48 protein-coding genes and 1 pseudogene (1 of these 49 running past the window's edge) are annotated in these 57,671 nt (G+C 53.8%); 17 read left to right on the top strand and 32 right to left on the bottom strand.

Annotated features, from left to right (window positions below; translation table 11 throughout):
• The 13 genes from ACF8D4_RS09670 to ACF8D4_RS09610 form a co-directional block, all read right to left on the bottom strand.
• A protein-coding gene (locus ACF8D4_RS09670) for an efflux RND transporter permease subunit (protein ID WP_392468645.1) crosses the window boundary here: on the bottom strand, positions 1-320 show its start. Its footprint begins 2,926 nt before the window's first position; 320 of the gene's 3,246 nt are visible here — the first part of the coding sequence; it begins with the start codon at positions 318-320; its stop codon lies beyond the left edge, outside the window.
• A 9-nt stretch (positions 321-329) separates the two neighbouring features.
• Positions 330-1,355 carry an efflux RND transporter periplasmic adaptor subunit gene (locus ACF8D4_RS09665; protein WP_146508763.1) on the bottom strand — a complete coding sequence of 342 codons (1,026 nt, stop codon included), beginning with the start codon at positions 1,353-1,355 and terminating at the stop codon, positions 330-332.
• Positions 1,356-1,580: 225 nt separating this feature from the next.
• Positions 1,581-2,297: an SIMPL domain-containing protein gene (locus ACF8D4_RS09660; RefSeq protein ID WP_025887174.1), complete on the bottom strand. Its 717-nt coding sequence runs from the start codon at positions 2,295-2,297 to the stop codon at positions 1,581-1,583.
• Positions 2,298-2,517: 220 nt separating this feature from the next.
• Positions 2,518-3,861 carry an OmpP1/FadL family transporter gene (locus tag ACF8D4_RS09655; protein ID WP_107005401.1) on the bottom strand — a complete coding sequence of 448 codons (1,344 nt, stop codon included), beginning with the start codon at positions 3,859-3,861 and terminating at the stop codon, positions 2,518-2,520.
• Between the two features lie 362 nt (positions 3,862-4,223).
• Entirely contained in the window at positions 4,224-5,675 is a 1,452-nt protein-coding gene (putP, locus tag ACF8D4_RS09650) for a sodium/proline symporter PutP (RefSeq protein ID WP_044734719.1), read from the bottom strand.
• Between the two features lie 148 nt (positions 5,676-5,823).
• Complete coding sequence (locus tag ACF8D4_RS09645) at positions 5,824-6,528, bottom strand: DUF3379 domain-containing protein (RefSeq protein ID WP_025011134.1); 705 nt, start codon at positions 6,526-6,528, stop codon at positions 5,824-5,826.
• Complete coding sequence (locus ACF8D4_RS09640; protein ID WP_025011133.1) at positions 6,521-7,084, bottom strand: sigma-70 family RNA polymerase sigma factor; 564 nt, start codon at positions 7,082-7,084, stop codon at positions 6,521-6,523. Before ACF8D4_RS09640 ends, ACF8D4_RS09645 begins: the two co-directional genes overlap by 8 nt.
• Before the next feature lie 297 nt (positions 7,085-7,381).
• Positions 7,382-9,001: a BatD family protein gene (locus tag ACF8D4_RS09635; RefSeq protein WP_392468641.1), complete on the bottom strand. Its 1,620-nt coding sequence runs from the start codon at positions 8,999-9,001 to the stop codon at positions 7,382-7,384.
• Positions 8,995-11,061: a VWA domain-containing protein gene (locus ACF8D4_RS09630; RefSeq protein ID WP_392468638.1), complete on the bottom strand. Its 2,067-nt coding sequence runs from the start codon at positions 11,059-11,061 to the stop codon at positions 8,995-8,997. The genes ACF8D4_RS09635 and ACF8D4_RS09630 overlap by 7 nt, the downstream gene beginning before the upstream one ends.
• The gene (locus ACF8D4_RS09625) at positions 11,058-12,047 is read right to left on the bottom strand and encodes a vWA domain-containing protein (RefSeq protein ID WP_392468636.1); all 990 of its coding nucleotides are present in this window, start codon (positions 12,045-12,047) and stop codon (positions 11,058-11,060) included. Before ACF8D4_RS09625 ends, ACF8D4_RS09630 begins: the two co-directional genes overlap by 4 nt.
• A complete protein-coding gene (locus ACF8D4_RS09620) occupies positions 12,041-12,544 on the bottom strand; it encodes a DUF4381 domain-containing protein (protein ID WP_392468634.1) in 504 nt (167 codons plus the stop codon). Before ACF8D4_RS09620 ends, ACF8D4_RS09625 begins: the two co-directional genes overlap by 7 nt.
• The gene (locus tag ACF8D4_RS09615) at positions 12,541-13,485 is read right to left on the bottom strand and encodes a DUF58 domain-containing protein (protein WP_100145615.1); all 945 of its coding nucleotides are present in this window, start codon (positions 13,483-13,485) and stop codon (positions 12,541-12,543) included. Before ACF8D4_RS09615 ends, ACF8D4_RS09620 begins: the two co-directional genes overlap by 4 nt.
• Complete coding sequence (locus ACF8D4_RS09610) at positions 13,485-14,441, bottom strand: MoxR family ATPase (RefSeq protein ID WP_028780795.1); 957 nt, start codon at positions 14,439-14,441, stop codon at positions 13,485-13,487. Before ACF8D4_RS09610 ends, ACF8D4_RS09615 begins: the two co-directional genes overlap by 1 nt.
• 243 nt (positions 14,442-14,684) lie before the next feature.
• On the opposite strand from ACF8D4_RS09610, the gene fadI reads away from it, so the two are divergent.
• Both fadI and fadJ read left to right on the top strand, forming a co-directional pair.
• The gene (gene fadI, locus ACF8D4_RS09605; protein ID WP_044734713.1) at positions 14,685-15,995 is read left to right on the top strand and encodes an acetyl-CoA C-acyltransferase FadI; all 1,311 of its coding nucleotides are present in this window, start codon (positions 14,685-14,687) and stop codon (positions 15,993-15,995) included.
• Between the two features lie 6 nt (positions 15,996-16,001).
• A complete protein-coding gene (gene fadJ / locus ACF8D4_RS09600; RefSeq protein WP_129978922.1) occupies positions 16,002-18,140 on the top strand; it encodes a fatty acid oxidation complex subunit alpha FadJ in 2,139 nt (712 codons plus the stop codon).
• 503 nt (positions 18,141-18,643) lie between these two features.
• Here the strand turns inward: fadJ and ACF8D4_RS09595 are convergent.
• The 3 genes from ACF8D4_RS09595 to ggt form a co-directional block, all read right to left on the bottom strand.
• Positions 18,644-20,272 carry a methyl-accepting chemotaxis protein gene (locus ACF8D4_RS09595; protein ID WP_028780798.1) on the bottom strand — a complete coding sequence of 543 codons (1,629 nt, stop codon included), beginning with the start codon at positions 20,270-20,272 and terminating at the stop codon, positions 18,644-18,646.
• A 344-nt stretch (positions 20,273-20,616) separates the two neighbouring features.
• Complete coding sequence (locus ACF8D4_RS09590) at positions 20,617-22,710, bottom strand: putative Ig domain-containing protein (RefSeq protein ID WP_392468630.1); 2,094 nt, start codon at positions 22,708-22,710, stop codon at positions 20,617-20,619.
• 586 nt (positions 22,711-23,296) lie between these two features.
• Positions 23,297-25,039: a gamma-glutamyltransferase gene (gene ggt / locus ACF8D4_RS09585; RefSeq protein ID WP_186299510.1), complete on the bottom strand. Its 1,743-nt coding sequence runs from the start codon at positions 25,037-25,039 to the stop codon at positions 23,297-23,299.
• Between the two features lie 92 nt (positions 25,040-25,131).
• Here ggt and ACF8D4_RS09580 point away from each other — a divergent pair, with 92 nt between their 5' ends.
• Entirely contained in the window at positions 25,132-26,313 is a 1,182-nt protein-coding gene (locus ACF8D4_RS09580) for a GNAT family N-acetyltransferase (RefSeq protein ID WP_392468628.1), read from the top strand.
• Here ACF8D4_RS09580 and ACF8D4_RS09575 read toward each other — a convergent pair.
• The 3 genes from ACF8D4_RS09575 to ACF8D4_RS09565 all read right to left on the bottom strand — a co-directional run bounded on the left by ACF8D4_RS09575 (position 26,310) and on the right by ACF8D4_RS09565 (position 29,346).
• Entirely contained in the window at positions 26,310-26,924 is a 615-nt protein-coding gene (locus ACF8D4_RS09575) for a LysE family translocator (protein WP_044734709.1), read from the bottom strand. The two genes, ACF8D4_RS09580 and ACF8D4_RS09575, sit on opposite strands and share 4 nt — an antisense overlap.
• Positions 26,925-27,073: 149 nt before the next feature.
• Positions 27,074-28,114, bottom strand: coding sequence for a 4-hydroxyphenylpyruvate dioxygenase (gene hppD, locus ACF8D4_RS09570; RefSeq protein ID WP_028780802.1), 1,041 nt, complete (start codon positions 28,112-28,114; stop codon positions 27,074-27,076).
• Between the two features lie 71 nt (positions 28,115-28,185).
• Positions 28,186-29,346 (bottom strand): homogentisate 1,2-dioxygenase, encoded by a 1,161-nt coding sequence (locus ACF8D4_RS09565; RefSeq protein ID WP_208135883.1) that lies wholly within the window; start codon positions 29,344-29,346, stop codon positions 28,186-28,188.
• A gap of 244 nt (positions 29,347-29,590) precedes the next feature.
• On the opposite strand from ACF8D4_RS09565, the gene ACF8D4_RS09560 reads away from it, so the two are divergent.
• Complete coding sequence (locus ACF8D4_RS09560; RefSeq protein WP_392468626.1) at positions 29,591-30,505, top strand: LysR family transcriptional regulator; 915 nt, start codon at positions 29,591-29,593, stop codon at positions 30,503-30,505.
• A 118-nt stretch (positions 30,506-30,623) separates the two neighbouring features.
• On the top strand, positions 30,624-31,418 hold the full coding sequence (locus ACF8D4_RS09555) for a TIGR00266 family protein (protein WP_025011123.1): 795 nt from the start codon (positions 30,624-30,626) through the stop codon (positions 31,416-31,418).
• Between the two features lie 168 nt (positions 31,419-31,586).
• Here the strand turns inward: ACF8D4_RS09555 and ACF8D4_RS09550 are convergent, their stop codons facing one another.
• Positions 31,587-31,907, bottom strand: coding sequence for a hypothetical protein (locus ACF8D4_RS09550; RefSeq protein ID WP_028780804.1), 321 nt, complete (start codon positions 31,905-31,907; stop codon positions 31,587-31,589).
• Positions 31,904-32,368: an EVE domain-containing protein gene (locus ACF8D4_RS09545; protein WP_025011121.1), complete on the bottom strand. Its 465-nt coding sequence runs from the start codon at positions 32,366-32,368 to the stop codon at positions 31,904-31,906. The genes ACF8D4_RS09550 and ACF8D4_RS09545 overlap by 4 nt, the downstream gene beginning before the upstream one ends.
• Positions 32,369-32,511: 143 nt before the next feature.
• Between ACF8D4_RS09545 and ACF8D4_RS09540 the strand changes: the two genes are divergently transcribed.
• Positions 32,512-32,862 carry a DUF6508 domain-containing protein gene (locus ACF8D4_RS09540; protein ID WP_025011120.1) on the top strand — a complete coding sequence of 117 codons (351 nt, stop codon included), beginning with the start codon at positions 32,512-32,514 and terminating at the stop codon, positions 32,860-32,862.
• A gap of 331 nt (positions 32,863-33,193) precedes the next feature.
• On the top strand, positions 33,194-34,915 hold the full coding sequence (locus ACF8D4_RS09535) for an AMP-binding protein (RefSeq protein ID WP_054745196.1): 1,722 nt from the start codon (positions 33,194-33,196) through the stop codon (positions 34,913-34,915).
• Between the two features lie 63 nt (positions 34,916-34,978).
• Here the strand turns inward: ACF8D4_RS09535 and ACF8D4_RS09530 are convergent, their stop codons facing one another.
• Entirely contained in the window at positions 34,979-35,968 is a 990-nt protein-coding gene (locus tag ACF8D4_RS09530; protein WP_025887187.1) for a cytochrome-c peroxidase, read from the bottom strand.
• A 346-nt stretch (positions 35,969-36,314) separates the two neighbouring features.
• On the opposite strand from ACF8D4_RS09530, the gene ACF8D4_RS09525 reads away from it, so the two are divergent.
• From ACF8D4_RS09525 to ACF8D4_RS09515, 3 genes and pseudogenes are all read left to right on the top strand, one after another.
• Positions 36,315-37,079 carry an ABC transporter substrate-binding protein gene (locus ACF8D4_RS09525; RefSeq protein WP_082050208.1) on the top strand — a complete coding sequence of 255 codons (765 nt, stop codon included), beginning with the start codon at positions 36,315-36,317 and terminating at the stop codon, positions 37,077-37,079.
• A gap of 52 nt (positions 37,080-37,131) precedes the next feature.
• Positions 37,132-38,159, top strand: a pseudogene (locus tag ACF8D4_RS09520) (DUF2817 domain-containing protein).
• Positions 38,152-38,928 carry an alpha/beta fold hydrolase gene (locus ACF8D4_RS09515; protein WP_164489451.1) on the top strand — a complete coding sequence of 259 codons (777 nt, stop codon included), beginning with the start codon at positions 38,152-38,154 and terminating at the stop codon, positions 38,926-38,928. The pseudogene ACF8D4_RS09520 and the gene ACF8D4_RS09515 overlap by 8 nt, the downstream one beginning before the upstream one ends.
• 65 nt (positions 38,929-38,993) lie before the next feature.
• Here ACF8D4_RS09515 and ACF8D4_RS09510 read toward each other — a convergent pair whose 3' ends face one another.
• Together ACF8D4_RS09510 and ACF8D4_RS09505 are read right to left on the bottom strand one after the other, a co-directional pair.
• Positions 38,994-39,401: a YccF domain-containing protein gene (locus ACF8D4_RS09510; RefSeq protein WP_345870206.1), complete on the bottom strand. Its 408-nt coding sequence runs from the start codon at positions 39,399-39,401 to the stop codon at positions 38,994-38,996.
• Complete coding sequence (locus ACF8D4_RS09505; protein ID WP_208129326.1) at positions 39,376-39,750, bottom strand: hypothetical protein; 375 nt, start codon at positions 39,748-39,750, stop codon at positions 39,376-39,378. The genes ACF8D4_RS09510 and ACF8D4_RS09505 overlap by 26 nt, the downstream gene beginning before the upstream one ends.
• Here ACF8D4_RS09505 and ACF8D4_RS09500 point away from each other — a divergent pair.
• Positions 39,749-40,687: a 1-aminocyclopropane-1-carboxylate deaminase/D-cysteine desulfhydrase gene (locus tag ACF8D4_RS09500; protein WP_107110640.1), complete on the top strand. Its 939-nt coding sequence runs from the start codon at positions 39,749-39,751 to the stop codon at positions 40,685-40,687. The two genes, ACF8D4_RS09505 and ACF8D4_RS09500, sit on opposite strands and share 2 nt — an antisense overlap.
• Before the next feature lies 1 nt (position 40,688).
• Here the strand turns inward: ACF8D4_RS09500 and ACF8D4_RS09495 are convergent, their stop codons facing one another.
• A complete protein-coding gene (locus ACF8D4_RS09495) occupies positions 40,689-40,925 on the bottom strand; it encodes a hypothetical protein (protein ID WP_101059926.1) in 237 nt (78 codons plus the stop codon).
• Positions 40,926-41,239: 314 nt separating this feature from the next.
• On the bottom strand, positions 41,240-41,413 hold the full coding sequence (locus ACF8D4_RS09490; RefSeq protein WP_093983382.1) for a hypothetical protein: 174 nt from the start codon (positions 41,411-41,413) through the stop codon (positions 41,240-41,242).
• Positions 41,414-41,926: 513 nt separating this feature from the next.
• On the opposite strand from ACF8D4_RS09490, the gene ACF8D4_RS09485 reads away from it, so the two are divergent.
• Positions 41,927-43,498 (top strand): mechanosensitive ion channel family protein, encoded by a 1,572-nt coding sequence (locus ACF8D4_RS09485; RefSeq protein ID WP_392468621.1) that lies wholly within the window; start codon positions 41,927-41,929, stop codon positions 43,496-43,498.
• Between the two features lie 108 nt (positions 43,499-43,606).
• Here ACF8D4_RS09485 and ACF8D4_RS09480 read toward each other — a convergent pair whose 3' ends face one another.
• From ACF8D4_RS09480 to ACF8D4_RS09460, 5 genes are all read right to left on the bottom strand, one after another.
• Positions 43,607-44,683: a ketoacyl-ACP synthase III gene (locus ACF8D4_RS09480; protein WP_028780812.1), complete on the bottom strand. Its 1,077-nt coding sequence runs from the start codon at positions 44,681-44,683 to the stop codon at positions 43,607-43,609.
• An 87-nt stretch (positions 44,684-44,770) separates the two neighbouring features.
• Positions 44,771-45,442: a GntR family transcriptional regulator gene (locus tag ACF8D4_RS09475; protein ID WP_025011106.1), complete on the bottom strand. Its 672-nt coding sequence runs from the start codon at positions 45,440-45,442 to the stop codon at positions 44,771-44,773.
• 117 nt (positions 45,443-45,559) lie between these two features.
• A complete protein-coding gene (locus tag ACF8D4_RS09470) occupies positions 45,560-47,191 on the bottom strand; it encodes an aldehyde dehydrogenase (NADP(+)) (RefSeq protein ID WP_392468619.1) in 1,632 nt (543 codons plus the stop codon).
• 63 nt (positions 47,192-47,254) lie between these two features.
• Positions 47,255-48,256 (bottom strand): 4-hydroxyproline epimerase, encoded by a 1,002-nt coding sequence (locus ACF8D4_RS09465; protein ID WP_028780814.1) that lies wholly within the window; start codon positions 48,254-48,256, stop codon positions 47,255-47,257.
• A 26-nt stretch (positions 48,257-48,282) separates the two neighbouring features.
• Positions 48,283-49,197 carry a dihydrodipicolinate synthase family protein gene (locus ACF8D4_RS09460; RefSeq protein ID WP_208135878.1) on the bottom strand — a complete coding sequence of 305 codons (915 nt, stop codon included), beginning with the start codon at positions 49,195-49,197 and terminating at the stop codon, positions 48,283-48,285.
• A 187-nt stretch (positions 49,198-49,384) separates the two neighbouring features.
• Between ACF8D4_RS09460 and ACF8D4_RS09455 the strand changes: the two genes are divergently transcribed.
• Positions 49,385-50,656 carry an FAD-binding oxidoreductase gene (locus ACF8D4_RS09455; RefSeq protein ID WP_028780816.1) on the top strand — a complete coding sequence of 424 codons (1,272 nt, stop codon included), beginning with the start codon at positions 49,385-49,387 and terminating at the stop codon, positions 50,654-50,656.
• Positions 50,657-50,736: 80 nt separating this feature from the next.
• Here the strand turns inward: ACF8D4_RS09455 and ACF8D4_RS09450 are convergent, their stop codons facing one another.
• A complete protein-coding gene (locus ACF8D4_RS09450) occupies positions 50,737-53,064 on the bottom strand; it encodes a cytochrome c3 family protein (RefSeq protein WP_208124842.1) in 2,328 nt (775 codons plus the stop codon).
• Positions 53,065-53,404: 340 nt separating this feature from the next.
• On the opposite strand from ACF8D4_RS09450, the gene ACF8D4_RS09445 reads away from it, so the two are divergent.
• The 4 genes from ACF8D4_RS09445 (at position 53,405) to gmhB (ending at position 57,447) form a co-directional block, all read left to right on the top strand.
• Entirely contained in the window at positions 53,405-54,049 is a 645-nt protein-coding gene (locus ACF8D4_RS09445) for a 4Fe-4S dicluster domain-containing protein (protein ID WP_025011103.1), read from the top strand.
• A 14-nt stretch (positions 54,050-54,063) separates the two neighbouring features.
• The gene (locus ACF8D4_RS09440; protein ID WP_190532396.1) at positions 54,064-56,187 is read left to right on the top strand and encodes an aldehyde ferredoxin oxidoreductase; all 2,124 of its coding nucleotides are present in this window, start codon (positions 54,064-54,066) and stop codon (positions 56,185-56,187) included.
• Between the two features lie 3 nt (positions 56,188-56,190).
• A complete protein-coding gene (locus ACF8D4_RS09435) occupies positions 56,191-56,715 on the top strand; it encodes a hypothetical protein (RefSeq protein ID WP_215794828.1) in 525 nt (174 codons plus the stop codon).
• Between the two features lie 177 nt (positions 56,716-56,892).
• Positions 56,893-57,447, top strand: coding sequence for a D-glycero-beta-D-manno-heptose 1,7-bisphosphate 7-phosphatase (gene gmhB / locus ACF8D4_RS09430; RefSeq protein WP_071237958.1), 555 nt, complete (start codon positions 56,893-56,895; stop codon positions 57,445-57,447).
• Positions 57,448-57,671 lie beyond the last annotated feature (224 nt).

The raw sequence follows: 57,671 nt of genomic DNA, 5'->3' as shown, positions 1-57,671 counted from the left end.
TCAAAGATGACGATGATCATCGCGCCATCGGGCTGCGAGAAGGAGTAGAGGGTATCTATGCCTTTTATCTGCGAGATCACCTCTTCTGCCGGCAGGGTAACCAACTGCTCGACTTCGGTCGGTGTGGCACCGGGGAAGGGGATAAACACATCGGCAAAGGTCACATCTATCTGAGGTTCTTCCTCCTTGGGAGTGACCATAATGGCAAACATCCCCAGCAACAAGCCCAGCAAGGCCAGAAGCGGCGTAATGGCACTGAGCTGGAAACTGGCGGCAATGCGGCCGGAGATGCCGGTGTTATTTTCGCTGTGATTAGCCATGAGTTCCCCTTACTTGGCCTGGCGCTGCTCGAGCAGCAACTGATAGGCGTTGGCGGCGACTATGTCTCCGGCTTCGAGTCCTGCCAGTATGGTCACGCCATCGTCACGCACATCACCCAGGCGTACCTGTTGCAGGACAAAGTTGTCGCCGCGCTTGAGGTAGACGGCCGACAGCTCATTGACGCTGTAAAGTGCTTCTTTGGGCAGTACTATCTCCTGGCGCTTTTCTATGGCAAAGCGCACCTTAACGAAACTGCCGGGCAATAGATCGCCTGTGTTGGCCGGTAGTGGCAGTCTCACCTGAAAGGCGCGGCTCTGCTCATCACTGAAACCAAAGACCTTGGGGGTAGTGACGTCAAAACTGCGACCATCGGCTAGGATAACCGTCATCTTTTCTGTGGCTTTGGCGGCCTGAAGAAAACGCTGCGGCAGCTGCATCACCACCCGCATCTCATCGTCGGCAAAACCGGACAGGAGCGGTTGACCGGGAGCGACTGTTTCTCCCTCTTCCACATGCCTGGCCGTGACTATGCCAGCATATGGCGCGCTGACGACTGTGTATTTCAGTGATTCCTTTGCCTGAATGCTCCTCGCTTTGGCGGCGCTGGCCGCTTGGGAGGCTGACTTGGCATTGGCTATGGCCTGATCCATTTGGCCGCGGGAAATCGCGCCCTTGGGAAACAGTTCCTGATAGCGCTTGAGCGTCAGCTGCGCTTCGGTATCCAAGGCTCTGGCTCTGGCGTATTCCGCCTCGGCCGCCGCCAGGGACGCGCCTTGCTCTTCACTGGTGATCTCAAGCAGCGCTGCCCCGGCGGGGACTCGGTCGTTGACATCAAAGTAAAGCTTGAGGATCCGTCCCGAGGTCTGGGCCGACACGGTTGCGGCCTTGACCGCCTCGAGCCTGCCATCCAGGGTCAGCAATTGGGAGTGCTCTGTCTGGCGGACAGTCACTGTGGCCGGCTCGGCTGCCTTAACGGGTTGAATGAGCAGCAGCGCGGGCAGTAACAGGGTCAATACTGGCGTTATTCTGGGCATGGAACTGTTCTCAAAAAAACATCTATGAGAAAATTCTAATGAATAAGGTGGTCGCCTGCAACTATTATTAGAAAAATATGATTAAATAAGAGGTGGCTTGAGTAACTGACTAGACCTTGAATACCCAGGCCAGAATATACACAGCCAAAATACAGATACGAAAACAGGCGGCCTTGGCCACCTGTTTATATTGAAAAATCCGTTTCAGGTTTGCGCTTCAAAAGTTCAGTCGTTGAGATAGTAGGTGAGGGTAGAGACGATTCGCACCTTCTTGATGTAAGGCGTATTACTGTCGCGATCGGAAATGGTGAAGGTGCCCTGGCTGGCTTGTTTGATCTTCCCAAGTACCGAGTCTGAATCTTTGGCAAACTTCTCGGCCACTTCACGGGCATTTTGGGTAGCCTCCTGCACCATGGCCGGCTTGATACTGTTGAGTTCGGTAAACAGGAATTCGGTGCGACTGTCATAGTCCTGACTGGCGATGGCTATGCCTTCTTTGGCCAGGGCCAGCAGCTTGTTACGGCTCTCAAGCAGCAGATCCACCTGGTGAGTATAAAGCGACACTGTCACTCGGGCTGCGTAGCGATACTTAACATTGGGATCGACATAACCCTGGGCTTGCCTGTCTTCTATGGAAGGCAGAGAGACAGAGATTTCACCCTTGTTGAAACCTTGCTGTTCAAGAAAGGCCGTCACTTTATCTGTTTTTTGTTGCACCGTCTGATACAAGGTGTTGAGATCATTATCCACCTCATTGAAGCGAATCGGCCAGATGGCGACGTTGGCCTTGACCTCGCGTTCAGCCAGACCTTTGACCGCCACGGTTCGCTCCATACCTTTCATTGCCAGCAGGCTGTTTCCAATACTGGTGCCAAGCAGCAGTAAACCGGCGCAAATAAAACCCCCAAGCAACAGGGCCGCCAGAGAATAATTTTTACTCATTTCGAAATCCTTTTGTGACATAGGAGAGGTACGAAGTACGCCTTATATCCGGCCCTGTAAGCCAGCCGATGCAGCGCAATTTACACCTTCCATAAGATAACCAAGCCTTGGCGAGAATGCATCTGTAAGCTTGAATGTTGCCTGAACAACTTGCTGTTAATCAACAAAAAAGCCGCCCCGAAGGGCGGCCTTGTCAGCTTAAACTCGTTGGAGCCTTGGCTCAGAATTGATAGCTGTACTGTACTGAGTAGTACACAGCGTTGGAGCGGGTACCGGCAGTGATATAGTTACCGCCGATTGGCTCGAGTGGCGCCAATACGGCACTCTCTTCCAGTACAGTGACATCCTGGCCACGAACAAAGGCAACGCCCATGTCGATGGCAGAGTTGGGGCTCAGCTGGTAGCTGGCACCTGCGGTATACCAGTTACGATCCGAATCCGGGATGGAGATGGAGCTCAGGCTATCCACTACGCCTTTGTCGTGCATGAAACCGGCGCGAACCGTCCACTTGTCGGACACTTGATAGGTGGCTCCTACGCTGAACAGCCAGGAGTCATCCCACTTGTAGTGCTTCAGCGCTGAATCTGGCACTGCTACGGCGCCGCCAATGCTGCCGTCTTTCACTGTGATCTGGTCAAAGTCACCCCAGGTAGACAGCTGCGCTGTGTAGTGCAGGGCAAACTTTTCGGTGATTTGATGGAAACCGGCAATCTGGAAGATGTCTGGCAGTGGAATGGTTATCTTGTCAAATTCAACCATGGCACCAGCCTGAGTGCTGAATGTGCTGATATCACCTTCGGCATCAAACTCAGGACTGATTCGGTAGCTCACGCCCCAGCGGTTGTTCTTGTCCAGCTCAAATACCGCACCAACAATACCACCGATAGCCCAGCCATCGGCGTCAACATTCACCAGATCCGTATGTACCAACTCGCCATTGGGACCCAGCGGCAGGTTGCCGTTACGGGTCAGTTTGCCCTGACCGTAAATTATGTCCAGGCCGGCACCCAGACTCAGGTACTCGTTGACTCGGTAGGAAAGGCTACCGTTGAGGTTGATGGTGGTGACTTCTGTGTTACCCAGGAGGTCCACAGGTGCAACCATCTTGGGTGGCAACCCCGGTGCAGAAGGCAGATCTATCATGTTGTTGGCCAGTGCACTGGTATCTGTACCTGTACCGAAGTTACTGAAAGCAGCAACCCCGAAGGCCCATTTGTCACTCAATGGCTGGATATAGTAGAAGTTGGGGATCACCTTGGCATCGGCGGCATCGTGCTCGCTGCCATAGCTGCTACCCATACCGTTGGCCAGCTTGATGTCTTTAACATCAACATCGATATCGGCGTAGGTCAGGCCCATGGACAGCGCCTTGCTATCAAACAGTGCCATGGCGGCCGGGTTACGGGATAACACGGATGCGTTATCTGCAATCACGGCATCACCGGCAAAGGCACGGCCGATACCTGTGGCTGATTGGCTGTTGAGCTGGAAACCGGCTGCCAGGGTCTGGCCACTGACCAGCGCTACTGAAACCGCGATAAGAGTCTTGTTGAAATACTTCATTATTATCTTCTCTTTTATGTTTGCAGGTTGGCTGTCAGTCTCTAATACCCCACAGACACCCGCTTATTCGTCCAGTGCATCTTATGGACGCCCCATAGCGCCAACAACTCCGACCAGATGTGAAGTTTTGTAATATTTTGGTTAATTTCTGCGAATGTGCTGCGAACGTGCGATGAACTTCAAAATGCAGGCCGAGCCGGAAAAGCAGCAATAGCTGAATAGTGGCTGGTTGAAGATGACAAGCCCGTGTGTTGCTAAGCTGTAAAATCGGGTGAAACAATAAATTACAAACTGGCGGTGCGTTTGGCGTACAAGTGTACGCCAAACGCCAGGGCGGGCAATTGAAAGCTGAATTTACGAGCTTAGAGGCTCTGTTCGAAGCGACTGAATTGTGTCTGTGTAGCCTCGGATGGCGGCGACAAACGGCTCACTACAACCCCGGCCAGGGTGGCCAGAATGAATCCAGGCAATATTTCATAGAGGGCGAAGATACCGCTTTCCAATTGCTTCCAGATGATTACTGTCAAGCCGCCAACTAGGATGGTGGCAATGGCGCCGTTGCGGCTGTAGCCACGCCAAAACAGCGACAGGATCACTACAGGGCCGAAGGCGGCACCGAAACCGGCCCAGGCATAGCTCACCAGACCCAGTACGCTTGCTTCCCGATCCAGGGCAACAACCACTGAGATAATGGCAATGGCCAACACGCCGATACGACCGACCAACATCAGCTCCTTGCTTGAAGCCTCGGGCCTGAGCCACTTACGGTAGAAATCTTCGGTGATCACGCTGGAACACACCAGCAGTTGCGAGTCTATGGTGCTCATGATGGCCGACAAGATAGCGGCGATAAGCAGACCACCAATCCAGGGGTTAAAGGCGACTTGAGTCAAATGGATAAACACAGTTTCCGGATTCTTGAGCGGCTCGTCGGCAAAATAGAGCGCGCCGGCAATGCCAGTCGCCAGGGCGCCGATCAGGGAGACAAACATCCAGCTCATGGCGATGCGGCGCGAAACCGGCAGATCCTTGACACTGTTAATCGCCATAAAGCGCGACAGAATATGGGGCTGTCCAAAGTACCCCAGCCCCCAGGCCAGAGCCGACAGCAGGCCTATCAGGGTCAGCTTATCGCTCCATAACGACAGCATAGCCGGGTCCAGGGCATCCAGGCTCTTGTGACTCTCTGGATGGGTAAACATGCTGACCGGGACTATCAACAGGGCTATCAACATCAAGCAACCCTGGAAGAAGTCTGTCCAGCTGACGGCAAAAAAACCGCCGACAAAGGTATAGGCCACTATCACCGCGGAACCTATCAGCAGCGCCGTCAGGTACTCGAGGCCAAAGACATTGCTGAACAGCACCGCGCCGCCCACCATGCCGGAGGAGGCGTAGAAGGTGAAAAACAGTAATATGGTGACGGCGGAAACCAGTTTCAGGAGGCCACCCTCGTCGTTGAAACGCTTCTCAAAAAAGTCCGGCAGCGTGAGAGCATTGTCAGCCATCTGGGTATAGATCCGCAGGCGTTTGGCCACCAAAAGCCAGTTAAGCCAGGCGCCCAGTAACAGACCTATTCCCATCCAGGCTTCGCCCAGACCGCCGAGATAGACGGCGCCGGGCAAACCCAGCAGCAGCCAACCGGACATGTCGGAGGCGCCGACACTGAGAGCGGTCACGGCCGGGCCCATCTTGCGACCGCCGAGAATATAGTCATCGACCGAATCGGTCGCCTTGTAGGCCCAAAGACCTATCCCCATCATCAGAGCCAAATAGCCCAGAAAAGTTATCATTACCGGGGTTTCAATATGCATGCTGGTTTACACTTTTGTGTTGTTGTTTGGCGCGGATACTAGCAAAAGTTTGCCAAAGCGCCCAATGTTGACAGATTATGTGAGGCAGATCTGACCAGTCCCGGCAAGTGTTCGCCGGGAGATTTGGCAAGCAAAGAACCGCGATACCTTAGATAAAGCTCTGTTTTATTTCTTCTTTAACAGCGTCTAGGTCCTGAGGATATTCGGCTACCAACACCAGGTAAGCTGAGTCGGTTTTTATCGCCTCTCCCCGGTATTCGCTGTCAGCAAAGGCCTCGGCCAGCATCACCCTGTGCTCAGGGGGCACAATAAACACTGTTACCTTGCCTTGTTCACCGGCCAATACCAGGTGAATACTCTCAATTCCCTGAAAATCGCAGAAGGTGCTGTAAAACACCCGTCCCGGTTGGCTGTTGAATCTGGCACTGCCCAACCCCTTGAGCGATGCGAGCTTGGCATTGACCGCCTGATAAGAGATATCGGCATCACTGGTCATGGCGATGGTTTCATGGCGGACATGGGCGAGGGCGTGTTGTCCTAAATCCACCGGCCCCTGGCGCCAGAGACTGAAACTGACTCCGGCAACAAAAGCGACGGAGGCCGCCATCGCCAGCATCCAGCCGGTGCGTTTGCGTTGGGCGTGATGCACGGCCAGCTGCTGTTTCAGTAGCAGTTTTTCGCTCAGATCTTCGGCCACAGGAATTCTGAGCGCCTGACTTATTTTGCCATCGAGAGCCTTGAGTTCGGCGACAAACGCCTGATTGTCCTCGCTCTGGCTGAGGGCCTCGAGAAACTCGGGATCCTGATTATTGGGGTCGCCATAGGCCTGGCGGCGAAACTTCAGCTCATCCATTGGATTGACCTCTGACCTTGGAGTGTTCCAGTGCTTCTTTTAACTGATTTCTGGCCCGAAACAAGCGGGTCATGACAGTATTTCGGTTTAGATCCAGCAATTGGGCAATTTCATCGCCACTGAATCCGGCTATCAGCTGTAATAACAAAGGCTCCCGATACTCGGGTTCCAATTGGGCGATTTGACGCCTGAGCAGATAGTGCTCGGCATGATCTTCCTGGCTCTGGGAACCGGGATCTTGCCAATGCTCTTCGCCGATATCGGCATAATCAAACTGTTTACGCTCAAAGCGGCGGGCATTTTCCCGCCGTAAAATAGTGATTAACCAAGCCTTGGCCGCTTTGTCATCTTTCAAAGAATCCAGCGAGCGCCAAGCCCGGAGAAAAGTTTCCTGGGTGATATCTTCGGCCACATGACGGTCGCCGCAAAGCCAGAAGGCGTAGCGGTAAATATCGGTATGCAACGCCCGGACCAGGCTATCGTAACGTCTTTGTTTATTCAGCATGTCAGAAATGACCGCGTCATCAGACTTTTTCTTTCGCCAGCTATCGAACATTTTCCATGCTTGTTTTATTTTTGTTGCCGCTAAGCTTAATGGCCTTGGGGGCATTCTGGCAAATACCATGAGTGTAAAATCGGTTGCAAGCCTGATTTAGCCTGGATTTCAGCACGCTTGGCGGTAAAAGTGATGGCCGAAATATCGGGATAAGGGTAAACACACTGTTGAAAATGGAGGGAAACAGTTGGTTGAAAAGTCTGCTGTTAAAGGCCTGAGAGGGGAAATGGTAACGGCAGGCGATACCCAGACGGGCACTCAGCCATAGCGAATAGACGCTATGGCTGAAGCAGTCGATTAAGGGTTTAGTGGCGCCAGCACTGAGGCCGCATCGGCGGCGTTGGAGCACTGACTCTTGAAGCGCTCAAAGGCCTGCAGCAGCGCCGGGAAATGCTGACCGGGATCGCCGCCTTGTCTGCCATAGCGGCTGGCCTGAATCTTGGCGACCACGGCGGCCAACTCAGGGGCCAGTTGAGGCAGTTCATCGAGTGTGACGCTATGGCCTGTGATATCACTGAGTTCCTGCTGCAACGCCTTGAACACCTGGCTCAAGTCCCCTTGCTGACAAGCCTGGCTCAATCCCGGCTGGGTTTGGCTTGTTTGAGCTTGCAACACTGTTGCCGGAGCGGTCGGAGCTTGCTGCCTGCGGGCCTTTAGCCACAACACACAGGTGGCCAGCCACAGCGACGCAAACAGGGCCGTCAACCAAGGCCAGAAACCTGCGCTACTGCCGGGCTCCTGCGCAGGTTGGTTGATGGTTGGTTGTGGCATATCGGCGGCGGGGGCCACCTGGATAGTGCGCGCCGGCAGTAGGGCGAACTCCTGCTGTTTCAAATGCGGATTCCACCAAGGCACCTTGATCTCCGGCAGGGTATAGCTCCCCGGCTTCGAGGGCACTATGGCAATGGTCTGGGTCAGTTGCGATACCAGTTGGTTGTCGCGAACGAAGGTCTTGCGCTGCGCCTTTTCCGGATAGCTCTTGAGATTGTCCGGCAAGCTCAGTTTCAGCTCTGGCAGGCTGGTTTCATCGGCATTGGATGCCAGCAGTGTCAGGTTGCGGGTAATAGGGCGACCCACTTCAAAAGTCTGCTTGTCGTCCCATTCCTCTTTGAGCATCACCAGATCCGATATCAGCCAGTCGCCGTGATATTCGGCCGGGATGGGCTTGATGCTGACCAGCATGCTGTCACTCTGGGCTTGCATGGGGCGACTTTCCTGAAAGGCGAACATGCCTCGTCTTGGGGTATCGACCAGCACATCGCCAGAGAAGTTGGCACCGGAAATCGCCAGCTCGCCGGGTTCATCGGCTATGATGCCGTAGCTGCGTTCTATCACCCGAAAACGGCGGCCGTTGACGATTTCACTGCTTTCTTTATCCTCGCCGAGCTGTTTTATCTGGGCGCCGCTGATAGAGGGGGCCGACAACACCCCACGCTGCAGCTCAACGGCCAGAAAGAGTTTTACCTTGTAGGTGAGCAGTTGGCCGACATAGGCCTCCTTGGCCGAGATACTGGTACGCAGGAACAGGTTTTTTTGCGCCTCGGGGCGACTACCTGCCGGCATCACCTTCAATTCGATGGCATCGCTGCTGATGCCATCGATACTCAGGGCCGGAATAGTAACCTGGCCGGTGGTTTTTGGGGCCAGCATCACTTGCCAGCGGGTTTCCTTGCGGGCATCAAAATTGATGATCTGGGTACTGCGACTGACGCTGGTGCGGCCGACGATAAAGTCTTTCAATAGGGCCGAGGTGTCCAGTGCCTGGGCTTCGAGTTCATCATCTGCCACCACGGACAGCATAAAGTACTCGCTCTCGGTCACGGGATTGCGATCGACCGAGGCTTGAAGCTGTGTCAGTGCCAGTGCCTTGAGCGGCAGCAGGCACAGAAGCAATAGAGGAATAAGTCTAGTTACCACTGTTCATTGTCCTTGGGTGTCTCGCCGCGCTGGCGGCGTTTTTGATACTCGAGTTGCATCTTGTTGCGCAGCAAAGTGGCCGGGTCATCCACCAATGCCTTCAGCGCCCGCTCCATTTCAGGGGGCAGGGGCTCGGTGTCCTCGAGTGACGAGGCGGCAACTTGTGCCTTAATCTGTTCATCACTTTGCTCATCGTTTGGCCCTTCTTGTTGCTCGGCAAGGCTCGCCGAGTTAGCCTTGTCGGCATCAGTCTCTGAGCCATCCTGCTTAGCTGCACCGTTTTGACCTGCAGCTGCGCTTGACTCATTTTGCGACTCTTGCTCTTGCGGCAAAGAAGCCTGCATCTCAGGCTCAGAGCCTGCGCCAGTGTTATCCTCGGCATTTTGCGGGTTCTGATCGCCTTTGGCGTCCTTCTCGGCGGCATTGTCAGCATCATTTCGCTGCGAGTCGGCAGTGGAAGGCTCGCTATTCTCTTTGTTAGCGTCTTTATCTGAGCCCTGGTGCGAGTCCTTGCTTGAGCCCTGGTCGGCTTGGCTGTCTTGGCCTTGCTCTTTGTCCTGGTTTTGGCCCTGGCCCTGGCTGTTGTCACCCTGGGCGCTGTCCTGACTGCCCTGACTCTGATCCTTGCCGGACTGAGAATTCTGTTGTTGATCGTGCTGGCTTTGATCCTCTTGTTTATCCTGGCTCTGTTGATCTTGTTGCTGCTCTCGCTGCTTTAGCAAGGATTCCGCCAACGCCTTATTGTCAATGGCATCCTGCATATCGGGCACTTGTGTCAGGGCGTCACTGTAGCGCTTGATGGCTTCTTCATATTGGCCAAGCTGCATCAGGGCATTGCCTTGGTTGTATAAGCCTGTGGTACTGTCATCTTGTTCGAAGGCTTGCAGTGCGCCTTGATAGTCACCGCCGCGGTAGCGGGCGCTGCCTTGCCAGGCCGGGTCAACAAACTTGTCGGCGGCAGTGGCAAAATCCTCTTGCTTGAATGCCTGCATACCCTGCTGATCCCGGGTTTGCCAAAGGTCATCCCAGCCGCTTGCCTGGCTAGGTGGGCTGACAAGCAGGCCAAGACTCAAGGGCAGCACCAGCACCGGCAGCCCGCTGCGAAAGCTCAAGAGCAGCGGCAACAACAGCAAGAATGCCAGATAGGGGCCAAGGTCGACCCAGGTATCGCCGGCAAGATCTGTTTCTGTGGCATCCGAGCTGGTGGCGAGCCACTGCTGCAGCGTTTGCAGATCCTTGCCGTCGTTGCTGTAGGGCACCAAAATGCCGTTCCCGGCACTCGCCAGCTCGCTGAGCATTCCAAAATCGGTGGCTGGTACTACCACTTCATTTCGGCTGTCCTTGAGCAGTTGCCCATCCGGCAGCCTTATCGGTGCACCCTGGGATGAACCTATTGCCAGAATGCCCAAGCGGTAGTGACTGCCCTCAATCGCCTGTTTGGCGGCATTGAGCTGACGGCTGCCGACGCCATCTGTCATCAATATGATATCGCCCTGCAGGTGGCCGCCCTGGCTGAGCAGTTCCTTGGCTTTCTCCAGCGCTGCGGCCAAATTGGAGCCGCGCACTGGCATGATGGCCGGGCTCAAGGTTGGCAATAGATTGAGCAGGGTGTTGCGATCCCGGGTCAAGGGGCTGATGACAAAGGCGTCACCCGCGTAGGCCAGCAGGGCGGTTTCCCCCTCATTGAGTTGCTCCAGCAGATCCGTGGCGCGGAACCTGGCCTGGGTTAAACGGTTGGGGGCGGCGTCTGTGGCATACATGGACAAAGACATATCCATCACCAGCACCCGTCCTGTGCTGCTGGCAAATACCGGCAGGGGTTTCTTGTAAAGAGCCGGGCCGCTTAAGGCCAGTACTGCCACCAACCAGGCCAGACCAAGCCAGGGCAGGCGGTTTCGGCGGCTTTTGCTGCCTTGGGTCAACAGCAGTGGCGCCAGATGCGGCGCAATATAACGATCCCAGTCAGATTGGCCCGCTTGACGGCGACTTTGCAGCACTAACAGCAATGCCAGTGGCAGTAAGGCCCACAGCCATTCGGGACGGATAAAGTGCAAACTCATGATTTCCTCCCCCAAGGCCCTGGCCAGACGCTGAGCAACAGGCTTTGCAGCTGCAATAGTACGCTTAGCGTCAGCGCCAGTCCCAGCGGCCAGTAAAACAGCTCGGATTGCGGCCGGTAACTGAGGGCGTCACGGCTGACGGGCTCCAGCTTGTCGATTTCCTGATAGATCTGCTCCAGTTCTTCGGTATTCCGGGCACGGAAATAGCGCCCCTTGGTGGCATCGCTTATCCGTTGCAGCTGAGCTTCATCCAGATCCATCGAGGGGTTGACCCGCTCACGGCCAAACAGGGTGCGACGCTCCATCACATCGGCGCCCACACCTATGGTGTAGATGGTGATGCCGCGCTTGGCGGCAATAGCGGCGGCCTGATCCGGCACTATGCTGCCGGCATTGTTGGAGCCGTCAGTCAAGAGCACCAACACCCGGTTGCTGTCTTTGACCTTATCGAAGCGTTTTACCGCCAGAGCAATGGCATCACCAATGGCGGTCTGTTTGCCTACCAGGCCGATTTGGGCTTCCTTGAGATACTGAGCCACAGAGCGTCTGTCCTGAGTCAGTGGCGCCTGCAGGTAGGCGGCATCGGCAAACAATATCAGGCCGATACGATCGCCGGCGCGGCGCTCGATAAAGTCGCTGACCACTTTCTGGATCAGGGTGAATCTGTCTACCGCCTTGCCATCGAGCACCATGTCTTCAATTTGCATACTGCCGGAGAGATCCACCGCCAGCATCAGATCCCGCCCCTCGGTGGGCAGCTCTATGGGATCGCCAAGCCACTGTGGCCGGGCGATGGCCAGCAGCAACAGGCACCACAGCAGCCAGAGACTCAAGGGCGCTCTGCGTTTGCTTTGTTGCTGCTCGCGGGCATGGGCATCGACGCCGGGCAGTTGCAGTTGCCCGCCGCTGTTGACGGCGGGGCGATAGGCTAGCAGCAGCGGCAAGGGAATAAGCAGCAGTAACCAGGGCCAATGGAGAGTCAGCATCTTGGCTTGCCTCCCTTGGCAAAGTGTTTGGGCGCGCACTTGAGCCAGCAAACACAAAGCGCCCGCAACTCGGTGGGGGCAGCGCTCGGTTGGCTGCGGTATTGGTTTTCGAGCAAAGAGGCGAAGCGACCACGCTGCTCGGCTGGCAGTGCGTTATCCAGATACTCGGCCCAGGATTTACCGCTGAGTCCGGCCACCTGGGTGCGCTCACCATAGCTGATGGCGGTGCGTTTCAACAATGCGTTCATCTTGGATAGCAGCTCCGGGTCCTGGTCCTGCAGCTGTGTCAGTTCAGTCATGGCGGCTTGAGCCACCGCCTTGTGAGCCTTGGTTGCCTGCAGGCGCCGATAGCCAAAGAATGCCGCGGCGCCAAGCAGTAACAAGGCCAGCAGCATCAGCAGCCAAATACCGGGAGCCGGAGGCCAAAAGGGCACCTCGGCCGGCAGTTGAATATCCTTGAGCGCACTCAGCGCCGGATTGGCTTGATTGGGATTCATCTTAACAGTGTCAATTGTTGATTGAGGCGCCGGCCGGCATCCAGAGTGCGAACCGGGACCTTGAGTTGTTGCATCAGGGTATCAAACTGCGCCAGGTTGGCGCGCTGACGACCGAGCCAGGCATCATAACCGCTGCGATCCAGGATCAGGCTGCGGCCCGACTCCCGTACCGGCAGGGCAAACTGCCGCGGCAGCTCGAGTGTGCCTTGGCGCATGGGATCTGTTACCACAAAGGCCGCCAGCTCGCAGTGGCGTTTGAGTTCCGACAGCGCCTGCTGACATTCGCTGCCAAAACCGTTGCCGTCTGTGATTATCCAGATAAGGGAGCCGGGTTTGGCCAGTCTTGCCAGACGCTGACAGGCCTGGAGCATTAACGCCTGACCATCTTCATGGGGGCTGTCCAGCGCTTCGAGCTGCGACTTGTGTACCGCCACCAGCGCCGATATCAGTGCCAGGATCCCCTGGTTGCGTGCTCTTGGCTTAAGCTCTCTGTGGGCGCTATCGCCCACCACCAGCGCGCCGAGACGGTCGCCCTGCATGATGGCATTCCAGCCCAAGGTCGCTGCCAGATGCGCCGCCTGTACCGACTGCAATAGCAGCTGGGAGCCGAAATAGAGGCTGTGCTTCATATCCACCAACAGCAGAATAGGGCGCTCACGCTCCTCGACAAACAGCTTGGTATGCGCCTTGCCGGTGCGGGCGGTGACCCGCCAGTCTATGGTGCGGACATCATCGCCCTGTTGATAGTGGCGCACTTCGGCAAATTCCATGCCGCGGCCCTTGACCAGGCTGGCTCTGTGACCGGCCATGGCCGCGCGGGCTTTTCCCTGCCGGTCACCCAGAGCGCGGGCGATATTCTGGCAGGCAAGCAGCTCGGCCTCACACAGGTGGAGGCCGTCGGCGAACAGTGGCAGTGAAGAGTCTGTTGCTGCGGCTTTCATCAGGGAACGGCCACCTGATTGAGCACATGGTCAATCACCTGATCGCGGCTGACCCCTTCGGCCTGCGCCTGATAACTCAGCAGCAAACGGTGGCGCAGTACATTGGGCACCACGGCTTGAATATCTTCAGGGGAGACAAAGTCACGTTCATATAACCAGGCACGGGCGCGGGCGCAGCGCTCGATGGATTGGGTCGCCCGCGGGCTGACACCGTATTCCAGCCACTTGGCAAGCTGGTCGCTGTAGCGCTGAGGCTGACGGGTCGCCATCACCAAGTCGACAATATAACGCTCCAGCGGTTCGGCCAGATACAGCTCCAGCGCCTGCTCCCGGGCGAGGAACACTTCCTGCTGGCCTATGGGAGTGACTTTCTCCATGCCGTGGGTCTTGGCTTCGCTGCGGGACAAACGCAGGATCTCAAGCTCAGTGTCTGCCTCCGGGTAATCCAGGTTCAGGTGCATCAGGAAGCGATCAAGCTGGGCTTCCGGCAACGGGTAGGTGCCCTCGTTTTCCAGCGGGTTTTGGGTCGCCATCACTAAAAACAGCGGCGGTAACTTGTAGGAGTGCTTGCCCACTGTCACCTGACCTTCGGCCATGGCTTCCAAAAGGGCCGACTGCACCTTGGCCGGGGCGCGGTTGATTTCATCCGCCAGAATAAGGTTATGAAATATCGGCCCGGCCTCAAATTCAAAGGTCGCGGTTTGGGCGCGATAGATGTCGGTGCCGGTCAAATCGGCCGGCAGCAGGTCCGGGGTAAACTGAATGCGATGAAAGTCGCCCTCAATGCCATCACACAGCGCTTTAACGGCCCGGGTCTTGGCCAGCCCTGGTGGTCCTTCCACTAGCAGGTGGCCATCGGCTATCAGAGCGATAAGCAGGTTTTCGGTCAAAATTGGCTGACCTATGATCACTTGATCCAGATAGGTCCGCAGTGCATGAAATCGACTCAAAGGCATGATGCTACTCGTTTTATTTTAAGGCCCAACTATAGACAGCGCTTATGGTAAAGAATTCCCTGCGCCCTTGGCTAGTGTTAAAAAAACAAACAGGTGTTTAAAACCGGCCAACAAGAAGTTAGAATCAGATCACACTTTTAATGGTCAGACCTGTTTAGGGCAGTACGGGTCTCTTATGGAAAAACAATAAAGCGCAGTGTCAGGGCCATTTTCGGCGTGTGCTGCTTAATAAGAGGGTGACAAATGAGTGACAGACAACAGGTAACCAATGCCAGGGGCGAGCGGATTGCCATAGTGGCTGGTCTGCGTACCCCGTTCGCCAAACAGGCGACGGCGTTTCACGGCGTGTCGGCGCTGGATATGGGCAAGATGGTGGTCAATGAGCTGCTCAGTCGCAGTGAATTGGACCCCAAACTGATTGAACAGCTTGTCTATGGCCAGGTCGTACAGATGCCGGCCGCGCCCAATATTGCCCGTGAAATTGTCCTGGGTACCGGCATGAATTTGCACACAGATGCCTACAGTGTTACCCGTGCCTGTGCCACCAGTTTTCAGTCCACTGTCAATATTGCCGAGTCGATCATGACGGGCAATATCGAAATAGGCATAGCCGGGGGCTCGGATTCCTCCTCTGTGCTGCCTATCGGGGTGTCCCGCAAGTTGGCCCATGCCTTGGTCGATCTCAATAAGGCCCGTACCCTGGGACAGAAGTGGAACATAGTTCGCCGTCTGGGGTTTAAAGATCTCTTGCCAGTGCCGCCTGCGGTGGCCGAATATTCCACCGGCCTGTCCATGGGGCAAACCGCCGAGCAGATGGCCAAGAGCCACGGCATCAGCCGCGCCGATCAGGACGCGCTGGCCCACCGCTCTCATACCCTGGCGAGCCAGAGCTGGAATGAAGGCAAGCTCAAGGATGAAGTCATGGTGGCTCATGTGCCGCCCTACAAGAGTTTTATCGAGCGTGACAACAATATCCGCGACAACTCGTCCCTTGAGTCTTACGCCAAACTCAGACCTGTATTCGACCGCAAGCACGGCAGTGTCACCGCCGCCAACAGTACCCCGCTGACCGATGGCGCCTCGGCGGTGATCCTGATGAGTGAAGGTCGAGCCAAGGCCCTGGGTTACACCCCTATTGGCTATATCAAGAGCTATGCCTTCAGCGCGATAGATGTTTGGCAAGACATGCTGATGGGGCCATCCTACGCCACGCCACTGGCGCTGAAACGCGCCGGTATGCAGCTCGAAGATCTGACCCTGATAGAGATGCACGAAGCCTTTGCCGCCCAGACTTTGGCCAATATGAAGATGTTTGCCTCGAAGAAGTTTGCCGAGGAAAAACTCGGTCAGAGCCGCGCCATTGGTGAAATTGATATGAGCAAGTTCAACGTACTCGGCGGCTCGCTGGCCTATGGTCATCCGTTTGCGGCCACGGGTACTCGCTTGATAACTCAAGTGTGTAATGAACTGAAGCGCCGCGGTGGCGGTACGGGGCTGACAACCGCCTGTGCGGCCGGTGGTCTGGGTGTGGCAATGATAGTGGAAGTGGAGTAATTGCAGATGGAAAACAGCAACAAGAGTTTTAGCCTCAGCCGCCGCGACGACGGCATTGCCATTCTTTCCATGGATGTACCCGGCGAAAGTATGAATACCCTCAAGGCCGAATTCGGCCCTGAGATTAGCGCCTTACTGAGCGAAATCAAAGCGGACAGCAGTATCAAGGGCTTGGTGATCATTTCAGGCAAGCCAGACTCCTTCGTGGCCGGCGCCGATATCTCCATGCTCGATGCCTGTCAAAGCGCCGCCGATGCTCGCGAGCTGTCGAGCTCAGGGCATAAGGTGTTTGCCGAACTGGAAGGGCTGAAAATTCCAGTGGTGGCAGCCATTCACGGCGCCTGTCTCGGTGGCGGCCTCGAGCTGGCACTGGCTTGCCATCTGCGGCTGTGCAGTGACGACAAGAAAACCATGTTGGGGGTGCCGGAGGTTCAGCTCGGTCTGCTGCCGGGCGGCGGTGGTACCCAGCGTCTGCCACGCCTGGTGGGGATCACCACAGCGCTGGATATGATGCTTACCGGTAAACAGGTTCGCCCCAAGCAGGCGCTGAAGATGGGGCTGGTGGACGATGTGGTGCCCAAGTCGATTCTGCTGGAGGCGGCGGTTGAACTGGCATTGGCTGGCAAAGCCAAGCGCGGTAAAGGCAAAAATAATAAACCTATGATGAACAAGCTGCTCGAAAGCAACGGCTTTGGGCAGAAAATCATCTTTGATCAGGCTCGTAAACAGGTTGCCAGAAAAACCCAGGGTAACTATCCGGCGCCGGACAAGATCATCGACTGTGTGCGGGTGGGGATGAGCCAGGGGATAGAGGCAGGTTTGGCCACCGAGGCGCGCCATTTCGGCGAGCTGGTGATGACGCCCGAGTCGGCGGCGCTGCGCTCCATCTTCTTTGCCACCACAGAAATGAAAAAGGAAACCGGCGCCGAAGGTGCTGAGCCGAGTCCGGTTCACAAGGCTGTAGTGCTCGGCGGAGGCCTGATGGGCGGCGGTATCGCCTCAGTGACCACTACCAAGGCCAAAATTCCGGTGCGGGTCAAGGATATCAGTGAGCAGGGACTCAGCAATGCGCTGGGCTATGCCTATAAGTTGCTGGATAAGGGCGTCAAGCGTCGGCATATGACCCCGGCGGTGCGCGATAAGCAGATGGCCTTGATGACGACGACTACAGACTATGTTGGGGTAAAGGATGCTGACATAGTGGTCGAGGCGGTATTTGAGGATCTCAGCCTCAAGCATCAAATGGTGCGGGATATCGAGCGCGAATGCGGTGAACACACTATTTTTGCTTCCAACACCTCGTCTCTGCCCATAGGTCAGATTGCCGAAGCCGCCGCCAGGCCGGAAAACGTCATCGGCTTGCATTACTTCTCGCCGGTAGAGAAGATGCCGCTGGTGGAAGTGATTGCTCACGACAAGACCTCCCCCCAGACGATAGCCACCACAGTGGCCTTTGCCCGCAAACAGGGCAAGACACCTATAGTGGTGAAAGACGGCGCCGGTTTCTATGTTAACCGTATTCTGGCGCTCTATATGAATGAAGCGGCGCAGCTGCTGCTTGAGGGCAACAGTGTCGAGAGCCTGGATAAGGCGCTGGTGAAGTTTGGTTTCCCGGTCGGCCCTATCACTCTGCTCGATGAAGTGGGTATCGATGTGGGCGCCAAGATTTCGCCGATACTCGAAAAAGAGTTGGGTGAGCGTTTCGCTGCCCCCTCTGCCTTCGATAAGCTGCTCGCCGATGACCGCAAGGGGCGCAAGAACGCCAAGGGCTTCTATCTCTACGGTCCCAAAGCCGGCAAGAAGAAGGAAGTGGACAAGAGTGTTTATCAGGTGCTGGGGATAGCGCCGGGTGTTGGCGCCGAAAATGCCAACCTGGCAGAGCGCTGTGTGGTGCAGATGCTCAATGAAGCGGTGCGGTGTCTGGAAGAGGGCATCATAGCCTCTGCCCGCGACGGGGATATTGGCGCCATCTTCGGCATTGGCTTCCCGCCTTTCCTCGGTGGGCCTTTCCACTATATAGACACCATGGGCGCCGATCAGTTGCTGGCCAAGCTGGAACGCTTCCAGAGCCGCTTCGGCGACAGATTCGCCCCGAGTGAATTGCTCAAGACCATGGCCGCAGAAGGACGACGCTTCTTCGACTGACACTGATTGGAATGGCTGTTCTTCGAATCGCCTTTGAGTAACAGCACTTTGAATAACAGTGCTTTGAGTTACAGCGCTTCGAATAACAGTGCTGCTTTACTGTAAAAGCGGCCTCAGGCCGCAACCCTCCAACCACGCCCCGGTAAGGCAGTAAATCACCGGGGCGTTTTTTTATAGAAGCTTGGGAAGTCCCGCTCTTGGCAACCAAGGTGGCAAAGCTCAGGGAAGAGCGAGGATCCAATCCAATATGAGTGGGTCGCTATGCTTATCAATGAGCAGAATGCTGATGTCAATCTGGCATCAGATACAGGGCGATGCCGCGTTTAATGAGCTGAAAGCCTGTCCACTGGATAAGTCAGCCTTGGCAGAGGTTTTCTGGCCTTGATAAAGGCAAACTGCCTACACGCTTTATCCAGTCAGCTTATCGGCTGTTTCCATGGTGAGCCGGCCTCTGTGGCTTGGCGGGATTCGCCGTAAGCCACAGAAGCTGGGTTAATGTTGACTCAGAGCTTGAATACTTCCATCCTGGCTTTGAGGCTATGGGTTAAGTTGCTGATCTCCTGACACGCTATGGCCGTTTGCGATGCCCCTTCGGCCATTTCGGTCGACACGTTATTGATATGGTCGACACTGCGGTTCAACTCTTCCGATACCGCATTTTGCTCACTGCAGGCGGTAGCAATTTGAGTACTCATTTGGGCGATGTTTTCCACCGAGTGCTCTATTTCGGTTATTTGGTTTCCGGCTTCGTTAACCTGCTCTACGCATTGGGTGATACCCGTCTGACATTCTTGGCTGGAAAGACCGATTTTGCTGCTGTTTTCCTGCAGTTGATTGACGATGTCGACAATTTGCGAGGTTGAATCCTGAGTGCGCTGCGCCAAAGAGCGCACTTCGTCCGCGACCACGGCAAATCCACGTCCTTGCTCACCGGCTCTGGCCGCTTCTATGGCGGCATTCAGTGCCAGGAGGTTGGTTTGTTCCGCGATGCCGCGAATAACATCGACCACCATATTGATGTTGTTTGAGCTTGATTCCAGCTCCCTTGCCAATAGATCGGATTGCTGAATGCTCTTGGACACTTGCTCGATAACCGCCACTGTGCGTTGCAGGGTAGCAGTGCCTTGTTTGGCCACTTCGGTTGCCGAATAGGCCGACGTTGCCCCGGCCTCGGTGTTTTGAGCCACTTCGGCGACTGCTGCCTGCATTTGGGTCATGGCCGATGCGACAGAGCTGAGCTCTGATTGCTGGTTTTGCATACTCGAGGCATTTTGCGCCGAAATGGCACTCACTTCCTCCACCGCTGCGGTCAGTTGGATGGTGGAGTCGCTGATCTCAGACACCAGAGAGTGGAGGTTGGCCTGCATGGTGACCAACTCTTTCAGTAGTGTTCCCAGCTCATCCTTGGTCAGGGCCTGCTCATCTATGGCGTTATTCAGTTGTCCCTTGGCTATCTTGGCGGCGAATTTCAGGGCCCTGTCTATGGGGCGGCAAATTGCCCGCGAGAGCAAGGTAGAGGAGAGGGCTATCACCATTATGATGATGAGCGCACCTATGGCAGCACCGTACTGGGTCAATGAGGCTTCATGCTGAACGTCATCACTGATTTTATTGATTAATTCATCATTGAGCCCCAAGGTATTGTCAAGACTCGTCAAGGCGCGGGAATAGGTATCAAAGCTGGAGAGGATCACCTGATTGGCGGTTGTCGCATCCCCTTTTTTCAATAGTTCATTATAGGAACGGGTTTCCTGAATGTATTGATTCCAGGTGTCTTTAAAGGCTTTAAAAGCGTTCTGCTCTTGCCTGCTCAGATCCAAAGCTTCGTAGGCGACTATGCCCGCCTGAACGTCGGCTCTCAGTTTATCCAGCCCTTGCAGCCATTCACCTATTTGCGGGTTATCTATATTGGGAAGCAGTGAAAACTCATCTTTTCGAACCTTGGTGATATCGACCTGGATACCTTTCAATATGGCCACCGAAGGCAGGCTCTTGTCGGTCAGCACCTTGATATTTTGGTTCAATGCCGACAGGCTCAGTACCAATAATATGGCTACAGCAGCAAATACCACAAAGACGACCAGGTAACTCGCCCATATTTTTTTAACGACACTTAAGTCTCTAATATTCATTTACTTCCCCATCAAGGATTGGCTATTAGACAAATGTACAATAACTATAGCCTGATTCCGGGGGACTCCCACCTGTTATAAACAGTTTGCTATTCCGTTTGAAGATTGTGACTTTTCCAACGTTTGTGGGTGATGCCAAGTGAGTGCCAAAGCTAAAGCCAGGCGGGAGTTGTGTTTTTGCCAAGGGGAATAAATATGCGGCGTTACATGCTACGAGCCACTTAAGAAAGGTAGAGCGTGTTTACTTGAGACAAAAAAAGCCGGTCAGCATCTTGCCCACCGGCTTGGTAGAGTTCACGGCATCAGAGCCTATTCAGTCAAGGCGCCGATTCTATTTAGCGGTATCACTCGTTATTGCCTGTCCCTGTCCATTGGATATTGGCTTTAATCTCTTCCACCAGACCGGCATCCTCTTCGGTAACATGACCTATAACACTGTAGATCTTGCCGACAACAGGCTGCTCGATATCGAATTGCGCCTGGCAGTATTCGATACCATTTTCTTCACCGGGGAACAGATAGGCTGGAATGCGATATTCCATACCTTCGTAGCTAAGGTTGAGATCGTAAAACTCCCTTACCTCATCACAGCTGAAGTCGGTGTTGGGCACATCGAAGTAGAGCCCCACCTTGGCGCCGCCATTATCCGCCGCAGTCATCTGCATGGTCAGGTGACCGAGCTGATAGCTTGCTTCCGTGGCCGCCGGCAGCTCCGCTGTAAACATACGACCTTGGGCATCGTCATCAGACTCAATATCCAGACGTTTCTCTACATCATCGGCTTTGCTGAACAGGGTATAGCGACCGTCCCATAGTTGCAGCACTTTGGCATTGTCACCGACACCGGCAATGGCGTCGTTCAGCTTGATGGTTTCCTGATGTTCAACACCTTCATCATCGCCGTACTCCAGCACCATTTGGCCTAGTTCATTAATGATATAAGTGGAGACTTCCACGGTTGCAGTGGCAGAACATTCGCTGAGGTTGTCTTGAGTACGGACATTACGCAGCACAGAGCCGTTTTTGAACTCCAGAGTGTCGCACCATACTTGCATCACACCGTCGTCGTTCTCGTCTGCAGAACCCCATTCTGTGGTGAACCAGGTTTTGCCTTCCAGCGGATGTTTGGGCTCTGGTTCGACACCGTTATCGGCAACCTTGACTTTGAGGTCGGTCTTCACAGCTGCATGTTTGCCGTCATTGACTGTCACAGTGATCACAAAGTCGCCGGCAACCAGAGGCTTGCCGGACAAACGCAATGAGTCACCTTGCTCAATTTTCAGGGCGATACCTTGCATATCTGTCACGGCGCTGAAGGTCAGTTGATCTTTATCCTGATCGCCAAACAGCTCATCCAGGTCAATCACCTGATCGATTTGATTGCCTACTGTCAGCGCCATGCGCGCCAGTTCAGCTTCCAGTTCGGATTTTTCAGCCGGGTTGATGACAGGAGTATGGTTGATACTGCTGACTTCAATCTCAATTTCCAGTGGGTAAGAGCGGGCGCCCTTGCTGTCGGTGGCGTAAGCGTGCAGCTCAATTTCACCGGCTACCTTAGGTGTGCCGCTGAGTACGCCTGTTTTGGCATCGAATGCCAGGCCCAGGGTTTCCAGTGCTATGTTGCCATCTTCCTCCATCAGGCTCAGAGTGAAGCTGTCGTTGTCCTTGTCGGCAAAAGCGGCTGACAAATCTACGGCAGTCATCGGCTGACCCAGTTCCACTTCAATTTGGGTCAGCTTGTCCAGCTCAGTCTGGCTCAAGGCAATATGAGGCCTGTGGTTGGACTCTACACCGCCTTCTGGGGTGATCACCGGCTCGTAGTCGTCGAGTTTGTCACCGGCTTCTACCTTGGCAGCCACATCTTCAACCAAGCCTTGCAGATGCGCTTCAGCCAGGCCCTGATGGCTAACCAGCGTCTCGCCGACAATGTTCAGCGCTTGAGCGACCTTGTTGGCACTACTCTTGGCCAGATAGTCACCAAACAGTAGCTCTGGTTCGGCTTTAAGTTCAGCAAATTGAGCCGACACGGCTTTTTCGGCATCCGCCTTGGATACACCTTGGTTGGCGTCCATATGCTTGACAACCAAGTCTGTCAGCGGGCTGATCACCTGGCTGTTGGCATCTTTGCTTGCCGGGGCCTTGAGCTCAAAGGTTTTTTTCACCAAGCCGCGGCTTTCATCCATGGTTTTGTCGGCAATGGCCTTAACACACAGTGTTTGTCCCTGATATTGGTCATCGATCCGGGCAATACCGCCTTTGCCGGTTGTCGCCACTTTGGTTTGGCAGTTTTCGCCGGCATAAACGTCGGCATTCACCAGATAACCATCAATGGCTGTGACCGAAAATGATTTGGCTGTGGGGTTGTCATTGTTGTCGCTGCCGCCGCAACCGGCCAGTGCCAGTGCAATTGACGCTGCAAGCAAAGTCGTCTTCTTCATTCTTTATCCCAAAATAATCTGAGCGCCTTGATGACGCCCATCCACCTTTTTAGATACAAAAGTTCCATTTAAAGGGATGCAGATGATAACTTTGATAAATAAAAGATAAATTGATTGGCTTCACATAAAATTCCTGATTAAAAACAGTGTGATAGGTTGAATTTTGAGCTATGGTTTAATTTTGAACACATATTGGCGTCATAATCGCCAAAAGTGCCGCTATCTGAGTTTTTACTTGTCAGAAGCAAGGAATTGTGCCGCCTGAATGGATTGATAAATGCTTATAAATAAGAGGGTTATTGACGGCTTGTTAATTGCGTCTCGGGTAGCAGAAATGAAAGCTCTGGATTGAATTAGCGCATATTTAGCCCACGCCAATGCGCGGAGGTTAAGCCGCCGGTTTGTTAAAAGTGAACCTTGGTTCAGTGTAAAAAACAGCTCCGCAAGAGTGGCATCTGCGGAGCTGTTCTAAATGGAACTGTTTTAAATGAGAGTTAAGCCGAATTTAATGCCCGTCGCCTTACTACTTTGTTTAGGAAACCTGTCTCAGGAGCTTTTTCAGTGGCTTGGGTTTAGGTGGCAGGGCTCAGTAGCCCGCCGCCTCACTGCCGGCGCGGCGCGGGTCAGATGCACCAAATTTACCTTCTTCGGTCACCATAATGCTCTGGGTGCTGCCCATGGAACTTTTGACCTTGACCTGGTGGCCCATGGCTTCCAGCAGCGCTATGGTGTCACCATTGAGGCTGCGCTCAACCCGAATTTCATCCGGCAGCCACTGGTGATGCATCCGTGGCGCAAAGCTGGCTTCGGCGATATTCAGGTCGTGGTCAATCACATTCATGATGATCTGCAGCACTGTGGTAATGATCCTGGCGCCACCCGGGCTGCCTGTAACCAGAAACGGCTGGCCGTCTTTCATTATCATGGTCGGGCTCATGGAGCTCAGTGGCCGCTTGTTGCCTTGTACCGAGTTGGCTTCACCGCCCACCAGACCATAACCGTTGGGGGTGCCGGGTTTGGCTGAGAAATCATCCATCTCATTGTTCAGCAAAATCCCTGTACCATCGGCCACCAGCCCAGAGCCATAACTGAAGTTGAGGGTATAGGTGTTGGATACCGCATTGCCCCATTTATCCACGACCGAGTAGTGAGTTGTCTGGTCACTTTCATAGGGGGCCAGCTTGCCGGGTTTGACCTGGCTTGAAGGGGTGGCGTGCTTGCTGTCGATGCTCTTGGCCAATGTTTTGGCATAATCCGGGCTCAACAGGGCTTTAACCGGCACAGGATAGAAATCCGGATCGCCGAGATACTCGCTGCGATCGGCATAGGCCCGTCTCATGGCCTCGGCCATAAGATGCAAAGTGGCGGCGGTGTTGTGGCCCAGATCATGGATGGGGTACTGCTCGAGAATGTTGAGGATCTCTATGATATGGATGCCACCCGATGATGGCGGCGGCATGGAAACCACCTCATAGCCTCGATAGCGTCCGCGCACCGGCTGGCGCTCTATGGCTTGATAGTTGTTGAGATCCTCAAGGGTCATGATGCCGCCGGCGGCCTGAATGGCACTCACCAGTTTCTCGGCGGTTTCCCCTTGGTAAAATCCTTTGCTGCCCTGTTTGGCAATCAGCTCCAGTGAGTGAGCCAATTCAGGCTGCTTGATGATTTCGCCCGGTACAAAGCTGCTGCCATCTGCCTTGTAGAAGATGGCGGCAGAGCTTGGCCATTGGGAGATGCGGCGCTTAACCCCATCGAGGGAGTTGGCCAGATCTGAAGTAACGCTGATCCCTTCCCGCGCCAGTTTGATCGCCGGGGCTATCACTTGTTCCCGTTTCATGGTGCCATACTTGGACAGGGCCAGCTCCATGCCCATTACAGTGCCGGGAACGCCTACCGCCAGGCCGTGCTCGCGGCTGAGTTTATTGACCGCATTGCCCTTGTCATCGAGGAAGATATCCCTGTGGGCCTTGGAAGGCGCCATCTCCCGATAGTCTATGGCTATGGTCTTGTTTTCCTTCGCCAGGTGTACCAGCATGAAACCGCCGCCACCTATATTGCCGGCCCTGGGCAAAGTCACTGCCAGGGCATAACCCACGGCCACTGCTGCATCTACTGCGTTGCCGCCTTGCTTGAGAATATCCACCCCGATACGGGAAGCCAGTGCCTCCTGGCTGGAAACCATGCCATGCTTGGCCCAAACGGGCTGGGCTGTGGCCATTTCACTGTAAATCGAGGATTCGTTGGCGGTAGCTTGTGGGCTGTAACTCAGGGTGGAGGCTGCAGGCAGAGCCAGAGCGACGGCGAAGATCAGCGGTTTTATCAGACGCACTATATTTCCTTATACTGCTTTTGCTTAAGTTGCTATGCAATGTGCCGCCAATTATCCTTGATTGCAAGTTTGCCTCGGCATATGGAATAAATTTGGACAATAAGCACTGGCAGTGGCGTTTTGCCGCCGGCATTAATGAGATCCCCGCCGCCGAGTGGGATCTGTGTCTGGCTGAAGATGGAAAAACAGAGCCGGACAACCCTTTTTGCCGACATGCTTTTTTGAAGGCGCTGGAACAAAGTGGCAGTGTTTGCGCCGCAGCCGGCTGGCAACCCATGCATTTACAGCTGTTTTGCAACGACAGGCGTTTGGCTGTGATGCCTCTCTATCTCAAGGATCACTCCTGGGGCGAATATGTGTTCGACTGGGCCTGGGCCGATGCCTATCAGCGCCACGGTGAAGCCTATTATCCCAAGCTGGTCTGCGCCATTCCCTTTACGCCTGTCAGCGGCCCAAGACTCGGGATAGCGCCCGAGGCCAGGGCGGCGGCCACTGATATCCTGCAGGCGCTGGGGAAACTGTTTTGGCAACTGCTCGAAAGCTACTCCTCCTGGCATTGGCTGTTTGTCAGCAAGGGGCAACTCGAGTCATTGCGGCATTTGCCCCAGACCTTGGTGCGGGAAGGCACGCAGTTTCATTGGTTTAACCGGGGTTACAGCCAGTTTGATGATTTTTTGGCGCGGCTCAACTCGAAACGGCGCAAGAATATTCTCAAAGAGCGCCGCGCCTTGGCTGACTTGCAGTTTGTCTGGCTCAGGGGCGATGAACTGCAAGATTGGCACTGGCAGCTTTTCTATCGCTGCTATCGGCAAACCTACCTGAAACGCTCCGGCCATGGGGGATATCTTCAGCCCGACTTTTTCAAGCAACTCGGTAAGTTGATGGCGGCTGAGGTGCGTTTGCTCCTGGTGCACCGCTTGGGTGAAACGCCGCAACAGGCGCTGGCATGCGCGCTTTATCTGCAGGGGAAAGATACGCTTTATGGCCGCTATTGGGGTGCACTTGAGGAGATCCCGGCGCTGCATTTCGAGGCCTGTTACTGGCAGGGGATAGACTACTGTATCGAGAATGGCCTCAGTTGCTTCAACGCCGGTGCCCAGGGGGAGCACAAGCTTATCCGCGGTTTTGAGTGTGTCACCACCTATTCGCTGCATGGCATAGCGCATCCGGACTTTCGGGAGGCGATAGCCGATTTCTGTCAAACAGAGGCCGGCAACAACCGCTTATATCAAGCGAAGTTGCAGCAGGCCTTACCCTACAAAAAGGGCGATTAACCCAGCGCCAGCCAGACACCGACCCCCAGCATCAGACTGCCGGCTATCCGGTTGAGCAGGCGGACATTGTTGCCACGGCTCAAAAACAGCCTCAGGCTCTTGCCGCCATTGGCATAGGCCAGCATGCAGATGAGTTCGGTACACATGATAATGCCGATGAGTGCCGTCAGTTGCGGTGCCATAGGTTGCTGCAGATTAATAAAGGGAGGCAGCAAGGAAATCATAAAGGCCCAGCCCTTGGGATTGGCAATAGCGGTGACAAAGCCTTGGGAGATCAACGCTGTGCGCTTGATACTTCTGGGTTGGTCCAGATTGGCCATCTTGCCCTTGGCCCGCCACATATTGACGCCTAGCCAGATAAGATAGGCACCGCCAAGATATTTGAGCCCCTGGAAGATCATCGGATGTTTCAACATAACCGTGGCCACGCCCAGCACGGCCGCCAAAGCCACCAGGGCGACCCCCACGAGTTCACCCAGCATCATCCACAGAGTGCGGCGCACCCCAATGCTCATCCCCAGTGTCATGGCCAGGGTCATGCACATTCCCGGGGTAACGGAAACAAAGAAAAAGGTTGGAATAAAAGCGGCGAGCAGGGCGTAGTCTTGCATTTTGGGTACAGCTGTCTCTCAAAAAGGGAGATCAGTCTAATGAAATCCTACCGGGTGACAAAGTAAAAAATTGCAGCGCTCAATATACTAAGGCGGAAAACAAGAGACCGATCATCAGATCGGTCTCAAACAGGTGATTTCGCTATCGGTTACAGCACGCCACGCTTCATTTGATCGCGCTCGATGGATTCGAACAACGCCTTGAAGTTACCCTCGCCAAAGCCGAGGTTGTTCTTGCGCTGAATAATCTCGATAAAGATGGGGCCGAACAGGTTTTTGGTGAAGATCTGCAGCAGATAGCCACTGTCATCCCCGTCCACCAGAATTTGATGATGCTTTATCTTGTCGCGGTTTTCCGTCACTTGCGGCACCTTGTCGAAGATGGTGTCGTAGTATTCAGGGATGATGTCCAGGGTCTCGATTGAGGTTCCTTCCATGGCATCGAGCGAGGCGACGATATCCCGGGTGCGGAACGCCAGATGCTGCACGCCCGGGCCGTTATATTCGCGCAGGTACTCATCAATCTGGTTTTTGTCGTCACCCTTGCCCTCATTGATGGGGATACAGAAGCTGCCATCGGGAGAGCGCAGGGCATAGGAGACCAAGGCGGTTTGTACGCCGCTGATATCGAAGTAACGCACTTCGGTGAATCCGAAGATATCCTTATAGAAATCAGACCATTGTTCCATAGTACCCTTGTGGACATTGTTGGTCAGGTGATCCACTTCCATAAAGCCTTTTTCAGGGACTATCACAGGGGCAGGCAGGTCGACAAAGTCTGTCTTGTAGATATTGTCCTGCTCGCCGAAACGGTCGATGAAGTAAATCAGGCTGTCGCCTATACCATAGATTGCCGGGTAGGGCAGATCAGTGTGGGCCTGATCTGCCGGACGGGCGCCGCGGGATACCGCCAGTTGCAGGGCATAATTGGCATCTTCTACCCGCCACCCCATGGAGCAGATGGCCGGGCCATGGCGCTTGGCAAATTCGGCGCTGAAGCCTTGACGCTCCTTGTTGAGCAGAAAGTTAATGTCGTTCTGCTTGTAATAGAAAATCTCCCTGTCCTTGGCTTTTTTCAGCATGGAGAAACCAAAGTCGATAAAGACCTGGTGCATGAAATCACTGTCCGGGGTTGCAAACTCGGTAAATTCGATACCGAGCAGTCCCAGTGGATTCTTTTCGCTTGCCATTTCTATGTCCTCTTCAATGATGTTGCTTGCGGCCATTCTCTGATGGCCTTGCTGGATATTCGGGTCCGGGCTCAGCGTTCGAGCCAGGAGCGGTTGTAATCAGTACTCATGCAGCTTTGCACATGGGTGGTTAATTGCAGCGGGGCAAAGGTATCCACCATAACGGCGTATTCATAGGTGTCTTTCTTGCCGATGGAGGCTTCGGTGCGCCCGGGCTGCGGCCCATGAGGCACGCCTTTTTGATGCAGTGTCAGGTAACCGGCATCTATGCCGGTGCGGCTCATAAAGTCGCCATCCACATAGTAGAGCACCTCGTCACTGTCGATATTGTTGTGGTAGTAAGGTGCGGGGATCGCCTTGGGATGGAAGTCGTAAGGTCTGGGAACAAAGTTGCAGATAACAAAGTTGTGGGCGGTAAACACCAGATGATCCGAGGGGGGCAGGTGAATCTTGCCTACCTTGGGCGCGTACTCTGTGATGTTGAAGGCCCAGGGGTAGACAAAACCGTCCCAACCCACCAGATCAAAAGGATGCCATTCCAGCTGAGTCAGTTGATATTTGTCGCCAAACTTGCTGACCAGTGGGAACTCCCCTTGCTCGACCCTGGCCTCTGTCAGTTCGGGTACCCGGATATCCCGCTCGCAATAGGGCGCCGACTCCAGCAACTGGCCATAGTCATTACGAAAGTGTTTGGGGATCTCCACCATGGAGAAGGATTCGATCACCAACAGGCGCACGTTACTGTAGTCCTTGAATTTCAACTGATAGGTGGTGCCGCGGGGGATCACCAGATAGTCCCACTTTTGCACCTTGAGCTTACCGTATTCACTTAAGAGCTCGCCTTCACCCTCGTGGATAAATACCACCTCGTCGGCGTAGGCATTACGGTAAAACAACTCGGTATCCTCGGTGACTCTGGCAGTATAAATCGCCAGATCCTGATTGAAGAAAATCTTGTTGCGGGCACAGAAGAAATGCCCCTGCCTGTCGGCCTGTTTGCTGTCCAGCTTATAGTTCTGTACCAGGGAGTCCTGCCACACTTCACCATGGCTAAGCTCAAAAGGCTCAACGGTTAACGCCTTGGTAGGCATATTGTGGTGGTACTTGTTGGAATAGATATTGGAAAAGCCATGGGTTGAAAACAGCTCTTCACGGTAGAGTTCACCGGATGGCTTCTCAAATGCGATATGGCGCTTGTTGGGAACCTGCCCCTGTTTTACATAAAATGGCATCTGACTCTTCCTTGGTGGCGCTTGCTGTTAACCTTCTTTGGGAACCTTCGGCGGCCACTGTTGTTATTCTTGTTCTCTTTGCACTCTTTTCTGCCGGAATTGCCGGTCGCTGGCAGCGCAAATGAGCCGTTTTTGTGATCTATCTTTCAATTTAGTTGCGCGCTTGTACAAAAAAAAGAATAATTATTCGGCATGCTCAATCTAAAAATTTGATTGTCTTGTTGGATTTACGGGAGTGTAAACCTTGCGTATCGATATCGACGCCTTCAATGTGCTTAAGGTGGTGGTGGAAGAGGGCAGTTTTGCCAAGGCGGCAGAGCGTCTGCACAAGGCGCAGTCGGCGGTGAGTTATCAGATAAAGAAACTGGAACAATATCTTGGCGTTAATCTGCTTGACCGTAATCAATACCGGGCCGAGCTGACTCACGAAGGGCGGGTTATTCTGGCCGAGGGACAACGTTTGCTGGCGCATCTTGGCAATATAGAGCATCTGGCCAGCCGTTTCAGTGAGGGCTGGGAGCCCAGATTGGAGCTGGTGATAGACGGCGCCTTGCCGATGGAGCCTATCATGACCGCCCTCAAGCGCATGACAGAGCATAAGATACCGACCAAAATCCAGCTCAATATGGAGTTTCTCGGTGGGGTACAACACAGGTTTGAGCGCGACAGCGCCGATCTTATGTTGGTGAAAGACTATCGCAGTGGCCCCAGTTACCACCCCAAGCCCCTGCCTGCTATCACCAGCGTGTTGGTGGCAGGTAAAGACCACCCCTTGACTTCGCGCCGCTGCATTACCCTGTCAGAATTGCAGCAACATGTGGAGCTCACCATCGAAGACTCATCACCGGTCAAGAGCCAGCGCGATGAGCTGCAGTTCGGCGGCGACAAGGTCTTTTATCTCTCCGGTTTCATCATGAAAAAGAACGCCTTGCTCAAGGGCCTGGGTTTTGGCTGGATGCCGGACTTCCTGATAACCGAAGAGTTGGCTTGTGGTGATTTAAGTGAGCTGGACTTTGTCGGCGGCAGCCGTTTTCGTTTTATTCCTCAGTTGGTGTCGACGCTGGAGCGGCCTCTTGGCCGCGCAGGAAGGCTGTTTACTGAGCTGATTCTGGAGGAGTTTGAGCGCTTTAAGGGGGATAATGCCAGCGGTCTGGGTTGAAGCATTCTGTTACTTTTTACTCAAATCACATCCGTCTCCTCACTTGCTGTTTTGACATTTTATGTCATAGACTGAGTGCCAGGTCATTCAGACCCTAAACCATTGAGGGGGAGTTTTAATGAGCAAGAACAGCCATGAAGTGGATTATGAGATCAAGGGCGAGAGCATGCAGCTGGTTGAGGTGGAGCTGGATCCCGGTGAAACCGTGATCGCCGAGGCCGGCGCCATGACTTACATGGAGGAAGGGATCAGTTTTGAAGCGCGCATGGGCGATGGCTCAGAGCCGGATTCAGGATTCTTTGGCAAGTTGATGGGGGCCGGTAAACGTATGCTGACAGGTGAAAGCCTGTTTATGACCCATTTCAGCAATCAGGGCCAGGGCAAACGTCGGGTGTCGTTCGCCGCACCTTATCCCGGCACCATCCTGGCAATCGATCTCGATGAGGTCGGCGGTGAACTCATTTTGCAGAAAGACAGTTTTCTGGCCGCGGCCCTGGGTACCCAGGTGACCATGAGGTTCAATAAGCGCCTGGGAACCGGTTTCTTCGGCGGTGAAGGCTTTATTTTGCAGAGCCTCAAGGGTGATGGCATGGCCTTTATTCACGCAGGTGGCACCTTGATCCGTAAAGAGCTTAAGGGCGAAACCCTGAGAGTGGATACCGGCTGTCTGGTGGGCTTTACCAACGGCATCGATTACGACATAGAGAGGGCCGGCTCTCTCAAGTCCATGGTGTTTGGTGGTGAAGGTTTATTTTTGGCGACACTTTCAGGGCATGGCATAGTGTGGCTGCAGAGCCTGCCGTTTTCCCGTATGGCCGACAGGATCATTGCCCATGCGCCTTCCGCCGGTGGCAGTGACAGGGGAGAGGGCTCAGTGCTTGGTGGAATTGGCCGTATGCTGGATGGGCGCTAAAGCGCTATTTGCGAAACTATCAGCAGAGATAGCAGTAAAGATAGCAGCGAAGAAAGGCAGTCAAGCGCTTAACCTATTTTGCCGACAAACAAAAAAGCCATGGTTTCTACCATGGCTTTTTGCTTTTGAACTTAGGGCTTTTGATAACGGTATCAATGTTCCAGGATCTCAATGTTCCAGGATCTCAATGATCCTGCGGGTCTTGTCGTGCAGCTTGAACAGTGTGCCTTCAATGTCGACCGTTATCAGGCCATCATTGCCCAGCGGCACAACCACTCGGCCGCGGGCATAGATATCATTATCAAGAATATCGCCCCTGTGATAGCGCTTCTGCCAACCCGGAGGCAAAGGTTCACCCCGGGCGGCTTTCTTTTGCAGTCCAGGGGGCAAATCTTTGTGGTCTTTATCCTGCTTGGCCAAAACGGCCGGACTGGCCAGCAGGGCACCCAGACTGATTGCTACCAAGGCTTTGGATAGTTTGTTTGTCATAGTTTCTCTCCTGCGAGTAGAAGAATACGTTGCCATTCCTGCTCTGTGACCGGTTGCACGCTCAGCCTGGCCCCTTTTTGTACCAGATACATATGTTCGAGCTGCGAGTCTGCCTTGACCTCTTTGAGGCTAACTGTTCTGGCAAACTGACGTTCAAAGCCGATATCCAACTGAAACCAACGCGGTGACTCTGGGCTCGACTTGGGATCAAAGTAGGGTGACTCTGGATCCCAGGCCGTGGTATCGGCTTTGGCCTCTCCGACGACTCTGGCAGTGCCCACCACGCCCGGCGTTTTGCAACTGGAATGATAGAACAAAATGGCGTCGCCGATTTGCAGTTCATCGCGAATAAAGTTTCGAGCCTGATAATTGCGGATCCCGCACCAGGGTTCCACCTTGACCCGCTGTAGATCGCCGATACTGAATTCATCGGGTTCGGATTTCATCAACCAGTACTTCATGCTGGCACTCCTTGAGTGTTTTTACCAGAAAAGCTTACCAGCCTGTTAAGCACTTATTCAGCAAGGCAAGGGCAGACTGACCTCATTAGATTGGTAGATTATGCATTATTGTGATAATCGATGTAAAAGATTAGGAGTCGCCTATGGCCACACTTAGCCTGACAGCTTCAACTGCTGATTATCAAACCTATCGCCATGATTTTGCCCGCGGGGAACAGGATTACAATCCCGCGACAGTCCACAAATTTGTTGCTGAAATGAAGCGCCAAGGCATGCTGCTCAACGAGTTCAGTTGGGATGATTGGTACCAAAACAGCCATATGGTCGACAGGCCTGAATATATCGCCGATGCTTCCTTGTATGAATGCCGCTTGCTGCTCAGTGCCATGGTGCGACTTGAGCGTTTCAGCCCGGGTGTCCTGCAGAACATGCGCCGCCAGGGGGTCATGTTGGCCTTACTGGAAAGAATGCAGCAACTGCAAAAGGCGGCCTGAGAATATCCGGGGGCTGATCTTATATTGTCCATTTTGCTGCCATGATCCCGTCATCGACAGGCTTTTTATTCAGGGCTCCTTTGAGAGCCCTGATGGTTTTTGAGCCATTATTCTTTAGTCTAAAAGCCGGTTTCCTTGCTTGTTATTCCAATGCGCCATTCGTTAGAGTCGTTATGAACCCTGCGCTCAGGCCGCAGTGAAAGCCAATCATTGCAGCTGTTTTTGATGCTTTTCAGATGCTGCCAATATGGTTTCACACTGTGAGGGGAGGGCCGCCGGCTCAGGGTGACAGACTCTTCCTATAACGATAAAACAACGCACGGAGGCTTAGATGTCTGCCAACAAGACAAGCAAGCAACCCAATGATTTACCTCTGTCCCAGAGCCGTTATCTGGGGCACAGTAATACTCCCTTGATAGACAAGACCATAGGCCAGTATCTGCAGGATATCTGCAACCGTTATCCGGACAACACTGCCGTGGTGATGCATCATCAGCAACTGCGCTGGAGTTATGCGCGCTATCTTGAAGAGATAGATAAGCTGGCCACAGGCCTGCTGGCACTGGGTATCGGCCCCGGGGATCGGGTCGGGATCTGGTCGCCCAATAATATCGAGTGGTGTCTGACTCAGTTTGCCACCGCCAGAATTGGCGCCATCATGGTGTGCATCAACCCGGCTTATCGCCCGGAAGAGCTGGAATATGCACTCACCAATGTGGGCTGCAAGGCACTTATCACCCACGACAAGTTCAAGTCCAGCGATTACCTGGCGATGCTGAATGAGCTGGCGCCGGAACTGAGTGATGCCGAGCCCGGCAAACTGATGTCCAGCCGTCTGCCGGAACTGCGCTGCGTTATTCGCACCGGCAGTGACAAGACGCCGGGCATGCTGAATTTCCCTGATGTATGTGCCATGGGCTCTGAGGCGGAATATGCCGATCTCAAAGGCATAGGTGAGCGTTTATCGCCCCATGATGCCATCAATATTCAATTCACCTCAGGCACCACGGGGAACCCCAAAGGCGCCACGCTGACCCACCACAATATTCTCAACAACGGCATGCTGGTGGCCGACGCCATGGGCTTTGGCCCGGACGACAAGCTTTGTATTCCCGTGCCTCTGTACCACTGCTTCGGCATGGTGCTGGGAAATCTGGTGTGTCTGGCCAAAGGCGCCACGGCCGTATTCCCATCCGATGCCTTTGATCCTGCTATTACCCTCAAGGTGGTTGAGCAGGAGCGCTGCACCGGACTTCACGGGGTGCCGACCATGTTTATTGCCGAATTGGAGTTGGCCAACTTCCAGGATTATGACCTCAGCAGCTTGCGAACCGGAGTGATGGCCGGAGCCACCTGTCCCGAGGAAGTGATGAAACGGGTGCATAAGCTGATGCATATGACGGAAGTCGTAATCGGTTATGGCCAAACCGAATGCAGCCCGATCAATAACATGACAGAGGTCGAGTCCTCGTTGGAGAAGCAGGTTACTACCGTGGGCCGGGCTCTACCCCATACCGAGGTGAAGATTATCGATGAGTTCGGTGAAATAGTGCCTGTAGGTCAGCCGGGTGAGGTGTGCAGCCGAGGTTACTGTGTGATGCTGGGGTACTGGAACGATCCGGCCAAAACCCAAGCCACCATAGACAAGGATGGTTGGCTGCACTCTGGCGATCTCGGGGTGATGGACAGCGAAGGTTATGTGCAGATAGTTGGCCGCATCAAAGACATGATTATCCGGGGCGGTGAGAACATCTATCCGCGGGAGATTGAAGAGAAACTCTACACTCATCAGGATATTCAGGATGCCGCGGTATTCGGGGTACAGAGTGAAAAATACGGTGAAGAGGTGTGTGCCTGGATCAAGATGCGCCCCGGCAGTACTGTCACTGAAGATGAAATCCGTCACTTCCTGACCGAAAAGGTGGCTTATTTCAAAGTGCCACGTTACATCAAGTTTGTTGAGCAGTATCCGATGACAGTTACCGGTAAAATTCAAAAGTTCCGCATGCGTGAGCTGATGTATGAAGAGCTGCACCGGGATATCAATGGCTGAGTCATTTAAACCGCAACAGTAAAAGAGAAGCGCCGCAATGCGGCGCTTCTTTATGGTTATGAATTACTTGCCGAAAGGAACCGGCCTTGGGGTATCTTTATTGGATGGCGGCAGAATCGGCAGTTCAACCTTGGGCTGTTCCCCGGTCAGCGACTTGAGGAAGGCTACCATCTCCTGAGTTTCTTTTTCGGTCAACTTCTGGCCCAGCTGGATATCCGACATGGTGTTGACCGCCTCTTCCAGGTTCCAGACGCTGCCGTCATGGAAGTAGGGGTAGGTGAGTTCAATGTTACGCAGAGTCGGCACCTTGAACACCATCTTGTCAGCTTCCTTGCCTGTGACTCCCTTGCGGCCTTCGGCAGGGTTATCCGTGTGGAAAGGTTTGATGAGTCCCATCTTCATATACATGGTGCCACCGACCGCCGGGCCATTGTGGCAAGCGACACAGCCTTTGTCCTTGAACAGCTGATAACCCGCTTTGGCTTCGGCGCTGATGGCCTTTTTGTCGCCTTCCAAATATTTGTCAAAGGCGCTGTTGGGGGTCACCAGCGTCTTTTCAAAGGCGGCAATTGCATCTGTGATCCTGTCGATATTGACCTCTTCAGAGCCGTAAACCTGCTTGAAGCGGGCACGGTAAGCCGGCATGGAGGCAACGGTTTCGGACGCCAGCTCATGAGTAAAGCCCATCTCTTTAGGGTTGGCTATAGGACCTGCGGCCTGTTCCTTGAGATCTTTGGCGCGGCCATCCCAGAACTGTGCCAACATATAATCGGCGTTCAATACGGTAGGCGAGTTGATAGGACCTTCTTGCCAGGCATGACCGATCGAGGTTGGCAGGGCGTCGACCCCTCCCATGGAAAGGTTGTGACATGAGTTACAGGAGATAAACCCGGATTTTGATAATCTGGGTTCGAAGTAAAGCATTTTTCCGAGTTCGACCTTTTCCGGCTCGGTGATTTTCACCGGCTTGATAATTTCGATAGGCTCAGCCGCCTGAGCCGCAGTCATCCCGAGGGCTGCCGTTACAGCCATGACCAGTGCTTGATATCTCATTGCTATCACCTCTAATAGGCTTACTTTGTGTGTGGTTATTTGTCTATCATAGTGATGGGATAGAGGCTTTGACAGCTGTTAATATCGATTGGCTCCATCGTTGATTTAGATGGATTTTTTGTGATGATTGCCGCGGTTTTTACCTCTTGCTTTAGCTATCTTGTCTGAATCGACTTTTCTCACATTTTCATCCTGCATCACGCTTTGGGTAAAAGTGTGCTGAGGACGATACTTTTATCTTCCTGGCAGCGCTTATTAGGGCCTGTGGCTGACTGACATCGACAAGCTATACTCTGTTAACTTCCTGAATGCTTATGGGATTGGCCTTGGCAAACGGAGTGATACTATGGCAAGAACCTCAATCACCTTTTTCGGCCGGCCCGCGCTGTTCGTCCTCCTGTTGTTACTTTATAGTGGCAGCCCTGTGGCTCGCGCCGACACTCTGCAACTGAGCTCGCTTAATTGGCCACCCTACACTGGTCAGATGCTGGAACAACAGGGGGCTTGTGTTGCCGTGGTCAAGGCAGCACTCGCTGCCATGGGCCATGACCTCAAAGTCAATTTCTACCCTTGGAGCCGGGCGGTTAAATTGGCAGACATGCCTGGTTCACCCTATCTTGGTTACTTTCCAGAGTATTATCACCAAAGCGATAAGTTTATATTTTCAAAGCCCTTTGGCTTCAGTCAATTGGCACTGGTGGAGCAATCCCAGCGGCCAGTGAGCTGGCAACAGTTGCAGGACTTGCAGCGTTACAAGCTCGGAGTGGTAAAGGGCTATGTTAATACCGAGAGCTTGGACCGGGCCATGGACTCAGGCCGGCAACCCTTTGAGCTGGCCAATTCCGATGAACAAAACCTTCGCAAATTGGCGGCCGCCAGAATTGATGCCGTGGTGATCGACGCCAATGTTTATCGTTACCTGCTGCGGCAAAAGGGGATGGAGGAGTTGGAAGGCAAGCTTAAACTGAATCGGCAATTGCTGGCCAGCAAGGGCTTGCTGGTGGCTTTTCGAAATTCCGAAGAGGGGCAACGTTGGCGGGATATTTTCGACCAGGGATTGGCCCGAATTGATGCCAAGAGCATATTGGAGCAACACTTAAAGTATCATTGAGTTGTCATCCAAAGCGGTTAAATTGAGCACTTTACCCCAGATGGACGGGTCTGTGACAGAAAGTGCCTATGAGCTTGAACTGCTTGCCGAACTGGAGCATAAATACCAGCAACACTTGAACGCCAGGTCTTTGGCCCAAGTCGGCTTTGCCGGTAAGTCGCTCGATGTGCGGGCGCTGGAACTGGGGAACCCAAACGCCAGGGTGCCCACAGTGCTGTTCGTCGGCGGTGTTCACGGGGTTGAACGTATCGGCAGCCAGGTGATACTGGCGCTTCTTGGCAGCCTGTTGACCCGCTGCAGCTGGGATAAGCATCTGCAGTTGATGTTAACCCAGATACGGCTGGCGTTTGTACCTGTATTGAATCCCATCGGCCTTATCAGAGGAACCCGCGCCAATGGCAATGGGGTCGATTTGATGCGCAATGCTCCCATAGATGCCCGCGGCTCAGTGACCTTTATGGTCGGCGGTCAACGGCTTTCCCGATATCTTCCCTGGTATCGGGGCCGCAGCAATCAGCTGGAAACCGAGACCCGGGCGATTATTGACTACAGTAATGAACTTATGGCCCGCGGCAGTAGCTTGATTGTGCTCGATGCCCACTCAGGTTTTGGCCTGGTGGACCATATCTGGTTTCCCTTTGCCTGTAAGGACACACCTTTTGCCCGCCTGGGGGAGGTGTATCATCTAAAGCAGTTGTTCGAAATGAGCTACCCCATCATTGTCACTATCATATTGCGCCCCAAAGCCGCTTCTATCGCACCCACGGTGATATTTGGGATTATTTGGTCAGTTGTAACCCCCAAGTGCCTTTCCTGCCCTTAACGCTGGAAATGGGCTCCTGGGCCTGGGTCAAAAAGAACCCCAGGCAATTGCTGCGTTTCTCCGGTTATTTCAACCCTCAAAAGCAGCACAGGCTGCAGCGTATTTTACGGCGCCACTTTACCCTAATGCAGTTCTTGCTCGATGTGGGGTATGCTCAGGTACTGGAGCAACTGCCTGAACTTCATCGGCATCACCTGGATTATCAGGCACGAAACTTTTGGTATCCACAAGCGGCGGAGAAACCAAGTCATGACTGAGCAGCAAACCTGGGTGATGATCCGCGGCTTGATGCGCGATAAACGTCATTGGCAGGCCTTTGCCGATAATCTGCTGGCGGCGGGGTTTAGGGTGGAGCTCATCGATCTGCCGGGAAATGGCGATAGGGTGGCGGATACCAGTCCCTGGGATATTCAGGATTATGCCGACTTTGTTGCAGATGAAATGTTACGGCGCAAGGTGGGTAAATGCCGAATATTGGCTATCTCCATGGGCGCCATGGTGGCCATGACACTTGCCGGGATAAATGACACTGAAGCCGGCCGCCAAAAGGGATTTCAGCTTGAGGGGCTGTTATTGCTCAACAGCAGCGCCGCCGATCTTTCGCCTTGGTATCAGAGATTTCGGCTGCAAGCTCTGCTACGAGCCTTGTGCGCTAGAGTCAAAGGCGAGGGCATTCAATGGCGCGAGGCGACGATTCTTGCGCTTACCAGCCTTGCTCATGCCAAAGACAAGTCTCTGTGCCGTTTCTGGAGCCAACTGGCGCTTGAGGCCAAAACCACACTCGCCAATGGCCTGCGACAAATTGTTGCCTCGGCCCGCTTTCGCTCCCCGGCTAAGCTGTGGGTGCCGGCAACCATTGTTTATGGCTGTGATGATCGCCTGGTTTCGCCCAAGTGCAGCGTTCGCCTGGCAGCCAAATATCGGCAAAAGCCGATTCCTTTTTGCCGCTGTGGGCATGATGTGGCGCTGGATAGGCCTGAGTTATTGCTGGAGTTGGTGCAGCGTTTGAGTCGACAAACGCCTTAGACTTGTTTGGGTAAAGCCGGAGCCCAGGTCGAAATCGAAGCAGATATCCGACCTGGGCTTTGTGATTAATTAGAGGCGACCACTGTCTTGCCTATGGGCGTTAAAGAGAGCAAGGCCAGTTTCAGATGCTGAATGCCAAAAGGTATGCCTATGATGGTGACAAAGCAGGCCAGGGCGTGGGTCAGGTGGCCTATCGCCAGCCAAATCCCGAACAGCAGGAACCAGATAATGTTGCCGACCATACCCAGGGCGCCGGTGCCCAAGTCTTCGCGGCCAGAGAGCCTGTCGCGGCTGATATGTTCCTGACCGAAGGGCCAGAATGCCAGTTCACCTATGACAAAGCAGGCGCGGCCGAATGGGATACCTATGATACTGATAAAACAGAGTAAGCCGACAAACCACCAGGCCAGTCCCATGACAAAGCCGCCAAGAATAAACCAGGCAATATTAAAAATAAGACGTAAAATAGCCATTGAGTGCTCCTTTAAATGGCGGTTCAGCCACACAGTTTTGCTGTAAAGCTTGGGATATTTCGATTATTAGCCAGAAGCATGCCATAATTATAACCTGTTGAATAATATTGGATATTGCTATTTCTGAGCCTAGGCGGATGGCGGCGGTTGGTGATTTATACCAATAAGTAGCGATAATCATCACAGAGTGGAGCCGCAATGGATTAGCCTCCAAGCCATCACTTAGTCGGCATAAAGCCAACTGGTGCCTGTGAGGATTTGTGGCCTGAATCCTGTCCTCCTTGGCGGCAAACACATACAATAGCCATCCCTTGCACACCTTAGCCTTGAAATATATCGCCAGTGCCATGTCTTTAGCCGATTTCAAACTGGATAAAACCCCAGTTCAAGCCTTTGAGTTTCGAGGTCATCAGCTGTTTATCAAGCGCGATGATCTGCTTCATCCCAGTTTCAGTGGTAATAAGGCGCGCAAGTTCCGTTATTTCCTCGACCACGACTTTCCCGGTATCAAGCGCCTGATAGGTTATGGCTCGGCCCAGGCCAACTCACTCTACTCTATGGCGGCGCTGGCCGAACTCAAAGGTTGGCAGCTGGACTTTTATGTGGATCACCTGCCGGAATGGTTGCAGCAGCAACCCCTGGGTAACTATCGCGCCGCGTTGGAATTGGGCGCACGGGTGATTGCTGTAAAGAATACACCCAAGGCCGAGTTGATGACCGGCATGACCCTGGAGGACTTTGTCAGGCAGCATATTGTGCCTGAGTGCGAGCACAGCCTGTTTGTTCCCGAAGGGGGCCGCTGTAGTTATGCCGAATACGGCGTGGCTCAGTTGGGCGCCGAGATTTTACAGTGGCAGCAGCAACAGGCTACCCATAACCTCAAGCTGTTTTTGCCATCGGGGACAGGTACAACGGCACTGTTTCTACAGAAGTATTTTTGTGAGCAACAGGCTGATATTGAAGTGCTGACCTGCGCCGTGGTCGGGGGAGACAGTTACCTCAAGACCCAGTTGCTTGAGTTATCGCCCGATGAGGCATTGCATCCAACTATTGTTACACCCGAACGCAAGTATCATTTTGGCAAGTGTTACCCCGAGTTTTACCAACTTTGGCAAGAACTGGAGCAAAGCGGTATCCGCTTTGAGCTCTTGTATGATCCACTCGGCTGGCAAGTGTTGCTCGACTTCTTGCGACGTGAGGGCCACAGCCAGGTATTGTATCTGCATCAGGGGGGGCTCCTTGGCAATGAGTCCATGCTTCCCAGATACAGGCGTAAATACGGCTGATTCAGACCAGCTGGTTGCGCTTGAGGATTTTATGAGTGCGCTCAGCCAAGCACTGCAAGGATTTGAGATCGGCAAGCCCAGGCACCTCGTCATCGAGACGGGACTCCCAAAAGCATACCTCAGTGTCCAACATCTCCAGCATTTTCTTGGAGCAACCCAGGCATTTCCCGCCGCATAGGCTGGCTTCCGGCAAGTCCAGTGGAATACAGCGCCGGATCTCGCTAAGCAATGAGCGCATCGCTTCCGTGGTATTCGGTTTAATGGAGCCGGGTTTAGTCGCTCTGCTTTTAGTGGCTGTGATGGATTGATTCAAGGCAACACCGACAGGTAAGTTTGTTAAACATCAGCTTAATTCAAGTGGAAGGGTTGGAGAATGATCTGGCGCTTGATTTACTGTTTATCGCCATTTGGTCAGGCAGCTTCCCGGGATCACGGGAAAAGGCCTTGACCAAATGTGATGTTCTACCCGATTGCTGCTGGATAACAGTCCAATCTGCCTGAGCATTCGATACAGTGAGAGGATAGGGGTATCGAGTGGGTATTTCGACAGTCTTACTTATTGGCGCTCAGCAACCACTTCATAAACTTGAGGGTTTCTGTACGCTTTGAGAAGGTTTGCTTCTTCTTGCCTTTGCTGTCGGTAAAGGCGATTGAGTTTTTGTTGATGGAAATTGAATCTACAGGGAAATTTACTGTGATTTCATGTCCGTTTACTTTGTATGACATAGGCCACACTCCTTATTTTCTGTTAGCGCCGATATTGGCGTATACAATCTTAACTATAGAAAATCCTTAGCATTTATTGCGAAAGATGCGTTGGTTGACTATTGAATGTACCCAGTTTGTCAGCCTTTATCAAGCCCCCGACAGACTGAAGTGCATACAGACACTCCGGGTGTCAGTAGAACATCAGACCATCGCCGCAGCACAGAGTTCACCACAGCTGTGTGACATTTCAATTAAACTCAGGAATTGTTAACTGAACGAATTTACTTAAGCGGCCTGGAGCGAGATGGGACGAGCTGAGGGTACCTTAATATCGTCGGCAATTATATCGACAGTTGGCTATAAGTCAAGCAGTATAAATACTGAGCCGATATATCCGGAACTACATGTTTCTGCTACTCTTTTTTGCTAAAGGTGCCAATAGCTCCCTGGCGTACTCTGGCTTGAACACAGCTTGAAGTGCTTACACCGGATGGATTGGTACCTTATCTTATAGTGGCAAGGAGCGCGTTAATGAATAGAGTGTTGATTGGCATAGGATTATTTATTCTGTTGCTCTGGCCTGGGTTATGTCCGGCGGCCGAACCTGCACCGGAAACGCCAAGCGAGCAAAGTGCTGCAGCGGCTTATGAGTATCGCGACCCCTTGTTCAGGGATACCCCCAGAGGCGCCCTGCAGGGCTTTACGCAATACGCCAGAGACGGGGATTACCAAACCGCGGCCGAGTATCTGGATCTGCGCTTTCTTCCCGCCGGCATGACAGCGGAGCAGGGGCCGCTCTATGCCAGGCAGTTGCTGGCGATTATCGAGCGTAATCTCTGGCTCAACCCGCAAGAGCTGGATGATACCCCGGAGGGCAAAACCGACGACAAGCTGCCCGCCTATCGGGAGGGATTTGCCCGTTTGGAAGCCGAAAAAAAGGCCTATCAGCTCCTGTTGCAGCGGGTGCCTAGCTCTGAATACGGCAGTCTGTGGAAGGTTTCCAATGCCACGGTTGCCAAGCTCCCAAAACTTTACCAGGCCTTGGGCTATGGCCCTGTGGTGGAGTGGTTTATTGAACACATTCCTGAAGGACGGCTGTTTACCCTGAATCTGTGGGAATGGGCCATGATGCTGGCCTATCTGGCGCTGGCGTTCTTATTCGTGGTACCTGTGACCTGGTTGCTGCAATGGCCGCTTTCACGTTCATCACACCCGCTTAAGGCTGAATTGGGCGCCTTTATTCGTGGCCCTCTGAGATTCTTTGCCGCTGTGGCACTCGATAGAGCCATGCTTGCCAACAGTACCTTGAGCGCTGCGATGCAGGAGATAGTCAACACAGGCTTTTTCTTTATTCTGGCCACAGTTTGGTTGATATGGGCTCTGGTGGGGCTGGCACAGAGCAGCCTTAGGGTGCGCTGGATAGCCAAGGGCAACAAACAGGCGGCCTCCTTGTTGCGACCTCTTGGAAATTTTCTGCGGGTGGCCCTGCTGAGCTTGGCGACCTTATTATGGCTTGAGCATCTGGGTTTTAATGCCGGCACCATACTGGCCGGGATGGGTATCGGGGGACTGGCAATCGCTTTGGCCTCGAAACAGTCGATAGAAAACCTGATTGGCACCATCACCCTCTATTCAGCCGCGCCTATCAAGGTTGGCAATATCGGTAATTTCGGCGGCGTTCGCGGCACAGTGGAGGAGATAGGGCTACGCTGTACCCGCATCAGAACTCTGGATCGTTCTGTCATTCATATGCCCAACGCCAAGTTGGCCGAAATGGAGATAGAGAATATTTCAGAGCGGGAGAAAATCCGTTTCAAGACAGAGATACGTCTCGATTACAGCACAGATGCCAAACAGCTGCAGGCGATAATCAATGATATCAAAGCCTTGCTAAAGCAGCATGAGAAGGTGGACGAATCACCGATGCGGGTCACTTTCAAGGGTTTTGGCAACGCCGGGCTCGAGTTGAATGTACTGGCCTATGTCGGCACCACCAGTTTACCGGTTTATCAGGAAGTCGCCGAGGAGTTGCAGCTGGGGATAATGACGATTGTCGCCGAGCACGGCAGCAAGATGGTGCCCGTATGGCCGGTTTCGGCCTGATGCCCAAGATTGAAAACGGCAGAGGCTAAAGCCGGTATAGGCAATGGCAATAAAAAACGGTGCCCACGGCACCGTTTTTTAAACAGATAATTCGACTCAGGCTTTATCTCAGGCCTTATCGCGATGGCAGAAATAGTCTACCGCGCGTTTTACCAGCTCAATACCTGTCTGCTCACATGGCGGCAGGCTGGCATCGCTCTGCTTCAGCGGCGTGACTCTATCACCCCATTTCAGCAGCAAGGCAGCGCTGGTGAGGCCGGCACCAAAGGCACAGGAAAGAATATGTTGTCCTGGCTTGATCATGCCTTTTTCCAACGCATCACAGATGGCAATAGGAATGGTGGCTGCCGAAGTGTTGCCATAGTTGGCTATGTTGACGAAGGCCTTCTCTTTGGGGATCTTCATTCTGTGTACCAGAGTGTCGATGATCCTCTCGTTGGCCTGATGGGGGATAACCCAATCAACTTCCTCTTTGTCCAGACCACACTTCTCCAACACCTGGGCGCTGAGTTTGCCCATGCCGTTGATGGCGCGTTTGAAGATCTCCTGGCCATCGAATTGGATGTAGAAGTCCAGTGACTCGGCAACAAATCTGTCCATACCTGTACCAAAGCTGGCTTTGAGAATGTCGCGGCCACCTGGATCATTGTTAAGTTCATAGCCCAGTACGCCACATGGGCTGTCTGTCGCTTCCAGTACCACGGCACCTGCACCATCACCGAACAGTACCGCGGTTTCTCTTCTTGACCAGTCGAGGTAGAAACTCAGACGTTCGGCGCCGACCACCAGGACTTTCTTGCATTGACCACTCTTGATTTGAGCGGTTGCCAAGCCAACCCCGTAGAGAAAGCCACTGCAGGCGGCATTGATGTCAAAGGCGGCGCAGTTGGCGCCGACATTGGCCTGTACTGTTGAGGCTATGTTGGGGATCAGTGTGTCCGGGCTGGCGGTCGCCAGGATAATCATGTCCAGTTCGCTGCCTTCGATGCCGGCGGCGGCCAGCGCATGCTGAGCGGCTACAGTGGCCAATTCCGAGGTGTTGACGTGGCTGATATGGCGCTGGCTGATCCCTGTTCTGGGTTTAATCCATTCATCGGAAGTGTCGATAAAGGTGGCCAGATCATGGTTGGTCAGTACGGCGGGGGGAACGCACTTTCCCCAGCCGGTAATAGTGGCGTACTGCATTGAATTTACTCTCAAAATAAAAAGACAGAAGCCAGATCTGTCTTTTGGACAACTAAAGCGCTATTGCTTGGAAAGGGTCGTGATTTTTCAGCTCACCTGTTGGGCTACCAATTCACGAATGGCATTGGCAGCGTGCAGTATGTGGGCCCTCAGCAGGACCACGGCCTCATCTATTTTCTTTTGCCGACATAATTGCAGCAGATCCCTGTGATCCTGCTCGGCTCTGGGGATCCCCCCTGTCAGCAACAACTGTAAGCGAATATAGCGATCACAGTTGGTGTTCAGACCATGTACAACTTCCATGGTGTGGGGACGGTTGGCGGCGCGGTACAAACTTGTGTGGAACTCTGTGTTGAGTTCGCTCCAGCTGCCCACGGCATTATCCTGTTTAAAGGCGGATTCCAGTTTGTCCAGTACGGCTTCGGCCTGACGCAGATCTTCATCCTGCAGGTTTGGAATGGCTTTGGCAAGGAGATCAGTTTCAATCAGTGCTCTGAGTTCAAATAACTCGCTGACTTGCTCCACCGACAATTCGGTAGCCGTGGCGCCCTTATGGGCTTCAAACTTGACCAAGCCTTCGGCTTCCAGTTGCAAAAGGGCTTCCCTGACCGGAATCCGGCTGACATTCATCTCTTCTGCCAGAGCGCTCTGACGCAGCGGTTCGCCGGCTGCGATTTCACCTGAAAGAATTTTCTCCCGCAGCACTTCGACCACAACCTGGGTGCGCGTTTTATGAACGATGGGCGTAGTTCGGCTCATAGATCCCGTCTTTGTATACGTTATTCGGTTTTGATCCGAATAAGACTACAGCGAATGCTCAGATAAATAAAGGGAAACCACTTGGGTTTCCCTCTGCAATGCCGCGCAAGATGTGCTTTAGAAGTAGCGTGCGCCTGGGTGTTGATCCGAAACTTGCCCTTGGTTGAAGCTGTTTGTCAGCTCAGAAGGCAGGTTTTGCAGACTCAAAGGCCTGAGAAAGCGCGCCATAGCCTGAGTGCCTACCGAGGTACTGCGCAGATCTGTGCTGGCGGGGAAGGGGCCACCATGGTTCATGGCATGGCAAACCTCGACGCCAGTTGGCATCTGATTAAAAATCAGTCTGCCTACCTTGTATTGCAGCGCCTCCAAAACGTCCGGATAACCTTGTAAGTCGCTGCTGGTGGCATGGACACTGGCGGTTAACTGGCCATCGAGCGCCTGGATCACAGCCTGCAGTTCGGCTTCACTTTTGACCGTCACCAACAGGGCGAAGGGGCCGAACACTTCTTCCATTAGATCAGGGCTGGCAAGCAAGCTCTCGGCACCGGTTTCCAGCAATAGTGGCCGGGTATGATGCAGCGCCGCGGCGGCTTTACCCTGAGCCAGCAATTCAAGGGCCGGATTGGCGAGCAGCTGCTTGCTCCGGGTTTGAAATGACTCGGCAATTCCCGGGGTTAACATGGGAGCCGCCTCGGTTTCAGTGATAGCCTGACTCAGGACGCTACGGTAACGTGCAAGGGCTTTTTGGCTGGATTCGCTGTCGGCCAATGCCAGAATAAGCCCGGGGCTGGTACAGAATTGCCCCTGAGCCATCAACATCGACTGATGTTGATGGCCGGCGAGGGTTTCTGCCTCGGCTTGCAATTTACCCGGCAGCAGCAGCTGTGGGTTGATTGAGCCCAGTTCGCCATAAAAGGGAATGGGTTTGGCTCTGGCGGCGCAGCAATCGGCCAGGAGCCTCCCTACCTTGAATGAGCCGGTAAAGCCTACTGCCTGAATACCGCTGTGAGATACCAAGCCAGTCGATAGCTCTGGCCTGCGTCCCTGCAATAGGGAAAATACGGCGCTTGGCATATCGCAGCGAGAGGTAGCGCGGGCAATGGCGCGGGCCACCCGTTCACTGGTGGCCGGGTGTGCAGGATGGCCCTTGACAATCACGGGGCAACCGGCTGCCAGTGCCGAGGCACTGTCACCGCCGGCGGTGGAAAATGCCAGCGGGAAGTTGGAGGCACCGAATACGGCAACCGGCCCGAGAGGCAGCTGGGTCAATCTGAGTTCGGGTTTGGGCAGCGGCGTGCGATCGGGGTTGGCTTTGTCTATCAACAGAGGACTTGGCGTCTCTCTGAGCTCTGATGCGAACAACCTGAGCTGATTGGCGGTGCGGCCAAGTTCGCCGTTTATCCGCGCTTGTGGCAGGCCGGATTCCAGCATGGCTGCCGCCGTGATAAGCACGCTGTCGTTTTCAAGCTCGGTGGCGATGGCCTCCAGGAAGGCGGCCCTGGCTTGCGGCCGTGTTTGCCGGTACTGAACAAAGGCGGCACCGGCCGCTGTGACTGCCGCATCTATCTGGCGCTCGCCGGCTTCAGCGAAACTGAGCGCCAGCGTTTGATTGGCGACCGGGTCCAGGCTTTGAAACCGTTCGACATCTGTCTCACTCTGCCATTGCCCGGCGATTAGATGTTGGCCGGTCAGTTGTGACGCTAACTCCTTGACGAGCGCCTCACGGCGGTTGGGGATCTCTGTTGTCATGGGGTCTCCTTTAATGTGTGGGCACTTGAGTCTGGGCTATCCAGTGTTGACTGTGATGACAGCTCACAGCACCTGGAATCCATAGGCGTAAGGGTCCTCATCATCAACCAGGATACTGTTGTGCCCGGTGACTCTGGCCCAGCCTTGAATACTGGGCAAAATAGCCTCGAACTGGCCGACGCGGGTGGTGCCTTCGATACGGCCGATAAACTGGCTGCCAATGATGGATTCATGGGTGTAACTGTCTCCCGCGTTGAGCAGGCCTTTGGCGTGCAGCTGCGCCATCCTGGCACTGGTACCTGTGCCGCAGGGCGATCTGTCTATCGCCTTGTCACCGTAAAACACCGCATTGGCGCCATTGGATTCCGGGCTCAGACAATCGCCTGTCCACAGTACATGACTGATGCCCTGAACTGTGGCGTCATCCGGGTGAACACATTCGAGCTGCGCCCTGGCCGCTTCCCGTACCAGTGGGCTCCAGCGCAGAATATCGGCGGCGCTCCATTGCCTGAGTCCGGGAAAGTTTTCTTGCGGATCCACTATTACGTAAAAGTTGCCGCCGTAGGCCACATCGACCTTGAGGCAGCCAAGGCCGGGTACGTCGATGACTTTATCCGCATGGGCGAGATAAGCGGCAACGTTGTAGAGCTTTACCCAGTCGACTTTGGCGCCACTGCGTTGATACTCGATGCGTATTTGGCCTGCGGGCACATCGAGCAGCAGTTCACCTTCCCGGCGCGGTGTCAACAAGCCGGCTTCCAGTGCGGCGGTGACTGTGCCTATGGTGCCATGGCCGCACATGGGCAGGCAGCCACTGGTTTCGATAAACAGAATAGAGCCGTCGGCATCGGCCGAGCAGGGCGGGTAGAGAAAAGCCCCTGACATCATGTCATGGCCTCTGGGTTCGAACATCAACGCCTGACGGATCCAGTCAAACTGTGAGAGAAAATGCTGGCGTTTTTCGCTCATGGTCTGGCCCTTAAGTTCAGGATGGCCACTGGTTACCAGGCGTACCGGGTTGCCACAAGTGTGGGCATCGATACAGAAAAAAGTCCCTTTGAGCATAAGTTCTCCTTGGTGCCGCTCTTGGCTCAGTCCAGATTGTACTTGTCGAGGTCTATGCGCGTTGCCAGTGCCTGCTCAAGCAGTTGCTGTACATAGGCGCGCTCTTCGCCTTCCAGAGGCAATCTTGGCATGCGTACATGTTCACTGCCGCGTCCCACCAGTTCTTCAGCCAGCTTGATGCACTGTACCAGAGTCGGGATGGTGTCCAGTCTCAGCAGCGGCATAAACCAGCGATACAGCTCTCTGGCTTCCTGCAGTCGGCCGGCGCGGGCCAGGCGGTATAAGCTAACAGACTCTCTCGGGAAGACATTTGTCAGGCCGGATATCCAGCCATCGGCTCCCAGAAGCAGTGACTCGAGGGCAATATCATCGACACCGCAAAAGACGATGAAACGGTCGCCGAAGCGGCTCTGCAGTTCGGTCAGACGGCGGGTGTCTGTAGTCGATTCCTTAATGGCGACTATGTTGGGCTCTTTGGCGAGTTCGGCGGTCATTTCCAAATTGATGTCCACTCCATAGCTCACCGGGTTGTTGTAGATCATGATGGGCAGGGTGGTTGCGCGGGCGACGTGGCGGTAATGCGCCAGCACTTCTCTGTCTGTGCCGCGATAAACCACGGCGGGCAATAACATTAGGCCATCGACACCAAGAGCGGCCACATCTTTGGCGTATTCGGCAGCTTGCTCGGCACTGTGCTCGGTGCAGCCGGAGATCACCGGAATTCGCCCGGCGACGGTTTCGACTGTATGTTTGATAAAGGCGCGCTTCTCGGCCGCGCTCAGAGAGGCGTTCTCGCCCACAGTGCCCAGCGCTATGATGCCGTCAATGCCGTCGTGGATCAGGGCTTCCAGCATACGGCGATTGGAGTCAAAGTTGATTGAGCCATCGGCATTGAATTGGGTTGAAATTGCAGGATACACCCCTTGCCAGTTTGGTTTCATGGTACAGACCTCTTGTTGATTTAGTTGTTGTTCTTTATCCCTTGCGGGCTAACAGCTGTGGATATTGTCAGAGATAAAGTATATTGTATACAAAAATATTTAACCAAACACAATCAGTGATCGTGGTGATTGGGAAAAGCGTTTCGTTATTTAAGGCTTTTGGCTGCCCGGCGCAGGGAGAAAACAGATGAACAGCAAACAAGATGGCACAGTGTCCTCAAAGGGAGAACTGACGGTTTTAGGGGGCGGCATAGTCGGGCTTTGCTGCGCCATAGCCGCGCAAAAGCAGGGATTCAAGGTGAGCCTGTTGGATAAAGATGAGCCGGGGCGAGGGGCCTCTTTCGGTAATGCCGGACATTTTGCCACCGAGCAGATGTTTCCGCTGGCGTCTTTCTCTCTTGTGCCTCGGCTCCCTGGAATGTTGCTGGACCCGCAAGGCCCGTTTCGGATCCGTCCCGGGTATTTTTTCAAAGCCTTGCCTTGGTTTTGCCGCTTTATGGCCAATATGTTGCCCGCCAAGCGACGTAAAAATGGTGCGGCGATCGCGGCTTTGAACCGTGAAGCCATAGGCGCCATGCGTCGGTTGCTGGCACAAGCCGAGGCCAGCGAGTTGATGTGTGAAAACGGCAGCCTGCTGTTGTTCGAGCGGGATGAAAAAGCGGCCCGGCAGGAGTTTGAGGCCTATACCAAGGCCAGTGTGGCGGTGAAGCTATTGAGTGGTGATGAAGTCAGGCGGCTTGAGCCTTCGCTGTCCGGCAATATCAAGGCTGCACTGTTTTTCACTGAGGTGGCGCATACGCCATCACCTTTTGAACTCTGCAAGCGTTTGGAGTTGCACTTCAAGGCACTCGGTGGGCAGGTGCTGCGCGCCGAGATCGATAAATTGCAGCCGGACAAGCAAGGTGTCCGCCTCGGTGACAGTCAGGGGCAATCCTGGCACTGCGACAGACTATTGCTCTGCTGCGGCGCCTGGTCCAAACCCCTGGCGCAGCAATTGGGCCATGAGGTGCCGCTGGATACAGAACGCGGCTACCACCTGATGATGCCGCAAGTCAGCGGTTTGTCTCGCCCTGTGGCGTCGTTCGAGCGTAAGTTTATCATTACCCCAATGCGCGGCGGTACCCGTTTGGCCGGCACTGTGGAGTTCGGCGGGCTCAAGGCGCCCATGGATCCCTCCAGGGCCGATTGTTTGCTGCCCCATGCCCAGGCGCTGCTGCCAAAGGTATTTTCCTCTGCCAGTGCCGAACAAGGTGAGCGCTGGATGGGGTTCAGACCCTCTTTGCCGGATAGTTTGCCGATACTGGGAGCGAGCTTGAAGCAGAAGGGCGTTTGGTTTGCCTTTGGTCATCAACATCTTGGGCTGACCTGGGCGGCGATAACGGCAGAGTTGCTGGCCAGCGAGTTTGATGGTGACGAGCCGGCGTTATCACTGCATCCTTACCGGATTGACAGGTTTTGAGCCCGGGAGCCTGTTCACATTCAAATGCAAAATAGAAAAACGGCGCCGAGGCGCCGTTTTTGCCGATGGGAGCGAGTGGGTCAGTCTTTGAGGCCGTGCATCATGTCGACGCCGGTATTACGTCCCTCGGCGTGACAAACGGCGCAGCTCTCGCTGCCACTCTGATAGACAGGGCCGCCGCTGGCATCTTTGCGGAAAACACCGCCGAAGGCTTCGGCATGGCTGGCCCATTTTTCCACTTGGATATGACAGCCACCACAGGCTGCAACCGTGGGAGAATACTCGGCGATTTGGCCTTTCTCGGTTGCGCCGGGAGTGGCAACCAACACGGAGGCGCTCTGACTCAGGCCATCCAGCGTAAGCTGGCCCTTGATATGACAGGCGCGGCAATCACTGGCCGGTTTCGGATAGGTGGCCGCCTCTCTGTCGGCGCCCATTCCGGCCACAGTGCGGGTACCACTGTGCAGCGAATGCACCATTTCCCTGTAGTTCAGACTGTTGTTCAGGGTACGGATCGCTTTTATTTGATCCATGCCAGGAGTGTGTTTCAGTCCGGCATTCAGGTACATGTTAGTGCCATTGTTGTGGCAGTCGTTGCAGCTCTTGTCGGTCAGGGCCGTAGCTCCTTGAGGCGCATGACAACTGCCGCAGCTGTCATTGCCCGGCTGGAAGCGGCTCGCCAGAGTATGAGCGCTGACAACCCGCTGCTGCATGTCGCTGTCATGACAGCGCCGACAGGCAGCCTCATCGGCAAGGGCTTTATTACTCGCCGCAGAGCCTGTGAGTGACAAGGGGTTATCGGCAATCACCTCGATGCGGGTAGCGCTTGTATCACAAGCCACAGCAAAGCCTGTCGCGGGATCGGCGCAGACAAGCAGTTTGGCTTGCACCCGAGTCTTGTCCGGCTCACCAAAGTCCGCTGCCTGAAGCGGGCCTATGGCAGCGCTGAGGCTGTGTCCCTGCATGGCCAGGCTGACATCGGCCCCAGGGTTGGCCAAATTCCAAATTTTGCGCTGACCGTTGTTGAGCGGGCGATTGGCAGGTTCGGGATCGCCACTGACCGTTAACCACAATGACTCTATGGCCGGATCGCCTGCAGGCAGACGGCCTTGGCTGCGAAAATCCAGGCTGATACTCAGCTTGTCGCCATCAATAGCGGCGGAGGAAAGCGCAAAGGCATACTCCTGTTTGATGAGTTTGCTTGTCCTGCCAAGGCTCAGGTGGATTTTACCCGCGCCCTCTGGGTTGCTGGCATCCGGATGGCAGCCTGAGCAGCTTTGTTGCCAGCCTCTGGGGAAGAGTTCTCTATCGTGGAATAAAGCACTGGCGCTACCATTCCAGCCCTCGGGGGCATCCTTACTGTGGCAGCTCAGGCAGCTGTTATTGCCGGGAATAAAGTAGTGGTTGGCCTGCGGCGCCGCATCGGGAATATGACAGCTGTTACAATCCTTGATATCACCGGGATAGTGCAATTGGCTGTAGTCATATTCATGGCCCTGATAGCCAACGACCTTGTACTCGCCATGGTGAATTTTGTGAGTCAGGGTCGCCATATCAAGCGCCGAGCCGGTTTCTGGGTCGCCCGAGTAACTGGTGTGACACATGACGCAGCCTTCAAAGGCAAAACGCTTGCTGCCGTGCATCAACAAACGCGCCTCACTGTTATCCCTGTCACTGCCGTGGCAGCGATAGCAGGCCTGCTGCTGATCTATCAATATCCGGCTGTCTTCGGCAGCGGCGGCTTGGCCGGTTGCCGGAATAAAGTCATAGACACTGTTGATCAGCATGCTGCTCAGAGAGCTGTCTGCAGCGGGCTTGAGTTCCAGATAGACCCTGTGAGTCTTGTCACTCTCGTAATGGGTATCGAGCCCTTCAAAGCTTGGGTATTGATTGAGCGTCTTGCTGAATTGATAGCGGTAACGCCCCTGGCCCAGGCTCTGTAGGCAGTCGAGTTTGCAGTCACTCTCAATCCCGGCTTGCCACTGCGCTGCGGCCTGGGCTGTGGCACCTGTACCCGGCTCAACCAGTTTATTGATATAGCTTATCCATTGGGGAGCGCGGCTTATCTCATAGCGTCCCTCTGCTGGCCTTGTATCGCCGTACATGGGTTGAGCACTGCCCAGCTTGGCTATGCCCATGGCCAAGGCTGATACCTGCTCCAGTTGTTCCAGTCCGGTCACGGCAACGCCGTTGGCGTCGCTTAAGAAAAAGTCGACCGAAACCCGGGTTTGCTCATCTATGGTTACGGCTTCGATATTGGCCTGCAGTGATTTGGCTTTGGCAATATTGATCCCCACTTCTCCCGGAGGACCCACCTGGCCGTCATCGCCATCGGAACATGCAGCCAATAAGCAAACCACCAGTGGGGATAGTTTCCACCAGGCGTTTTTAGGCTTGAATTTCATCATTTCCCATTCCTTTATGTTTTAGATTCTGTCGGGATGTCTAATTAGGAATGTATGCAGGCCTTAATCTATTTAATTTGAATAATTTATCTGTGACCATCGTCAATTTGTTCCAGCTATAACTGATAAGCGTAGGTTTGGTCTAAGTTGTTTTTTCTGATTTTTTAAAGAGTGAAAAATTAATATTTGATTTGAGTTTTAGTTAATGAGTTTGGTCGGTTGGCCTGTGAGTAAATGTGACTCAGATTGGGAAAAAATGTCTGGATTTAATTAGCATGAATTGTCGGGTATTTGGTGTATGCATATTTAAATAATATTTCTTAAACTAATTAAGGAACGCAATATGATTACCAGACGAGGAATGCTGAAAGGGAGTATGGGAGCAGCCGTAGGCACTGTCTATGGTGGAACGCTCATCAGCTTTCTTACCGGTTGCGGCAGTGACAATGACAGCGATGAAAAGGTTGAGGTGTTACCCGGTGGCTTGATGGTGGTTAATCCGGTTATCTGCGTCAGTTGCCGTCGCTGTGAAATCGCCTGTGGCTGGAACCATGAAGGCGATTGCAGCCCAACCCTGGCAAGGGTCAAAGTCGAACACAACATGAACTATGGGCCTCATGGTGTGCAGTTTAATTACACAGAGCAGCGGGGGGAATGCGGCGATCGCACTGTGGTGCCTGCCACCTGTCGTCATTGTGAAGTTTGTACACAGGTATGTCCGCAGCAGGCCATTTCAACTCATCCTGAAACCGGCGCTAAAGTGATAGATGAAAAGCGCTGCGTTGGCTGTGGTTATTGCGCCGATAAATGCCCGCAACAAGTGATTAAAGTCGTACGCAGCAAAATGAAAGCCGTGAAATGCGACCTGTGTCAGGGCGAGCCGGCCTGTGCCCAGGTTTGTCCGACAGGTGCGATTAAATTTTATACCTGGGAACAGGCGGAAGCCGCGCTCGAACAATATGAAAAATATACTGGCCTGATCGGTTAATGAGGTAATTGAAAATGACAGATAAACTTGGCGGATGGGCTGGTAAAGTATTAAGGGTTAATTTAACAACCGGCAATATTACGACAGAATCAACAAATAAATATCATGACTATATAGGTGGTATGGGGATAGGCTACAAGATCCTTTGGGATGGCCATAAAGATAATATCAAGGCCACAGATCCTGAAAATATTATTGTATTCTCAGCCGGTCCGCTAACCGGTTCTGGGGTGATCTGTACGGGTCGTACCACTATAACTTCCCGCAGCCCGGTGATTAAAGATCATCTGATCTCCGATGGTCATTTCGGTGGTCACTTTTCACCGGCAATGAAATATGCCGGATTTGATGCCATCGCCATTGAAGGCCGCGCCGCCGCACCGGTATGGCTCAGGGTTGAAGACGGTAAAGTCACGCTGGAATCGGCTGCCGCGCTCTGGGGCAAGGGGATTTTTGATACCCACGCCATGATAGCTGAAATGATGGGCCCCAATGCCCAGGTGGCTGCCATAGGCCAGGCGGGGGAGAATCAGGTGCCGCTGTCAGTGATTATGACTCAAGGTGGACACTCAGCCGGAGGCCATGGCGCCGTGCTCGGGTCAAAAAACTTCAAAGGGATAGGCATCATAGGTACAGGGGCCGTGGCCATTGCCGCCGATAATGCCAACATGCGTCGGCTCGATGACCATATTCTGGGGATTATAGGCGCCAATAACCAAGGGGTTGTGCCTTCTACTCCGCAGTCCTGGGCCGAATATTCCAATGGTATCAGCCGCTGGAAGGCGCGTCCCGGGCTCAAATGGGGGCAGTCGGATCAGCAGATTGAGCTGGGCGAGGTACCCTGGAATGAACGTAACAAGGTAGGCTTCCGTACCTCAATGGCCGAGATGTACTTCGGTGAAGAGTACGCCAACAAGTGGATGAAGCGTACCGGTGGTTGTCATGCCTGCCCCATTCGCTGTTTTTGTGAACTCAAGGTGCCTGAGCTGAAACAGAAATATGGTCGTAAGAGCGAGCATATCTCCAACGTCTGTATGGGATTCCTGGCGCCTCAGTATCTGATGGATACCAAGAAAGGTTCGGAAGAGCACGCGATGACAGGTGCTCTGGGCGGCAACCTGATCGACGATTACGGCATCTGGTGTAACTATGGCCTGATTTCGCACCTGTTCAAGTACCTCAAAAAACACGATATGTTCCAATATCTGTTGCCTAAAGAGGAGTTTGACAGCATCCCATGGGATCTGTGGGACAAGAAAGATCCGGCGTTTCTTATCGATTTTTACCGCCGTATAGCCTATCGCGAAGGGGAAATTGCCCATATGGCCGATGGCATGTCAGATCTGATTGAACGCTGGAAACTGGATGGGCGTAACCCGGATCTCGGTTATTGGGATATTCACAAAGAATCCTCGGTGAAAATTTTCAATAAGAAGACCAACGCCGCCGTGCACCATGCCAGCGAGACCGCAGGGCAGGTGGGCACCCTGATCAACATGGTGTTCAACCGTGATGCCCAGTGTCACTCCCATATCAATATTGTTAACTGTGGCTTGCCTCAGGACATGATAGAAACCATAGCCGCCGAATTCTGGGGCGAAGGGGCTTTCGATAAGGTGAAATGGTATACCCCAATCAACCCGGCCAAGGTTAAGTTCGCCAAGTGGTCTTTGGTGAAAAACGTGCTGCACGACTCATTGACTCTCTGTAACTGGATGTTCCCCTTGCTGGCTTCGCCGGATAAGAATCGCAACTACCGCGGAGACAGCACCATAGAATCCCAGATGTTCTCTCTGGTCACAGGCAAGGAAGTGACTGAGACTGAGCTCGACTTTATGGCCGAGCGGGTACTGCATCTGCACCGAGCGCTGACCATCATTCAAATGAATGAGATGAATATGCGCAATGAGCACGATGTGCTTTGCGACTGGGTTTACGACCTGGATCCCGACAAAGCCTTTGGCGATGAAGGCACCATCAAGATGGACAGGGACGATATTCAAAAGGCGTTGGATATGTTCTATGACGATTTTGGTTGGGACAGGCAAACCGGGGCACCGCTGAGGTCAACCCTGGAAAAATTCGGCCTGGGTTACGCCGCCGATGCGCTGGAGTCCCGTGGCTTGTTGCCGGGATAAGCCATGCTGGAACTGGTGGACTTTATCCGGTTGTTCAGCCAACACGGACGCCTGGTTTCCCTGCCGCAGCTGTTGGCTGTGGCGGGGGATGACTCAGAGAATACTGTGGATGCGGTGCAAGAATATATCCGTTTGATCCTGGCGCCTGAACACAGGGATCTGAAGATGCGCATATCTGAGGATGAGCACTTCTTCTATTCAGACCGTTACATGGTAGACAGCTATGCCAACCGTTGGTTGGCACTGCAACGCGGGGAGGTTGCCGCGACCCTGGCGCAGCAGATACGCGAAGCCAGTTGTCGCCATACCGCGGTGCTTGAGGCTTCAGTTTTGGGGTTTCCCCCCTACAACCTGGATGCCGAAGCGCAGCAGGCGCTGCGACAACAATTGCTGGCGATGCCGGAATATGACGACATACGTTATGACATAGGCCGCGATGGCAAGGGGTATTACTTTTCTACCGATGGCCTGAGTCCTGAATATGCCAGAGTGCTTGCAGACTACGACCCGTTTGAATGGTCATGCTGAGCCCGGAAGTCTGATGTCTCCCTGCGGGCGTGCTCCCGAACATCTCCCACCCCGGGCCTGAATGCCCGGGTTTTTCTTATTCTATGTCCTGAAGCCCACGACATAAGTTTGTTACCACAGTGCATTTTGCCCCAATGAGTGGAATAATATCGCCATTCGCTTTCTGGGAGGCAAACAGTGAACCGAGCGGTTTTTTTGGATAGAGATGGTGTAATCAATGTCGATCACGGCTATGTGCACCAAATAGATGATTTTGAATATATCGAAGGCGTCTTCGAAGCTTGCCTGGCGTTGAAACGACAAGGCTATAAGCTGGTGGTGGTGACCAATCAGTCAGGGATTGCCCGTGGACTCTACACTGAAGAGCAGTTTGCCAGCCTGACCGAATGGATGGATTGGAACTTTGCCGACAAGGGCGTGGATCTCGATGGTATCTATTACTGCCCGCACCATCCGGAGAAGGGCATAGGTGAATACAAGCAGGATTGTGACTGCCGTAAACCCAAGGCCGGAATGATCAACAGTGCTGCCAGTTTTCTTAAGCTGGATCTTGCTGCCAGTGTAATGGTCGGTGACAAGGCCGATGATATGCGCGCCGCCAAAGCGGCGGGGATCCCGGTGCGGATCCTGGTCAGAAGTGGCAAAGAGGTGACTCAGGAAGCCATGGATGAGGCGAGCGTAGTACTGGATAGCATTGCCGATGTACCTAAATATCTGGCATCACTGGCCTAATTTGGCGGATTATTGGACTTCTTGGTGTAATAGTAATCACTCGAAGACTTTGATAAGAAAAATCGCCTTTTAGGGGTTGCGCAAAAATTCAGGCTCCCTATAATGCGCAACCACTGACCCGCGACAGGGTCTGGAAGTCAAAGATTCAAGCATCGAATGCTTTAAGTTGAAATGCTTGGCTGGCTTCTTTTGCTCTTTAACAATCTATCAAGCAATCTGTGTGG

Source organism: Shewanella sp. YQ_9 (genome assembly GCF_043103185.1).
Taxonomy (GTDB): domain Bacteria; phylum Pseudomonadota; class Gammaproteobacteria; order Enterobacterales; family Shewanellaceae; genus Shewanella; species Shewanella algae.
Note: the sequence above shows the minus strand (reverse complement) of the source record. Positions and strands in the feature narration are given on the sequence as shown.

Excerpts from the sequence above, each read along its gene's own strand:
- ACF8D4_RS09665 (WP_146508763.1), bottom strand. The coding sequence starts at position 1,355 with ATGCCCAGAATAACGCCAGTATTGACCCTGTTACTGCCCGCGCTGCTG.
- ACF8D4_RS09660 (WP_025887174.1), bottom strand. The coding sequence starts at position 2,297 with ATGAGTAAAAATTATTCTCTGGCGGCCCTGTTGCTTGGGGGTTTTATT.
- ACF8D4_RS09655 (WP_107005401.1), bottom strand. The coding sequence starts at position 3,861 with ATGAAGTATTTCAACAAGACTCTTATCGCGGTTTCAGTAGCGCTGGTC.
- putP (WP_044734719.1), bottom strand. The coding sequence starts at position 5,675 with ATGCATATTGAAACCCCGGTAATGATAACTTTTCTGGGCTATTTGGCT.
- ACF8D4_RS09645 (WP_025011134.1), bottom strand. The coding sequence starts at position 6,528 with ATGGATGAGCTGAAGTTTCGCCGCCAGGCCTATGGCGACCCCAATAAT.
- ACF8D4_RS09640 (WP_025011133.1), bottom strand. The coding sequence starts at position 7,084 with ATGTTCGATAGCTGGCGAAAGAAAAAGTCTGATGACGCGGTCATTTCT.
- ACF8D4_RS09630 (WP_392468638.1), bottom strand. The coding sequence starts at position 11,061 with ATGAGTTTGCACTTTATCCGTCCCGAATGGCTGTGGGCCTTACTGCCA.
- ACF8D4_RS09625 (WP_392468636.1), bottom strand. The coding sequence starts at position 12,047 with ATGCTGACTCTCCATTGGCCCTGGTTACTGCTGCTTATTCCCTTGCCG.
- ACF8D4_RS09620 (WP_392468634.1), bottom strand. The coding sequence starts at position 12,544 with ATGAATCCCAATCAAGCCAATCCGGCGCTGAGTGCGCTCAAGGATATT.
- ACF8D4_RS09615 (WP_100145615.1), bottom strand. The coding sequence starts at position 13,485 with ATGAAAGCCGCAGCAACAGACTCTTCACTGCCACTGTTCGCCGACGGC.
- ACF8D4_RS09610 (WP_028780795.1), bottom strand. The coding sequence starts at position 14,441 with ATGCCTTTGAGTCGATTTCATGCACTGCGGACCTATCTGGATCAAGTG.
- fadI (WP_044734713.1), top strand. The coding sequence starts at position 14,685 with ATGAGTGACAGACAACAGGTAACCAATGCCAGGGGCGAGCGGATTGCC.
- fadJ (WP_129978922.1), top strand. The coding sequence starts at position 16,002 with ATGGAAAACAGCAACAAGAGTTTTAGCCTCAGCCGCCGCGACGACGGC.
- ACF8D4_RS09595 (WP_028780798.1), bottom strand. The coding sequence starts at position 20,272 with ATGAATATTAGAGACTTAAGTGTCGTTAAAAAAATATGGGCGAGTTAC.
- ACF8D4_RS09590 (WP_392468630.1), bottom strand. The coding sequence starts at position 22,710 with ATGAAGAAGACGACTTTGCTTGCAGCGTCAATTGCACTGGCACTGGCC.
- ACF8D4_RS09575 (WP_044734709.1), bottom strand. The coding sequence starts at position 26,924 with ATGCAAGACTACGCCCTGCTCGCCGCTTTTATTCCAACCTTTTTCTTT.
- hppD (WP_028780802.1), bottom strand. The coding sequence starts at position 28,114 with ATGGCAAGCGAAAAGAATCCACTGGGACTGCTCGGTATCGAATTTACC.
- ACF8D4_RS09565 (WP_208135883.1), bottom strand. The coding sequence starts at position 29,346 with ATGCCATTTTATGTAAAACAGGGGCAGGTTCCCAACAAGCGCCATATC.
- ACF8D4_RS09555 (WP_025011123.1), top strand. The coding sequence starts at position 30,624 with ATGAGCAAGAACAGCCATGAAGTGGATTATGAGATCAAGGGCGAGAGC.
- ACF8D4_RS09550 (WP_028780804.1), bottom strand. The coding sequence starts at position 31,907 with ATGACAAACAAACTATCCAAAGCCTTGGTAGCAATCAGTCTGGGTGCC.
- ACF8D4_RS09545 (WP_025011121.1), bottom strand. The coding sequence starts at position 32,368 with ATGAAGTACTGGTTGATGAAATCCGAACCCGATGAATTCAGTATCGGC.
- ACF8D4_RS09540 (WP_025011120.1), top strand. The coding sequence starts at position 32,512 with ATGGCCACACTTAGCCTGACAGCTTCAACTGCTGATTATCAAACCTAT.
- ACF8D4_RS09535 (WP_054745196.1), top strand. The coding sequence starts at position 33,194 with ATGTCTGCCAACAAGACAAGCAAGCAACCCAATGATTTACCTCTGTCC.
- ACF8D4_RS09530 (WP_025887187.1), bottom strand. The coding sequence starts at position 35,968 with ATGAGATATCAAGCACTGGTCATGGCTGTAACGGCAGCCCTCGGGATG.
- ACF8D4_RS09525 (WP_082050208.1), top strand. The coding sequence starts at position 36,315 with ATGGCAAGAACCTCAATCACCTTTTTCGGCCGGCCCGCGCTGTTCGTC.
- ACF8D4_RS09515 (WP_164489451.1), top strand. The coding sequence starts at position 38,152 with ATGACTGAGCAGCAAACCTGGGTGATGATCCGCGGCTTGATGCGCGAT.
- ACF8D4_RS09510 (WP_345870206.1), bottom strand. The coding sequence starts at position 39,401 with ATGGCTATTTTACGTCTTATTTTTAATATTGCCTGGTTTATTCTTGGC.
- ACF8D4_RS09500 (WP_107110640.1), top strand. The coding sequence starts at position 39,749 with ATGTCTTTAGCCGATTTCAAACTGGATAAAACCCCAGTTCAAGCCTTT.
- ACF8D4_RS09505 (WP_208129326.1), bottom strand. The coding sequence starts at position 39,750 with ATGGCACTGGCGATATATTTCAAGGCTAAGGTGTGCAAGGGATGGCTA.
- ACF8D4_RS09495 (WP_101059926.1), bottom strand. The coding sequence starts at position 40,925 with ATGCGCTCATTGCTTAGCGAGATCCGGCGCTGTATTCCACTGGACTTG.
- ACF8D4_RS09490 (WP_093983382.1), bottom strand. The coding sequence starts at position 41,413 with ATGTCATACAAAGTAAACGGACATGAAATCACAGTAAATTTCCCTGTA.
- ACF8D4_RS09485 (WP_392468621.1), top strand. The coding sequence starts at position 41,927 with ATGAATAGAGTGTTGATTGGCATAGGATTATTTATTCTGTTGCTCTGG.
- ACF8D4_RS09480 (WP_028780812.1), bottom strand. The coding sequence starts at position 44,683 with ATGCAGTACGCCACTATTACCGGCTGGGGAAAGTGCGTTCCCCCCGCC.
- ACF8D4_RS09475 (WP_025011106.1), bottom strand. The coding sequence starts at position 45,442 with ATGAGCCGAACTACGCCCATCGTTCATAAAACGCGCACCCAGGTTGTG.
- ACF8D4_RS09470 (WP_392468619.1), bottom strand. The coding sequence starts at position 47,191 with ATGACAACAGAGATCCCCAACCGCCGTGAGGCGCTCGTCAAGGAGTTA.
- ACF8D4_RS09465 (WP_028780814.1), bottom strand. The coding sequence starts at position 48,256 with ATGCTCAAAGGGACTTTTTTCTGTATCGATGCCCACACTTGTGGCAAC.
- ACF8D4_RS09460 (WP_208135878.1), bottom strand. The coding sequence starts at position 49,197 with ATGAAACCAAACTGGCAAGGGGTGTATCCTGCAATTTCAACCCAATTC.
- ACF8D4_RS09455 (WP_028780816.1), top strand. The coding sequence starts at position 49,385 with ATGAACAGCAAACAAGATGGCACAGTGTCCTCAAAGGGAGAACTGACG.
- ACF8D4_RS09450 (WP_208124842.1), bottom strand. The coding sequence starts at position 53,064 with ATGATGAAATTCAAGCCTAAAAACGCCTGGTGGAAACTATCCCCACTG.
- ACF8D4_RS09445 (WP_025011103.1), top strand. The coding sequence starts at position 53,405 with ATGATTACCAGACGAGGAATGCTGAAAGGGAGTATGGGAGCAGCCGTA.
- ACF8D4_RS09440 (WP_190532396.1), top strand. The coding sequence starts at position 54,064 with ATGACAGATAAACTTGGCGGATGGGCTGGTAAAGTATTAAGGGTTAAT.
- ACF8D4_RS09435 (WP_215794828.1), top strand. The coding sequence starts at position 56,191 with ATGCTGGAACTGGTGGACTTTATCCGGTTGTTCAGCCAACACGGACGC.